At 46.4% G+C, this 57,671-nt stretch carries 47 protein-coding genes (1 of these 47 running past the window's edge); 11 read left to right on the top strand and 36 right to left on the bottom strand.

What is annotated here, in order from left to right; all coding sequences use genetic code 11:
* The 5 genes from glgP to AB5542_RS09420 all read right to left on the bottom strand — a co-directional run.
* On the bottom strand, positions 1–2,969 hold the 5' portion of the coding sequence (gene glgP, locus AB5542_RS09440) for an alpha-glucan family phosphorylase (RefSeq protein ID WP_279038075.1). Its footprint begins 1,276 nt before the window's first position; the window shows 2,969 of its 4,245 coding nt (coding positions 1–2,969); it begins with the start codon at positions 2,967–2,969; its stop codon lies beyond the left edge, outside the window.
* A 9-nt stretch (positions 2,970–2,978) separates the two neighbouring features.
* Positions 2,979–4,319 (bottom strand): glycoside hydrolase family 57 protein, encoded by a 1,341-nt coding sequence (locus AB5542_RS09435; RefSeq protein WP_027203028.1) that lies wholly within the window; start codon positions 4,317–4,319, stop codon positions 2,979–2,981.
* A gap of 25 nt (positions 4,320–4,344) precedes the next feature.
* Positions 4,345–5,628: a glycosyltransferase family 4 protein gene (locus tag AB5542_RS09430; RefSeq protein ID WP_316242667.1), complete on the bottom strand. Its 1,284-nt coding sequence runs from the start codon at positions 5,626–5,628 to the stop codon at positions 4,345–4,347.
* A gap of 45 nt (positions 5,629–5,673) precedes the next feature.
* The gene (locus tag AB5542_RS09425) at positions 5,674–7,620 is read right to left on the bottom strand and encodes an amylo-alpha-1,6-glucosidase (protein WP_027203030.1); all 1,947 of its coding nucleotides are present in this window, start codon (positions 7,618–7,620) and stop codon (positions 5,674–5,676) included.
* Positions 7,621–7,704: 84 nt separating this feature from the next.
* Positions 7,705–9,687: an alpha amylase C-terminal domain-containing protein gene (locus tag AB5542_RS09420; protein WP_279038073.1), complete on the bottom strand. Its 1,983-nt coding sequence runs from the start codon at positions 9,685–9,687 to the stop codon at positions 7,705–7,707.
* A 328-nt stretch (positions 9,688–10,015) separates the two neighbouring features.
* Here AB5542_RS09420 and AB5542_RS09415 point away from each other — a divergent pair, with 328 nt between their 5' ends.
* A complete protein-coding gene (locus tag AB5542_RS09415; protein ID WP_087422327.1) occupies positions 10,016–10,633 on the top strand; it encodes a WbqC family protein in 618 nt (205 codons plus the stop codon).
* A 78-nt stretch (positions 10,634–10,711) separates the two neighbouring features.
* Here the strand turns inward: AB5542_RS09415 and AB5542_RS09410 are convergent, their stop codons facing one another.
* Positions 10,712–11,497, bottom strand: coding sequence for a C40 family peptidase (locus tag AB5542_RS09410; protein WP_087422328.1), 786 nt, complete (start codon positions 11,495–11,497; stop codon positions 10,712–10,714).
* A 90-nt stretch (positions 11,498–11,587) separates the two neighbouring features.
* Here AB5542_RS09410 and AB5542_RS09405 point away from each other — a divergent pair, with 90 nt between their 5' ends.
* A complete protein-coding gene (locus AB5542_RS09405) occupies positions 11,588–12,274 on the top strand; it encodes an SIR2 family NAD-dependent protein deacylase (protein ID WP_279038070.1) in 687 nt (228 codons plus the stop codon).
* A gap of 105 nt (positions 12,275–12,379) precedes the next feature.
* Positions 12,380–13,783, top strand: coding sequence for a 23S rRNA (uracil(1939)-C(5))-methyltransferase RlmD (gene rlmD / locus AB5542_RS09400; RefSeq protein ID WP_279038068.1), 1,404 nt, complete (start codon positions 12,380–12,382; stop codon positions 13,781–13,783).
* Positions 13,784–13,817: 34 nt separating this feature from the next.
* Here rlmD and AB5542_RS09395 read toward each other — a convergent pair whose 3' ends face one another.
* The 5 genes from AB5542_RS09395 to AB5542_RS09375 form a co-directional block, all read right to left on the bottom strand.
* Positions 13,818–15,842, bottom strand: coding sequence for an LruC domain-containing protein (locus tag AB5542_RS09395; RefSeq protein WP_279038066.1), 2,025 nt, complete (start codon positions 15,840–15,842; stop codon positions 13,818–13,820).
* A 264-nt stretch (positions 15,843–16,106) separates the two neighbouring features.
* Positions 16,107–17,684, bottom strand: coding sequence for a lytic transglycosylase domain-containing protein (locus AB5542_RS09390; RefSeq protein WP_279038063.1), 1,578 nt, complete (start codon positions 17,682–17,684; stop codon positions 16,107–16,109).
* Positions 17,685–17,694: 10 nt separating this feature from the next.
* A complete protein-coding gene (locus AB5542_RS09385; RefSeq protein WP_229782412.1) occupies positions 17,695–18,414 on the bottom strand; it encodes a DUF5683 domain-containing protein in 720 nt (239 codons plus the stop codon).
* Positions 18,415–18,422: 8 nt separating this feature from the next.
* Positions 18,423–19,316 carry a ParB/RepB/Spo0J family partition protein gene (locus tag AB5542_RS09380; protein WP_279038060.1) on the bottom strand — a complete coding sequence of 298 codons (894 nt, stop codon included), beginning with the start codon at positions 19,314–19,316 and terminating at the stop codon, positions 18,423–18,425.
* 140 nt (positions 19,317–19,456) lie between these two features.
* Positions 19,457–20,224, bottom strand: a complete 768-nt coding sequence (locus tag AB5542_RS09375) for a ParA family protein (protein ID WP_087422340.1) — start codon at positions 20,222–20,224, stop codon at positions 19,457–19,459.
* A gap of 143 nt (positions 20,225–20,367) precedes the next feature.
* On the opposite strand from AB5542_RS09375, the gene AB5542_RS09370 reads away from it, so the two are divergent.
* From AB5542_RS09370 to AB5542_RS09350, 5 genes are all read left to right on the top strand, one after another.
* Complete coding sequence (locus AB5542_RS09370; protein WP_279038057.1) at positions 20,368–21,081, top strand: DNA alkylation repair protein; 714 nt, start codon at positions 20,368–20,370, stop codon at positions 21,079–21,081.
* A 220-nt stretch (positions 21,082–21,301) separates the two neighbouring features.
* Positions 21,302–23,167: a ribosomal protection-like ABC-F family protein gene (gene abc-f, locus AB5542_RS09365; RefSeq protein ID WP_279038054.1), complete on the top strand. Its 1,866-nt coding sequence runs from the start codon at positions 21,302–21,304 to the stop codon at positions 23,165–23,167.
* A 158-nt stretch (positions 23,168–23,325) separates the two neighbouring features.
* Positions 23,326–24,318 (top strand): transposase, encoded by a 993-nt coding sequence (locus tag AB5542_RS09360; protein ID WP_279038052.1) that lies wholly within the window; start codon positions 23,326–23,328, stop codon positions 24,316–24,318.
* A gap of 4 nt (positions 24,319–24,322) precedes the next feature.
* Positions 24,323–24,751 (top strand): transposase, encoded by a 429-nt coding sequence (locus AB5542_RS09355; RefSeq protein ID WP_279038049.1) that lies wholly within the window; start codon positions 24,323–24,325, stop codon positions 24,749–24,751.
* A 2-nt stretch (positions 24,752–24,753) separates the two neighbouring features.
* Positions 24,754–25,587 carry an IS3 family transposase gene (locus tag AB5542_RS09350; RefSeq protein WP_279038082.1) on the top strand — a complete coding sequence of 278 codons (834 nt, stop codon included), beginning with the start codon at positions 24,754–24,756 and terminating at the stop codon, positions 25,585–25,587.
* A 249-nt stretch (positions 25,588–25,836) separates the two neighbouring features.
* On the opposite strand, the gene AB5542_RS09345 is transcribed toward AB5542_RS09350, so the two are convergent.
* From AB5542_RS09345 to AB5542_RS09325, 5 genes are all read right to left on the bottom strand, one after another.
* A complete protein-coding gene (locus AB5542_RS09345) occupies positions 25,837–27,816 on the bottom strand; it encodes a TlpA family protein disulfide reductase (RefSeq protein ID WP_279038046.1) in 1,980 nt (659 codons plus the stop codon).
* Between the two features lie 93 nt (positions 27,817–27,909).
* Positions 27,910–29,343 carry a RagB/SusD family nutrient uptake outer membrane protein gene (locus tag AB5542_RS09340; protein ID WP_279038043.1) on the bottom strand — a complete coding sequence of 478 codons (1,434 nt, stop codon included), beginning with the start codon at positions 29,341–29,343 and terminating at the stop codon, positions 27,910–27,912.
* A gap of 12 nt (positions 29,344–29,355) precedes the next feature.
* Positions 29,356–32,946, bottom strand: coding sequence for a SusC/RagA family TonB-linked outer membrane protein (locus tag AB5542_RS09335; RefSeq protein ID WP_340279254.1), 3,591 nt, complete (start codon positions 32,944–32,946; stop codon positions 29,356–29,358).
* A gap of 62 nt (positions 32,947–33,008) precedes the next feature.
* On the bottom strand, positions 33,009–34,175 hold the full coding sequence (locus AB5542_RS09330) for a FecR family protein (RefSeq protein ID WP_279038038.1): 1,167 nt from the start codon (positions 34,173–34,175) through the stop codon (positions 33,009–33,011).
* A 73-nt stretch (positions 34,176–34,248) separates the two neighbouring features.
* Positions 34,249–34,812, bottom strand: coding sequence for an RNA polymerase sigma factor (locus tag AB5542_RS09325; protein ID WP_279038036.1), 564 nt, complete (start codon positions 34,810–34,812; stop codon positions 34,249–34,251).
* A 441-nt stretch (positions 34,813–35,253) separates the two neighbouring features.
* Here AB5542_RS09325 and AB5542_RS09320 point away from each other — a divergent pair, with 441 nt between their 5' ends.
* Entirely contained in the window at positions 35,254–36,477 is a 1,224-nt protein-coding gene (locus AB5542_RS09320; RefSeq protein ID WP_005832231.1) for a site-specific integrase, read from the top strand.
* A gap of 23 nt (positions 36,478–36,500) precedes the next feature.
* Entirely contained in the window at positions 36,501–37,802 is a 1,302-nt protein-coding gene (locus AB5542_RS09315) for a site-specific integrase (RefSeq protein ID WP_005832229.1), read from the top strand.
* Between the two features lie 66 nt (positions 37,803–37,868).
* Here AB5542_RS09315 and AB5542_RS09310 read toward each other — a convergent pair whose 3' ends face one another.
* The 14 genes from AB5542_RS09310 to AB5542_RS09245 all read right to left on the bottom strand — a co-directional run bounded on the left by AB5542_RS09310 (position 37,869) and on the right by AB5542_RS09245 (position 52,609).
* Positions 37,869–38,180 carry a helix-turn-helix domain-containing protein gene (locus AB5542_RS09310; RefSeq protein WP_004319015.1) on the bottom strand — a complete coding sequence of 104 codons (312 nt, stop codon included), beginning with the start codon at positions 38,178–38,180 and terminating at the stop codon, positions 37,869–37,871.
* Positions 38,177–38,473, bottom strand: a complete 297-nt coding sequence (locus AB5542_RS09305) for a helix-turn-helix domain-containing protein (protein ID WP_004319014.1) — start codon at positions 38,471–38,473, stop codon at positions 38,177–38,179. Before AB5542_RS09305 ends, AB5542_RS09310 begins: the two co-directional genes overlap by 4 nt.
* Before the next feature lie 19 nt (positions 38,474–38,492).
* Entirely contained in the window at positions 38,493–38,798 is a 306-nt protein-coding gene (locus AB5542_RS09300; protein ID WP_004319013.1) for a helix-turn-helix domain-containing protein, read from the bottom strand.
* A gap of 217 nt (positions 38,799–39,015) precedes the next feature.
* Positions 39,016–39,432, bottom strand: a complete 417-nt coding sequence (locus AB5542_RS09295) for a hypothetical protein (protein WP_034522606.1) — start codon at positions 39,430–39,432, stop codon at positions 39,016–39,018.
* A gap of 351 nt (positions 39,433–39,783) precedes the next feature.
* A complete protein-coding gene (locus AB5542_RS09290; RefSeq protein ID WP_005832224.1) occupies positions 39,784–41,097 on the bottom strand; it encodes a sigma-54-dependent transcriptional regulator in 1,314 nt (437 codons plus the stop codon).
* Positions 41,072–43,408 (bottom strand): hybrid sensor histidine kinase/response regulator, encoded by a 2,337-nt coding sequence (locus tag AB5542_RS09285; protein WP_347786950.1) that lies wholly within the window; start codon positions 43,406–43,408, stop codon positions 41,072–41,074. Before AB5542_RS09285 ends, AB5542_RS09290 begins: the two co-directional genes overlap by 26 nt.
* Positions 43,409–43,424: 16 nt before the next feature.
* On the bottom strand, positions 43,425–43,901 hold the full coding sequence (locus tag AB5542_RS09280; protein ID WP_004319010.1) for a hypothetical protein: 477 nt from the start codon (positions 43,899–43,901) through the stop codon (positions 43,425–43,427).
* Positions 43,898–45,013, bottom strand: a complete 1,116-nt coding sequence (locus AB5542_RS09275) for a reverse transcriptase domain-containing protein (RefSeq protein WP_227980148.1) — start codon at positions 45,011–45,013, stop codon at positions 43,898–43,900. Before AB5542_RS09275 ends, AB5542_RS09280 begins: the two co-directional genes overlap by 4 nt.
* A gap of 435 nt (positions 45,014–45,448) precedes the next feature.
* The gene (locus tag AB5542_RS09270; RefSeq protein ID WP_004319006.1) at positions 45,449–45,823 is read right to left on the bottom strand and encodes a four helix bundle protein; all 375 of its coding nucleotides are present in this window, start codon (positions 45,821–45,823) and stop codon (positions 45,449–45,451) included.
* A 105-nt stretch (positions 45,824–45,928) separates the two neighbouring features.
* A complete protein-coding gene (locus AB5542_RS09265; RefSeq protein ID WP_005832215.1) occupies positions 45,929–47,494 on the bottom strand; it encodes a fimbrillin family protein in 1,566 nt (521 codons plus the stop codon).
* Between the two features lie 179 nt (positions 47,495–47,673).
* Positions 47,674–49,308, bottom strand: a complete 1,635-nt coding sequence (locus tag AB5542_RS09260; RefSeq protein ID WP_368243035.1) for a fimbrillin family protein — start codon at positions 49,306–49,308, stop codon at positions 47,674–47,676.
* 120 nt (positions 49,309–49,428) lie between these two features.
* On the bottom strand, positions 49,429–50,457 hold the full coding sequence (locus tag AB5542_RS09255) for a fimbrillin family protein (protein WP_005832211.1): 1,029 nt from the start codon (positions 50,455–50,457) through the stop codon (positions 49,429–49,431).
* A gap of 31 nt (positions 50,458–50,488) precedes the next feature.
* Positions 50,489–51,379: a FimB/Mfa2 family fimbrial subunit gene (locus tag AB5542_RS09250; RefSeq protein ID WP_005832209.1), complete on the bottom strand. Its 891-nt coding sequence runs from the start codon at positions 51,377–51,379 to the stop codon at positions 50,489–50,491.
* 15 nt (positions 51,380–51,394) lie between these two features.
* A complete protein-coding gene (locus tag AB5542_RS09245) occupies positions 51,395–52,609 on the bottom strand; it encodes a DUF3575 domain-containing protein (protein ID WP_005832206.1) in 1,215 nt (404 codons plus the stop codon).
* A 51-nt stretch (positions 52,610–52,660) separates the two neighbouring features.
* Here AB5542_RS09245 and AB5542_RS09240 point away from each other — a divergent pair, with 51 nt between their 5' ends.
* The gene (locus AB5542_RS09240) at positions 52,661–52,909 is read left to right on the top strand and encodes a hypothetical protein (protein ID WP_368243034.1); all 249 of its coding nucleotides are present in this window, start codon (positions 52,661–52,663) and stop codon (positions 52,907–52,909) included.
* A 335-nt stretch (positions 52,910–53,244) separates the two neighbouring features.
* Here the strand turns inward: AB5542_RS09240 and AB5542_RS09235 are convergent, their stop codons facing one another.
* From AB5542_RS09235 to AB5542_RS09210, 6 genes are read right to left on the bottom strand one after another with little or no spacing between them, the layout of a single operon-like run.
* On the bottom strand, positions 53,245–54,033 hold the full coding sequence (locus AB5542_RS09235) for a PRTRC system ThiF family protein (protein ID WP_004318986.1): 789 nt from the start codon (positions 54,031–54,033) through the stop codon (positions 53,245–53,247).
* Complete coding sequence (locus AB5542_RS09230) at positions 54,030–54,749, bottom strand: prokaryotic E2 ligase family D protein (RefSeq protein WP_004318984.1); 720 nt, start codon at positions 54,747–54,749, stop codon at positions 54,030–54,032. The genes AB5542_RS09235 and AB5542_RS09230 overlap by 4 nt, the downstream gene beginning before the upstream one ends.
* A gap of 6 nt (positions 54,750–54,755) precedes the next feature.
* Positions 54,756–55,838, bottom strand: coding sequence for a hypothetical protein (locus tag AB5542_RS09225; protein WP_005832197.1), 1,083 nt, complete (start codon positions 55,836–55,838; stop codon positions 54,756–54,758).
* Positions 55,839–55,873: 35 nt separating this feature from the next.
* Complete coding sequence (locus AB5542_RS09220; RefSeq protein WP_004318980.1) at positions 55,874–56,095, bottom strand: PRTRC system protein C; 222 nt, start codon at positions 56,093–56,095, stop codon at positions 55,874–55,876.
* Positions 56,096–56,099: 4 nt separating this feature from the next.
* Positions 56,100–57,077 (bottom strand): PRTRC system protein E, encoded by a 978-nt coding sequence (locus AB5542_RS09215; RefSeq protein WP_005832194.1) that lies wholly within the window; start codon positions 57,075–57,077, stop codon positions 56,100–56,102.
* Positions 57,078–57,113: 36 nt separating this feature from the next.
* Positions 57,114–57,329, bottom strand: a complete 216-nt coding sequence (locus tag AB5542_RS09210; RefSeq protein ID WP_004318974.1) for a hypothetical protein — start codon at positions 57,327–57,329, stop codon at positions 57,114–57,116.
* Between the last annotated feature and the right edge of the window lie 342 nt (positions 57,330–57,671).

The raw sequence follows: 57,671 nt of genomic DNA, 5'->3' as shown, positions 1-57,671 counted from the left end.
CTCATCTGTATTTTCTTCCATTCCGGAGCCGCCCAAGTCGGGTAATGCACTCCATTGGTTACATAACTGATGTGTAACTCTTCCGGCATATATCCCGGCCATAAATTCTTGAATATATCCCGACTGACTTTCCCGTGCAACCAGCTAACCCCGTTCACCTCCTGCGATAAGTTCGCTGCCAGAAAACTCATGGAGAATTTCTCGTTCGGATCATTCGCATTTACACGTCCTAACCCAAGCAACTGTTCCCACGTGATTTTCAAACGTTCAGCCACAAACCAGAAGTAGTTTTTCAACAGGTTTTCTGTAAATGAATCATGTCCTGCCGGAACCGGCGTATGCGTGGTGAAAAGCGAAGACGCCCGAACAACTTCCATGGCTTCGGTAAATGAAAGTTGATCTTCCGCCACGTATTCCCGCAATCTTTCCAACCCGGTAAATGCCGCATGTCCCTCATTACAATGGTACACGTCCGCCTGGATATTCAATTTCCGCAAGGCCCGGATTCCCCCGATACCCAGCAAAATTTCCTGTTTCAAACGATTTTCCCAATCTCCTCCATACAAGTAATGCGTGATGCTCCTGTCCCCTTCCTGGTTATCCTCGAAATCCGTATCCAACAGATACAATTCCACCCGTCCGACATTTACCTGCCAGATTCGGGCATACACCTCGCGTCCAGGAAATGAAAGACTGATTGTCAACCAATTGCCTTCAGCATCCCGAGCCGGAGATACCGGTATCTTCGTGAAATCCTGAGCCTCATATTCAGCCTCTTGATTACCCGCGGCAGAGAATTTTTGGGTGAAATAACCGTAACGATACAACAAGCCGATACCCGTGATCTTTGTTTTTTTGTCACTAGCCTCTTTCAAGTAATCTCCGGCCAACACGCCAAGACCTCCCGAATAGATTTTCAGAGAAGCGTGTAACCCGTACTCCATACTAAAATAAGCAATGGAAGGATCATTCATTTGCTTTTTCTCCTCCATGTATTGGGAGAATTTAGCGTACACGGCTGCCAGACGGGCAACAAACTCCTCATCATTCTCCAATTCTTTATAGCGATTCAAAGAAATCTTATCCAATAACGCTATCGGGTTATGCCGTGTCAACATCCATTGTAAAGGATCGATGCTTTTAAACAAATCAACGGCCTCCTCGTTCCAACACCACCACAAATTATTCGCCAACTCTTCCAAGGCACTCAATTTGACCGGAATTGAACGATGGATAATCACGCTGATCCAGTTCGGAACATTTGTTGCCGTCTTTTTCTCTATGAATGACCATTGTTCCTCTTCCACAATCGGAATTTCATTCACCCGTCCGTTTACTTTATCTATCGCGATCTGATAAGCCTTCTTGTAATATGAAACCAAATTTTCCCAAAGTGCAATCTTCGATACCTCTTTGGCATTCTTGGCTACAGCTTGGTACTCTTTTTTGTTTAGTCCGGCAATCGCTTTTATTTTATCGGCAATTTTCTCGACCACTTCTTCGTTATTCCGGTCATCCCGTTCAATCACCTCAATTCCCGGGTGTGCTTTTTTATAATAGGACTCAACCCACAAGCCGAAACCGGCCAAAGTTGTCGTGATCGTCGGAACTTTAAATGCCAGACTCTCCAAAGGCGTGTATCCCCAAGGCTCGTAATAAGAGGGGAAAACGGTCAAATCCATTCCCACAAGCAAATCATAATAAGGCATGTTAAACACACCGTCATTACCATTCAAATAGCTTGGAGAGAAAAAGACCTTCACCCGGTCCCCCGGTTGATTCGATAATTGTTGTTCCTCAATCTTACGCAATACCGGATCATTTTGCGGGTCCGATAATTCATGTGTCACGTAAGGATGTGTGATTTCGATCGCCTGGTAAGGACGTTCCAAATTATTCAGTAATTCCAGATTTGCCCCCTTATGTCCTGCCGGCACCAGAATAAACGCCAAAATATCCCGTTTATTATCTACATCCCGGTTCAAACGCCCCAGTGCTTCAACAAACACATCCAAGCCCTTATTTTTAAACTCGTAACGTCCACTGATACCCACGATTAAAGCATCTTCCGCAACCGCCCGGCCCAATAAAGCCTGCGCCACTTTCAACAGTTTTTCACGTCCTTGCTGACGCTTGGCGGGATAATCCTCCTCGCTGGGGGTGAAACTGTTCTCGAAACCATTCGGGGTGACAAGATCCACTTGCTTACCCAAGAAATGTTCACATTCTTTCGCGGTAATGTCACTGACCGTCGTGAAACAATCCGCCCATTCCGCCGCCTTACTTTCCAGGGATTGTTTGGAATCCACGCCAAAACGATGGGCCGTTTCCACCGGATTGTAATCCTTCATCGGATCATAAAGAGGCAAGCCGTTCCCGGCAATACTACGTCCTAACACGGTGGCATGAGTGGTGAACACGCATCCCACTTGTGGAAGGGCATTTTTCAGGTACAACATACCGCTTCCCGTCATCCATTCGTGGAACTGGGCAATAATACGCTGACGAGGAGATATATGGTAACGAACAAAACTCTCAATCACTTTTCCCGCCGTGTAACCGAATAACACGGGTTCGATGTAATCCCATTGTCCGGTTAACGAATCCACCTGAAACTTCTCCCAGAAAGAAGTCAATATCTGATCCTTCTGGGGAATAAAAGAGGTGAAATCTACCAAAATAGCCACAGGGTTACCGGCTACATTCCATCGCCCTACCTTAATACGCAATCCCTCCTGTGCCGCTTTCACCCGCCACGATTTAAACAAATGGGCATCTTCCGTGAATTCCGGATTCGGTTCATTATACCGCCACACGTCCGGGCCGATCAATATATGGTTGTTTTTGAATTCCCCGGCCAAACTCAACACCTTTGTTGAAATTACCGTGTGAATTCCCCCAACCTTATTACATACTTCCCAACTTACCTCGAACAAATAGGTGGGATCTTTCAATTCCAAATTACTCATATTTAATTTTTAATGTTTTGACTTCACTTGTTTCTCCTTAGTACTCACCTTTTTCGTCGCCTTCGCAGCACTCTCCGCACTTTTTACACGAGGAGTCCGTTTCTTTTTTTCCGGACTTTTCTCTTCTTCGGTGATTTTATTGCCCGCAATATTACGCATTTTTTCCATATCTTCCACACGTGCGACAAAATCACTCAACACATTCATATAATTTATGAATGCTTCATACGGGGTTTCATAAGGTGAAACGTAACGATGGTAGTCGTTATCGGAGAACAGTTTCGTCCTCATATAATAGAAATGATCACTAGCCTGCAAGCGAGAGTAATCCTCGTTCAGCTCCGGATCATTTAATGCTTCCACTTTAGGTTGTATTTTGAATAGCTCTTCAAAAGCCTCATTTTGTAACTCATTTCCCAACCATCCGGTAATATCCTTTTCTTCATCCGCCCATGAAATCGGGTAAGGCACGTGTAAAGGAGCCACCGGCTGATGTTTTTTCACCGCCTCACTCGGGGTCAGGAATTCAAAATCGGTTGTCGAGAATATATATTCGGGTAAAGAACGCATAAACTCGAAAATTCCGGTCTCTGCCAATTGGTTTTCACCAAACGTTTCGTAGTTCATAAACAAATTCACGATCTCACTATCTTGCGTGCTATCTTTTAACCAACGGGCATATTTATCTGCCGTGAGAGGCCATTCATGCCAGCTATGATCTGAAAAACGCAGGGTCAAGTCGTCGCTCAACCGGGAATTTTTCAATAACAGTTTCAACCGGGGATTCATCACGTTCGTGTAAACGAAATTCGGACTCTTCCACCCCAACACATGCTTTGCCCCATCAGTCAGCATAGATTCAAATCCCATGGCAGCCACTCGCTCCCCGATCTGATCGGAATAAATCAACGAACTATTTCGCAACGTCACCGGCTTCTGCCCGAACAACTCTTCCATTTTAGCTGCATGGCGCTGTACTTGTCTCTCGAATTCATCGGTATCAGACAAGGATGCCAAAGAGTGAGCGTATGTCTCGGCCAAAAACTCCACGCTACCGGTCTTTGCCAATTCCTTGAAACTTTCAATCACTTCCGGGGCATGAAGAGCAAATTGTTCCAATGCCGAACCGGAAATAGAAAAACTCACCTTAAAATTCGTTCCGTAACGCTTGATCAAATCCATGATCAAATGATTCATCGGCAAATAGCATCTCTCTGCCACTCGTCGTATCGTGGAACGATTCACATACTCGTCAAAATAATCATGACGTTTACCTATATCAAAAAAACGATACCTTCTTAATCTTACGGGTTGATGTATCTGGAAATAAAAACATAATGTCTTTTTCATAATTTTACATTTTAAATTTTAAACTCTAAACTCCCAATACGTCCTTGTACACTTCCTCTACTTTCAACGCTGCATTCTCCCATTTTAACTGGTTCACCTCGTCCAATCCTTCTTCTCCGGCCATTTTACCTAAAGCCGGATAAGCTAACAGACCATATATAGCATCAGCCAGTGCATCAACATCCCAATAATCAACTTTTATAGAATGTTTCAAGACTTCCGCTACCCCGGACTGTTTGGAAATAATCGTGGGAACTCCCGCACGCATCGCCTCCAATGGAGAAATTCCGAAAGGCTCGGACACAGAAGGCATCACGTACACGTCACTATACAAGAACATCTTCTGAACATCATCACCTCGTAAGAACCCGGTAAAGTGAAACTTCGTGGCTATTTTCAATTGTGCCACACGCCGAACAGAGCGATTGAACAAGTCACCGCTACCGGCCATAACAAACCGGACATTCGGGAAACGTTTCAATACCTTGTTCGCCGCTTCGATAAAATACTCCGGTCCTTTCTGGAAAGTAATTCTACCCAAAAAAGTAACCACCTTTTCTTTCACTCCACGATCAACTTCAACATCTTCACGTGTTTGAAAATCCACAGCGTTATGGACTGTCACTACCTTATCCGGATTAATCCCGTAACGATTGATCACGATATTTCGTGTCAGATTACTCACTGTAATCACCCGGTCGGCAGCCTCCATTCCACGCCTCTCTATATCATACACCTGCTGGTTGACATTCTCCCCACTTCGGTCAAATTCCGTGGCATGTACATGGATCACCAACGGTTTACCCGAAACTTTCTTCGCCACAATCCCGGCCGAATAGGTCAGCCAGTCATGCGCGTGGATAATATCAAAATCCTGTTGTGCCGCTATCGTCCCTGCCACCATGGCGTAACGGGCAACTTCTTCCATCAGGTTTGTTCCGTATTTACCGGAAAATTGGAACTTGTTACGGAAAACGATATGCTCTGAATGTTCCCCCGTCTTGATGGTCTCCTTTACCGTTCTTTCGAAGGTTTCCGGGTCCAGATAGGGGACAAGATTCGAACCGATCTCCATAAAGTTTACATTCTGCCAGTATTCATCTAAATTTGAATACTCGCTCATCATTTCGACATCACTCGCATTAATGATTTTCACGACGCTTTGATCCTCATCACCTCCGGCCTTCGGCATGACGAACATCACCTTGACGCCATGTTTCGCCAAGCCTTTCGTCAACCCGTAACTGGCCGTTCCCAAGCCCCCTGCAATATGCGGTGGAAATTCCCACCCAAACATCAATACTCTTATGCTCATAATATATTAATTTGCAAATTCGGAAATGGTCTAATTCGATTAATTTTCATATTTCCTTATCAATTTCATACTCCTAAGTACCTCTCCGACACTCCATGCCTGGGAAATACTTCCATTCGGATGATGTGGTGGATCGCCATCATACACTTCAGCAATCGAACACAAACCGTAAAGTGCCATATCTTCTTCAAATCCTTCCAACAATTCTTTTGCCTCCGGCAAGAACTGTTTCCCGTAAAGTTTAAGATTTGCCTCTATATACGCACCGATTAACCAAGGCCACACGGTTCCCTGATGATAAGCGTTGTCCCGCTCATCCTGATTGCCTTCATAATGCCCGTGATATTTCGGATTTTTTGGAGACAAAGTTCGTAAGCCTTTCGGGGTCAACAACTCACGGGTAACCACTTTCAGAACCCTCTCCTTCATATCATCCGTGATCGGGGAATAAGTTAAGGAACAAGCAAATACCTGATTAGGTCTCACATCCAAATTCTGCCCTTTTTCATCCACATAATCAGCTAAATATCCCTTTTCCTCGTTCCAGAATGTTTCCACGAATGAAGTACGAATCAATTCGGGCATATCCTTCCATTCCTTTATAAAAGTATTATCTTTTGCCTCTTCAGCTAATTTCAGCATGTAACAAACCGCATTGTACCAAAGAGCATTGATCTCCACGGCATAACCGGCTCTCGGGGTCACGGGAACACCCCGCACAACAGCATCCATCCATGTCAGTGCTTTTCCGGGTTGTCGGGCCCAGATCAAACCATTCGCATCCATTCTCAACCCGGGATTCACACCCTCTCGAAAAGCTGTCAGGATTGATTTCATTTTACTTCCATAATTTTTCCATACCGTCCCCGGCTCTCCTAACGCTTTATCGTACTCCTGCACGGCCCAAAAGAACCACATGGGGGCATCTATCGAATTGTAAGCAGCCTTATCCCCTTTACCGATGTTCGGGAACAAACCATCGTGTAGCTGACGAACCATCGTGTCAAGTACTTCTTTACAATTTCTCAAATCTCCCCCGGCTGCCAATGTCAAACCCGGAAGGGCAATAAACGTGTCGCGTCCCCAGCGCCCGAACCACGGATAACCGGCAACAACCTCCGTATCTTTGCCTTCATGAACAATAAACTGGGATGCCGAATAAGTCAAACAACTTTCGAAATCATCCCGACGCTCCCGTTTATTTTCCATTTGCTGGAATTTACGTTTCAGCGTGGAAGGCTTTACCTCTTCGGTTGAGGCTGAAAATATAATGCTTTCCCCTTTTTTAATCGGTACCTCAAAATAACCGGGAACAAACAAGTCTTCCTTATAATCATATCCCCGGTTCTTTTCCTCCAAGTACTCTATATTATAATACCAATCAGGCACGGGTACAAACTCGTTCGCCTTGCTCAACTGCATATTCAAAGCCGGAAAACCGACATACAATTTCGAACGTATACCATTTTCCACGTGATCGAATTTCGTGTTTGCCATCATGTTCGCCTTGCTCAAAGCGTGAACGTTCCGGTAAGCCAGAAACGGTTTCAACCGCAAGTACGTTTCCGAATGAGCATCTTCCAATGTATAACGAATCATCAATTGAGCCTCATTATGCACCATCAGAATCTCTTTCTTCAACACAACGCCTCCCACCCGGTAAGTCAACGTGAATAGCGGATCGTATTCCAAATCCACGATATATTTATGTCCCCGCGGTTCATATACCCCGGGATATTTATGGATCCCCAAATTAAAAGATTGCCCGTGTTGAACAACCGTTTCATCCAAAGAGGAAAGTAATACATGATTCTCTCCCCCGAACTCCGAGATCGGCAATACAAGTAGTCCATGATACTTCCTCGTGTTACAGCATACGACCGTTGTCGAAGAATACCCCCCGGCTCTATTCGTTGATAAAACTTCTCTCTTCAAAGAATATTCCAGATTTACCAATTCTTCTTTGTTGAAATTTAAATAACTCATAATCTAATTTTAGATTTTAAATTTTAGATTTATGATTCAACAATTACCTCAACACCCAAATCGTAAATCATAAATCCCATATATTTATGAACGCTTTAATACAAATCCCGTCCTCGCAGGTATATACAAACTTAACTGTCCCCTGCCCGGAGAAACGTATCGGGTAAAGTGTTCAATCTTCTCATCAATTCGTCCCAATCCGTCAAAATTCCTGTTATCCGTGTTCAATATCATCGTGTATTTTCCGGAAGGTGCGTCAAAAACGTAATCCGGGAATGACTTTTCCGGGTTAAAATTGAACACGAACAAATAATCTCCGCGGGTAAAAATAAGCACCTGACGCTCGTTATCCCGCACCAACGGTTCCGGACGCCAGTGAAAAACACGCGTATCATTCACCATCTGAATCATCGACTTATCGAACACATTCAAAAAGCGAAACCGAAGATTTTCATCATCTACCAGACTCCATAAACGCCGGGCATGATCGTAACTCCACCCGTTACCCTCTCTCGGGAAATCAATCCATTCCGGGTGTCCCCATTCATTTCCCATGAAATTCAAGTAACCGTCGGCAGCAGTTCCGATAGTAACCAAGCGAATCATTTTATGAAGTGACATTCCCCGATCAATAATCACGCTCTTGTCAAACACACTCATTGAGGTATATATTGCCTTATCCACTAAACGGAAAAATATAGTCTTGTCACCCACCAACGCCTGGTCATGACTTTCCGCGTAACTAATTGTACGTTCCTCTTCCCGCTTGTTTGTCAACTCGTAAAAAAGATCTCCGACGTGCCATTCCTCATCCCGTTTCTCTTTCAATAGCTTGATCCAGTAATCCGGAGTTCCCATATTCATCCGGTAATCGAAACCCATACCGCCATATTCCAAAGGACTGGCAACACCCGGCATCCCACTCATGTCTTCGGCAATCGTGATCGCCTCAGGATCGACTTGATGAATCACCCGGTTAGCTAATGCCAAATAGGTAATTGCACTCTCGTCCTGGTTTCCATCATAATACAAGCTATACTCCGTGAAATCCTTATTGATTCCATGATCCCAGTACAACATACTGGTAATCCCGTCAAAACGATAACCGTCGAAACGGAATTCCTCTAACCAATATTTACAATTCGAGAGTAAGAAATTCAACACTTCATGTTTTCCGTAGTCAAAACAACGAGACCCCCACAAAGGATGATATCCTCTCTCGCCCGGGTAAAAATATTGATCGTAACTACCATCAAAGCGACTCAATCCTTCTTCCTCGTTATTCACCGCATGCGAATGGACAATATCCATAATCACCCGGATTCCCATACTATGAGCGGTGTCGATCAAGGCTTTCAACTCATCCGGTGTCCCGAAACGGGAACTCACGGCAAAGAAATTCGCCACTTGATAACCGAACGAACCATAATAAGGATGTTCCTGCACGGCCATCAACTGTATGGTGTTATAACCTAGATCAACAATACGCGGTAGCACAAATAAACGGAATTCCGTAAAAGTCGATACTCTCCGATGCTCCGTTGACATCCCGATATGAGCCTCGTAAATTAACGGATAATCTGTTCGTTTGGGTCTTTCATGACGCATCTGGTAGGGATTCAATGGGTCCCATACCTGCGCACTGTATATTTTCGTGTATTCATCTTGAATCACTCGTCGCACATGAGAAGGCAACCGCTCCCCGCTCCCCCCGTTCCACTCCACGAGTAAACGATAAAGCATCTCGTGAGCCAACGCTCCCAGAGGCAGTTTAATCTCCCAATTTCCATCTCCGACCTTGGTCAAGGCATAATCAGGATGCTTTCTCCAATCGTTAAACTCGCCTAACAAATAGATTGCCGTGGCATTCGGCGCCCATTCTCGAAACACCCACCCCTCATTCGTTCGATGCAACCCATAATACAAATAAGAATTACACGAATCGGACAAACGAGTCGTCCGATAAGTAAATTCTCGTTCCATCGCCAATACTTGCTGGTGTCTTTTTTCAATAATTCCTGCAAATGGCTTCAATAATTTATCTTCTTCTACGAGTTTTAGCATCATATATCAATTTTATTTCTATTTATCATGTAATAATACCCTTCCAAATGAACTACTTTTATATTACGTTCCGGTTGTGATACTATTACTAATTAGTTACGTAGAATTACGGCTTTTGTTCTATTGCAGGTCTTAAAAAATCCTCTCCTTTCTATATAATCGACCTGCGGTAGTTAGAGTCGAATACGACAACTTTCTATCCTGTTACAATATACAACTTTTGAACCACAAATCATACTTTTTGAGTATAAATTTGTTAATCATACAAAATATCACAGATTTTCAATTTATTGAAAAATTCTTATCTTTGCCCGGCTAATATAAATGGATCATGAGCAATATACTAATTAACACGGCATACTTTCCACCTGTTCAATACTTTACAAAAATAAACAATTGTACCGAGATATGGATTGAACAATACGAAAGCTATGGTAAACAAAGCTACCGGAATCGGTGTGACATCATGACTGCCAACGGGGTTATGACTTTGTCCGTACCCGTCGTGAAAGGCTCATCCATAAAAATATTGACCAAAGATGTACTGGTTGACTATTCCACGAACTGGCAGAAACTCCATTTCAAAGGAATCGAGTCCGCTTACAAAAATTCTCCCTATTACGATTATTACATCGACAACTTCATCCACTTTTTCGAACGGAAAGAAAAATTCTTGTTAGATCTCAATACCAAGATTCTAAAAGAACTCATGGATAACCTGCAACTCCAACGGTCAATTAAATTCACAGAAGACTATTATCCGACATACGATACCCTCACAGACTTGCGGGATGTTATTCACCCCAAACCTTCCCGCCGCCGTGTAGAAGATCCTTTCGTCGCCAAACCTTACCACCAAACCTTTGCCGAAAGATTCCCTTTCGCCCCCAACCTCAGCATCCTCGACCTATTATTTAACATGGGGCCGGAAAGCCAAGGATATTTATGATTTAATGATTTTAGATTGAAGAAGAACTTGTAACCTGTCAACTTGTAACCTGCAACTTTTTAATTCGTCTTCAGCGAATTAAAAAATCTGCCTCACCACCTTCAGTGTATGCGTGTAACGTTTCAAATCTTCATTGAAAATGCCGTGATGATCAATTTTATCCACCCGGACTTTTCCCGAGGCATGGATAATTCGGCCCTGTTCCCACAAGATACCGACATGAGTAACAGCACCGGAAGAATCACCAAAGAAAGCAAGATCCCCCGGTTGCGCTTCTTCCAGAAAAGACAAAACTTGTCCCTCGCCGGCTTGTTGCTCGATATACCGCGGGATAGTAATTCCCGCCAAACGATACGCCATTTGCACCAATCCGGCACCGTCTACACCATTGGGAGTTCGCCCACCCCAACGATAAGGAGCATTATAGAACATCAACGCGTATTGAATCAATAATTCCCGTAGACTTTCAATCCCTACTTCCCGTAAAAAACCCTTCACGACATACTCCTCATCCCCGATCATCAATTTTTTAGTATATGCATCGTAGAAAGGCAGCACACTCCCCGCCACGACCATCTTGTTCTCCCAATCCCCTTTTTTAACCACCAGATTAAACACCTCACTCATGATCAATTGATCGGAAGCCCGGTACTTTTCCGCGAACTCTTCACTTACCTCTTTGTAAGTTTTACGATCAATCCATCCACAACAACAATCATGTAACAAGCGAATATTAAGCCATTTATCCTCCTCCTCCAGTACCTCATACACCTCCCCGAACAACAACTGAGAAACCATTTCGCTCCGTTCCGATTTTTCCCGTCGCATGGGGATAACACTTAAATCCGCTATACCAAAAGTCATACCGTACAAAATTGAAAATTGAAAGTTACGAAAATAAAGTTTTTTTAGCTAACTTGCAATCGAATTCAATGATTAAAATACAACTTGATTATGAATAAGTTAGTCGTTTTAACAGGAGCCGGAATGAGTGCCGAAAGTGGGATTCGTACCTTCAGAGACAGCGACGGCCTATGGGAAGAATACAATGTAATGGACGTTTGTACCCCGGAAGCATGGCAACGTGACCCGGAATTAGTGAACCGTTTTTACAACGAGCGTCGTAAACAACTCTACGAGGCCCAACCAAACGCCGGGCATTACGGGCTTGCCGAACTCGAAAAAGATTTCGATGTCCGGATCATCACGCAAAACATTGACGACTTGCACGAACGTGCCGGAAGTACTAACGTATTACACCTTCACGGTGAACTTAAAAAAGTCAGAAGTAGCCGGAATCCGGACCTAATATACGACCTTGACGGTTGGGAATTAAAGCTAGGAACAAAAGCCGAGGACGGTTCTATCCTGCGCCCTCACATTGTTTGGTTCGGAGAATCCGTTCCGAACATCGAACCGGCCATAGGACTCGTTCAACAAGCCGATATTCTCGTGATCATCGGGACCTCGCTAGCCGTGTATCCGGCTGCCAGCCTGTTACACTATGCACCTGCCGGTTGTCGCATCCTGTTGATCGACCCGAAAATTCCGGAAAGTGTCAAAAACAGTAAGATCGAGTTCATTGAAAAAGGCGCCTCCGAAGGTGTCAAAATCCTGAAAGAAAAACTGAAAAACAAATAAATTAGGTGATTTCCGATTGAACGATTCTGCGATTCTAAATCACCTAATCAAAAATCATGAAATCACTTCATTGATCAGATCTAAAATTTAAAATCTAAAATTAATATGGCTCGTGGTAAAAAGCCCTTACTGGAAAATATCGAAATAAAAAAAATAGCCGCGGAAGGAAAATCCATCGCTTACGTGGATGAAAAGGTATTATTCGTACCGAACACCGTACCCGGTGACATCGTTGACGTACAGGTCACCCGGAAACGTAAAAGTTTCCTGGAAGGCTTTATTGTTAACGTACGGAAATACTCCGACATCCGCACGGAACCCTTTTGTTCGCACTTCGGAATATGTGGCGGATGCAAATGGCAAAACCTGCCTTATCAATTACAAACCGAGTTCAAACAACAGGAAATCATCGACAACCTGCAAAGAATCGGTAAGGTAGAACTACAAAACGTATCCCCGATCATCGGTTCACCCAAAACTACCTACTACCGAAATAAGCTGGAATACACCTTCTGTAACAAACGCTTTCTGACACGGGAAGAAATTGCCAACGGTCAGGATATAGACCGTACCCCGGCAGTAGGCTTTCACGTTCCCGGTTTATTTGACAAAGTTATTGATATCGAGAAATGTTATTTGCAGGCCGAACCTTCAAATGGCGTTCGTAACTTTATTCGGGAGTACGCTATCGAACATGAATTAAGTTTTTATGATATTCGTGAACAGGCCGGATTCTTACGTACTCTTATCATCCGCACCTCTTCCACGGGAGAAGTTATGGTCATCGTTACGTTTGGGGAAGAAAATCGGGAGGCACGGGAAGGTCTATTGAATGCTATCGTGCAACAATTCCCCGAAATCACCTCCTTAATGTATGTCATCAATGAAAAGATGAACGACACGATCACCGATCAAGAAGTGATCTGTTTCCACGGGAACGACCACATCTTCGAACAGATGGAAGATTTAAAATTCAAGATCGGTCCGAAATCCTTCTACCAAACCAACTCCGAACAGGCCTATAACCTGTATGCGAAAACAAGAGAGCTGGCAGGATTGACCGGAAAGGAAACCGTGTACGACCTTTACACCGGAACCGGAACCATTGCCAACTTCGTGGCTCGCAATGCCCAAAAAGTTATCGGTATCGAATACGTCCCGGAAGCCATTGAAGATGCCAAAATCAATTCGGCACTCAACAATATCCACAACACGGTATTCTACGCCGGAGATATGAAAGACGTGCTGAACGAAGAGTTTATCCGTCGCCACGGTCACCCCGACGTGATCATCACGGACCCACCTCGTGCCGGAATGCACAAAGATGTCGTGGATACTATATTAAAAGCCGCTCCCGATCGAATCGTTTACGTGAGCTGTAATTCTGCCACCCAAGCACGAGATTTGGCACTCATGGATGCAGACTATAAAGTAATGGCCGTTCAAGCGGTAGATATGTTCCCCCACACGCATCACGTGGAAAACATTGTATTGTTACATCGCAGATAAGAATAAAAAACTCCGAGAAATCTCGGAGTTTTTTTTATTTATCACTAGGATGTAAATACCAATCAGCATCTTCTTTTCCTTTTGTCTTTACCCAATTCAAGAATTTTGGGTAATAAGTATCAATATGCCTTTTTTCTTTCGGAATCACGAAATTATTCAAATCCTCTTTGTTCTCATAAACGATATTAATGGCAAACGGCATCTGTTGGCCATTCTCGTCATAGGTGACATAATAAAGATTGGAACTCGGATCCGATTTATCATTCCCATACCCCAAATTGTCCTTATTCAACTTCTCTGTCGGCCGCATATTTGTTAAATGCACCTCTTTATCCAATGAACTTGTCGTGATAAAAGGATTATAAGGTGGTAACACGAAATCCTCCTTGTTAATCTTACGTCCGGTGTATTTCGTCACGACCTTGAATGTCACCTTTTCATCTTCATTAGCGTATGCCCGCACGTTATTCGCCAAACGAATAGTAGCACGATCAACTTCTGGGTCCACGAAAGCCCCTCCATTTCCGGCCAAAGACGAAGAAATCTCCACTTCCACCTCTCCACGTAATGCCTCCAATTGATAAGCAAAGCTGTTATCATAACTAGCTCCTGACCACAATATCGTATAATTATCAATCGTGCGAAGCACCTCATTTGCCTGATTGTAACCAACTGTCGACTCGTATTCAACCACCACGTCATTCATATCAAAATCACCCCGGTATGGCCACAAATCTTCAAAAGTCAATATTCCCCGATAAGTTACTTCCGCAACAATATCCGAATCATCCGGATCCGTCGGTTTCACATCAGGTATATCCGGAGTAATCGCCTCTATCGGATCTGCCTTCACGTAAAAAACAACATCATTGTAATCATAATCGCCATTCCAATCCTCAAAACCAAACATCACTTTTTCCCCACTTCTGAATAAAACCACATTCCCTTTTCCGTTTCCATTCAAATCCTTATCCGCAAAATAGTGTTTTACTCCAGTATTCAAAGCATTACCATTCACAGCTGTCCTATAAGCCTGATTATAAATAATCCAACCGATAGAAACTCCTTCTGGGAATTCTTCTCCCATATCTTTTCCGTCTTTATAATAATGTAAACGAACTCCTTCCCCTCTTTCCAATGCACCATTATTTCCTTTAGGTTCATAATCATGTCGTTTCAAAACCTTGGCATTAGGAAAAGCAATAACAATATCATTTACTTTAATATCAACCTCTTTCTTCGGGGGATTATTGGTTTCATAACAATAATAAGCCAACGTATTGTTAGCCGATGTTGTCTCATCTATTAAAAATAAATCAATATGTGCTTTTTTAGTTACACGTATATCCCCATTTCTTATTAAGCTTGGGTCCACCTTTCCACCTTCCGGTACCGTCTGATTTATCAAATTCAATATATCTCTTGACACAGTTATCCGGTCTCCCACCTTCGTATAATCCGGACGCCCGTAAAGATCATAAGTGACTCCCTTCAATGAATAAGCTCCTTTAGCGTTCTTCCAATACCCCAAACGGCTCAACTTCTTCCCTGTAATCGTATTGTAAGCCTCATTTTTATAATCGCCATCACCGGCACGCCCAAGCATAGACCTCGCCCCTTCAATCTCGTCCGGATAGGCAGCTTCCGACAAAACTCCATCCTTAATTTCGGCTACCAACACCCGTGGCACTCCCGCATAAGGACTATAAATATACAAGTATTTTGCCGTTGCGGGAACCTCTATTTTATGATTATATTCCCCATTTCCATCCGTAAACCCGACGTCAACAGGCTCTATATCTCTTTTCACCACCTGTCCGTCGGCATCTAACTGTTCCGGATCCTTCGTGTATACTTCAAAATACACCTTATAATTTTCGGGAACATCATATTTTACATGCAACATGTATTTTTCCCTTGTCGAGAAATCGAACACGTTTTCGGGATCAACCACAGGTTCATCAGGAGTATACATCTCCTTTTTACACCCTATCATCGCTAGTAGAATAACCACACACATGGCACTCACAAGCATTTTTAATTTTACACATACACCCATCTTCATAACTTTTATAGAGAATTTCTACCTATAATTTTCACAAAGGTACAATATATTTTACTAAACAAATGCTATATAGTGAAATTTATAACTATTTTTATACAAACATCACCTCTCTCGTGCTTACAGAAAGATAGCCCATCGCCATTGCAAGATTGAAATCACCTAATTTCCAAACCGCAAAAATGAGATGATCTCATAAAAAAAACAGTCAGAAGAAATTTCCTCTGACTGTTTATAGATAAAATCTCACATTCTCTACTATTAAATCTTAATCTTTAACTTTTGTCCCGGTTTTAGATTCTTTGCCGATCGGTCGGTCAACCCGTTCCATTTCATGATGTCCCGGTTCGACACGCCCGGATATTTCTTAGCAATCGACCACAGATTCTCGCCTCGCTTGATCGTGTAGTAGAAGAACTCGCCTTCTGTTAAAGGTTCTGCCTCGACCTCGGCATTTGCGGCAACTCCGGCATATTTGGCATTTACTTTGGACTTATAGTAGTCAACCTTATTATTCGGCACGTAAACCGTAAGTTTCTGCCCGATATTAATTCGGTCTTTCGTCATCCCGTTCCAATACTTCAAATCGGATAAACGCACGTTAAATTTTTCGGCAATCTTCCCAATCACGTCCCCGCTTTTCACCGTGTAAACCAATTTGGCTTTATTGCTGGGGACAGCATGGGCATGAGCGTATTTCTTGAAACGATTCTTCGGATCGGCCGTACGGTCACTATCATTAAAATAAGTCGTCCGGTTATAAGCAAAGATCGTATCTTGTTTATCAATAAACTCTCCAACATGATTATAAGGAACCTGCAAAGCGTAACTCTTCCCGAATCCGGCAGGCACGATATCTGAACGGTATTGCGGGTTCAAATCCCGAATTTGTTCCACGGATATATCCATCAATTTGGCCACCTGCTCGAAATGCAAGGCATCGGAAATCATGATCGTGTCACACATCGTGGGCAACTCATTCTCTAACGGGAAAATATTATGCTCTTTATGGTAACTGAACGTGTACATGGCAGCGATAAAAGCCGGCACGTAGCCACGCGTCTCCTTCGGCAAATGGAAATAAATATCCCAATAATTCTTTTTACTTCCCGACCGTCGTATGGCCTTGTTCACGTTACCCGGTCCGCAGTTGTAAGCCGCGATCACCAGAATCCAATCTTCGTAAATCTTATACAAATCTTTCAAGAAACAAACGGCAGCCTCCGTGGATTTTACCGGATCACGGCGTTCGTCAATAAAAGAATTTATTTCCAACTTGTACATCTTCCCTGTTCCGTACATAAACTGCCACAAGCCACAGGCCCCCGCACGGGAAAATGCCCGCGGGTTCAAAGCACTTTCAATCACGGGCAAGTATTTCAACTCCTGCGGCAATCCCTCCCGATCCAACACTTCTTCAAAAATAGGGAAATAATAGGAACTCAGTCCCAACATCGTTCCCACTTGGGCTCGACGTCTCACGGTATATAATTCAATATAATTCCGTACAATATCATTGTAGGAAAGCTTTATCGCTGAATTTAATTTATCCAAGCGTTGTAAATACACCGAATCCGGAACAGCCGGCCCGGTCACCATTTCGGTCAGGTACACCGAATCCACGTAATTGCCTTCCTCCAATCTGGAAACGTACCATTTACTGTATAATTCATCCAATCGCTCGATAAAAGCTCCCGGAATAGAATCTGTCAACAATACCGGTGCCCCTAAATTTAACCGGGGCGCACCCAATCGTACTTTCAACGAATCCCGATCACTCTCACCATATACTACACCTGAAAATAAAATCGCACATAGCCACAAAAACACAAAACGCATGGTTATTCCTTTAAAAATTAAAAGTTAATGTTAAACCCACGGTTCCCCCGCTGACGGGAGAAAATCCGGTTGAGGGACGAAGATTCATAGACAAATCGTCATTAATCTCGAAATCATAAAAATGGGCAAATACCGTAGCATCAATAATTTGTATCGCATATATAGCACCCGACACGATATACAATAAGTCCCGATTCCGTTTATAATTATCTTTCTTTGTTTTCAACTGCTCTTGTAAACGCTTTTGCATGGATGCATTGTAATTCTCTGCCGTTTTACCCGGTAACATCAATTTATCCCAACTGGAATTGGCCGGGTAAGGCGTTTCCGGATCGGCCTCCAAAGCGTTCAGATAAGCCGTGTAATCCACGAATGCAGTACGGTATTTCTTGTAATACTTCATGTTCCACGACAACCCGTACACGGTAGCCCCGATACCCCCGTACAAGATCGGTAACTTCCACCATTGACGGTTATAAATCTGTCCGGAACCCGGTAATACCATCGCCATGATCGTTGCCCGATGCGGGGAATGGGGTTTACCGTTATCTCTTTTTCTCGCTTTACTTTTCAACACTTCCTCTTTTCCCGTGAACGTCAAGGAATCCGTGTGAATGATCGTGTCTTGCAAGAATACAGGGAAATCCGAACGATACTCCGACGCCGTTACTCCCGTACAAATAAGCAAAACCGGGATAATCAAAACTATTTTCACTAAAATACTTCTCACTATAAAGTTTATTTCTTATCCACCTTATCCAATAATTCAACAATTCGCTCCAGATCGCTATCCGATTTAAAAGAAATCACGATCTTTCCCTTTCCCTTCTCGTTCCGTTTCAAGTCGACCTTCGTGTCAAAATAACGAGCCAGATGAGTTTGTAACTCCATGTAGTCCTCGATAGGTTGACGTTTTCTCTCGGCTTTTCTCTCTTTTTCCTCTTCCGGTTTCATCAGTTCCCGAACGATTTCCTCGACTTTTCGCACGGAGAAATCGTATTTCATGATCTGTTCAAAAACCATGTACTGGGTTTCCGGATCTTCTATATTAATAATAGCACGGGCATGCCCCATGCTGATTTTCCGTTCCTTGATCGCCAACTGTATCGGGGCGGGCAACTTCAACAAACGCAAATAATTCGAGATCGTCGTTCTCTTTTTACCTACCCGTTCGCTCAATGCATCCTGTGTCAGGTTGCACTCGTCAATCAAACGCTCGTACGAAATTGCAATCTCGATAGCGTTCAAATCCTCCCGCTGGATATTTTCAATCAATGCCAATTCAAGCACGGACTCTTCTTCCACCTTACGAATATAAGCGGGAATAGTTTCCAACCCTGCCATCTTTGATGCCCGGAACCTACGTTCCCCGGCAACAATCTCGTACTTCCCGTCTTCCACTTCCCTCACGGTGATGGGTTGCACGATGCCGATAGCCTTGATTGAAGAGGCCAACTCTTGCAATGCCTCCTCATCGAAAACGGTTCTCGGTTGGTTCGGATTCGGGCGAATATCACTCAATTTCAATTCTTCCTGTAACGCCGATGAGGCCGTCCCCCTTGGCTTCGCCTCCTCTGCCGCATCCGACAATAACGCTCCCAATCCTTTACCTAATGCACTCTTTTTCGCCATCTCTTATTAATTTTAGATCCTATTAATTTAGTGATTTAATGATTTCAGATTAAGTGATTTCTTCCCTCCCGCTCTATTTCCACCTATTTTTAATCACTGAATCATTGAATCAGCAATCACAGAATCTTCTAAATTCTAAACTATTTCTTGTTTTTCTCCAGCAATTCGTTTGCCAAACTCAAATAATTCACGGAACCGCGACACTCGGCATCGTAGAGGATAACCGGTTGTCCGTAACTCGGGGCCTCTGCCAATTTCACGTTCTGTTGAATCAACGTGTCGAAAACCATCTCCTCGAAATGTTTCCGCACCTCGGCAACCACTTGGTTCGACAGGCGGACACGCCCGTCATACATGGTCAGCACGAATCCTTCAATTTCCAGAGCCGTGTTCAGACGTTTCTGGATAATCTTGATCGTATTTAATAACTTACCCAATCCCTCCAATGCAAAATACTGGCATTGCACGGGGATCATCACCGAATTGGCCGCGGCCAATGAATTCACGGTCAACAAACCCAGTGAAGGCGAACAATCGATTAATATATAATCGTAGTCATCTTTCACCTTTGCCAACACTTTTGCCATTACACTCTCTTTCTCCTCGAAATTCAACATCTCCAACTCGGCTCCCACCAAATCTATATTGGAAGGCAACAAAAACAAATTCTCAATATCCGTCTTCAGGATCGCCTCTTTCGGCTCCAACCCGTCCACCAGACATTCGTAGATAGTCGCCTTCAATTCCTTTAAATCATATCCCACTCCCGTTGTCGCGTTCCCTTGAGGATCAGCATCAACCAACAACACTTTCTGTTCCAGTACAGCCAAACTAGCCGCCAAGTTTACAGACGTCGTTGTCTTTCCAACACCCCCCTTTTGGTTCGCGATAGCTATAATTTTTGACATAAATCCACGTTTTTCGATTATGTGGTAAAAATACAATTAAAAAGAATACGTCCCCCATTTTTATTCAATTTTTTAATAACAACGCCTACTTTTTTACTAACAATAATTACCTTTACACCGAGAACTAAAGAACTGAGGGAAAGATGAAAAATTCAACGAAAGAAATTATAAATGAAATAAATACATACCGGGACGAATCGAAAGCGGCTTTCCTGCCCCGTTTCTTCAAAACGGGTAAAGGGGAATACGGTGAAGGGGATCAATTTATCGGGGTGGTCGTTCCGAATTTGCGTATCGTTGCTAAAAAACATTTTGACGCGGACTTCGACACACTCCGGGAACTACTTGCCTCCCCGTACCACGAGTATCGCCTGACGGCCCTCCTAGCATTAACCTATCGTTACGCTAAACTCAAAGACCACGCATCCAGAGAGACTTGCGTGAATTTCTACGTGAGTCAGGTAGACGCCATCAACAACTGGGATCTCGTTGACCTTAGCTGTTACAAGATTTTGGGGCATTGGCTTTTCGACAAGGACAAACAACTCCTTTACGACTGGGCAAAAGAGAATCACCTCTGGAAACAGCGTATCGCCATGATCTCCTGTATGCACTTCGTGAAACAAGGTGAATTCAAGGATGCTCTCGCGATTGCCGACCTTCTCCAGCACCACCCTCACGACCTGATCCATAAAGCCGTGGGCTGGATTCTCCGTGAAATCGGCAAAGAGAATGAACAACTTTTAGTCGATTATCTCACCCCTCGCTACAAGAAAATGCCCCGTACCATGTTACGGTACGCTATCGAACGTTTCGAGGAAGGAAAACGGAAAGCCTTTTTAAATTCCATGATTTAAAAGAAGTTTAGAGTTTAAAGTTTAGAATGAAAAATCAACTACCCCCACCAACTCCCCCTTACACAGGGGGAGAGACGAACGCAAGAAACCGCTACGATGTAACGCCGCCGCGTGTTCTCCTCCTGTGTAAGGGGGAGTTAGAGGGGGTAGTTAAAGTGCAAGCCTCGTGCGGCTGGAATCTAAAATCTAAAATCAAGAAATCCCAAATCAACAATATAGCATGATTAGTTTTTTACAAGTCGAAAATCTTAGTAAACGTTTCGGGGAACAACTCCTGTTTGAAAATATAACTTTTGGAATCGGCAAAAATCAAAAGGTAGCTTTAATTGCCAAGAACGGGATGGGAAAATCCACCCTGTTACGTATCATTGCGGGCAAAGACTCTGCGGACACAGGTTCCGTGATCTTCCGTAATGACATTTCAATCGGTATTCTAGACCAAGACCCGGAACTCAACCCGGAAAATTACGTGTTTGAAGAGGTGTTCAACTCGGAGAACCCGACCTTGAAATTAATCAAAACATACGAGCAAGCCGTGAAGGACAACGACGCATCGGCTCTCGAAGAACTCATCCCGCAAATGGACGCTCTCGCCGCATGGGACTACGACACGCAAGTGAAACAAATCCTGTCGGAACTCAAGGTTGACAAGTATAGCCAACGGATCAAGGAGCTATCCGGGGGACAGCGCAAACGTGTCGGGCTGGCCAAAATATTGATCAGCAATCCCGATTTTCTGATCCTTGACGAGCCGACGAACCATTTGGACGTGGAGATGACCGAATGGCTGGAAGAGTACCTCGAAAAAACGAATGCCACGCTACTCATGGTGACTCACGACCGTTATTTTCTGGATCGGGTGTGCGACAAGATCATTGAGATCGACGATTTCGGTTTATTCGCCTACGAAGGAAACTACTCCTACTATCTTGAAAAGAGAGACGAACGGATAGAGGCCCGCAACGCCTCGATCGACAAGGCCAAAAACCTGCTACGCACGGAACAGGAATGGATGCGCCGGATGCCGCAGGCCCGCGGGCATAAGGCAAAATACCGGATCGACAATTTCTATAAAATAAAAGAAGTCGCCTCTCAAAACACGACAGAGCAACAACTGGAACTCGATATAAAAGGACAACGCCTCGGTAAGAAGATTCTCGAACTGGAACACGTGAACAAGAGTTACGGGGATTTCCGCGTGTTACGGGATTTCTCCTACAAATTCGTACGGGGAGAAAAGATCGGTATCATCGGGAAAAACGGGGTCGGAAAATCGACCTTCCTGAATATCATTACCCGCCAGATCGAGCCGGACAGCGGAACCATCGAAATTGGAGAAACCGTGGTTTACGGTTATTACAAACAGGACGGGATCAGTTTCAAGGAAGACGATCGCCCGATCGACATCGTGAAAAACATTTCCGAGAAAATCGACCTCGGTAACGGACGGGTGATGTCGGCATCGCAATTTCTTGAATATTTTCTTTTCCCGGACAAGCTGCAATATTCCCTCGTGGCAAAACTTAGCGGGGGCGAACGCCGGAGACTTTACCTGCTGACCGTCCTCATGAGCAACCCCAACTTCTTGATTCTCGACGAGCCGACGAACGATCTCGACATCATGACGCTGAACGTGTTGGAAGATTATCTGAAATCTTTCCAAGGTTGCCTGATCATCGTGTCGCACGACCGTTTCTTCACGGATAAAGTGGTGGATCGGGTGTTCGCTTTCGAGGGTGACGGCGTGGTGAAAGACTTCCCCGGTAATTACACCCAGTATAAGAACAAAAAAGAAGAAGAGGAACTACTGCGGAAACAGGAAGAGAAGAAAATCCCTGTCGCTCCCAAGCCCGTGAGAGAAAAGGAGAAAGTCCGTAAACTGACTTTCAAGGAAAGACTGGAAATGCAACAACTGGAATCCGACATGGAAAAACTGAACACGGAAAAAACAGAGCTGGAAACAGCCTTAAATTCCGGTTCCCTTGATACGGACGAACTGGTGAAATCTTCCCAGCGAATTGCCGAGATCATTGATTTGCTGGACGAAAAGGAAATGCGCTGGCTGGAACTTAGCGAGATTGAATAAAAAGACATTAAAATAAACTCCTCCGGCCTTCGGCCACCTCCTCTATAAACGAGGCCACTGAAAAAGTCCCCTTCTGGGGGACTTTCTCCAAAATATTTATTTTTTTACTTTTAACTTTTTTCAAATAAGTTTATCTTCGAGGTCTAAAACAATGCATGATGTTACCACGGCAAACCTCTCTTTCTTTCAGCGTTTATTCCGACTTGTATGATAAACTGATCCCCCGGGATAACAAGCTTCGCCAGCTCAACGACCTGGTGGACTTCACTTTTGTTTACGATGAATTATCCTCGAGATACTGCCAGACGAACGGTCGCGTGGCTATAGACCCCGTCCGGGTCTTCAAGTACCTTCTTTTGAAAGTGATCTTTGACCTCTCGGATGTTGACGTTGTAGATCGTTCGCATTACGATCTTTCTTTCAAGTATTTTCTAGGTTTAGCCCCCGAGGATGACGTTCTCGATGCCAGCACGCTGACCCGTTTCCGTCGCCAGCGTCTAAAAGACATGAACTTGCTGGATCTCCTGGTGAGTAAAACGGTAAGTCTTGCCCGCTCCAGCGGTGTTCTAGAAGGGAAGGCGATAATCCTCGATGCCACCCACACGCTTTCCCGTTATAACTTGTACTCGGCCAGGGTTGCCTTGCAAGGTCGTCTCCGTCACCTTCAATCCACGATCCGGCAGGCCCCTCTCCCGGCCGGGGAAATCAACGATATTCTCTCGACGGTTTCCCCCGGGGAAACGCTGGAGCAAACCCGGGCGGCTTGCACGAGTTTGGTACAACGGGTTCGTTCCCACGGGGGACTGTCTTCCCTTCCGCTGGTGAACGAGCGAGTCAACCTTCTCGAAGAAACCCTTGAAGACGTCAAGGATTCCGTCTCGTTTTCCGTTGACAAGGAGGCCCGGGTCGGGCACAAGGCGGTGAACAAGTCCTTTTTCGGTTACAAGACACACGTTGCCATGACTAGCAACGGGATCATCACGGCGGCCCTTGTAACCACGGGAGAGAAGGCGGACGGGCAATACCTGGAACCGCTCGTCGAGCGAAGCGTGGAGAACGGGATGGAGGTGGACACGGTAATCGGTGACATGGCTTACTCGGGCCGGGATAATATGTCTCGTCCTGAAAAAAGTTTACACCTAACACAGTAAACTAATGGAAGTAAATTCAAGTAAAAAACGTTGTCGTTTTAGCATGGAGGAACGTGTTGAAGCCGTTCGCCAGTATTTATTCAAGGAAAGCACTAAAGTTCGCATTTGCGAACGTCTTCAAGTCTCGGACAAGAGTTTTGACGTCTGGCGCAAACAACTCGAACCAGAAATCTTTCGTCGTTACGATTATAAAGACTTACCTTTGTACGTGATGAAAGACAAGAAATTAAACAAAGTTGTTCCAGTAGGAGAATCCCCGGCGGAAGAATTGTCCCGTTTACGCCGTGAAAACCAGTTATTGAAAGTACACCTTGAAGGTTACGAGATCCTTTCCCGTTTGGCACACGAAGAGTACGGCATTGATCTAAAAAAAAACTTCGGGGAAAAGTCATCAGCGAACAACGAGGAGAAGGAAGCCCGGGAGGCACTTTGACAGTGTCGATACTTTGTGCCCAGTGGGGCTACAGCCGCCAAGCGTATTACAAGGATCTTCGCTGCATGAAAGAGATGTATTACATTAACGATCAGGTGCTTGCCGTCATAGGCGCGATTCGCTCGCGTCAACCCCGCGTGGGCGGTTTAAAGCTTTGGCAAATGCTAAACAAGGGCGGGATTCCGGTAGGGCGAGACAAGGTATTCCGGTTACTCGGGGAAAAGGGTTTGCTTGTCAAACCCCGGAAGAAACGGGTCTACACGACCGACTCGTCCGGTTGGCTCCGCCAGTTTCCCAATCGCGTGAAAGGTTTGAAAATCACTAGAGAGAACCAGGTGGTGGTAAGTGACATCACCTACATTCAAGTCGGTGAAGGCTTTGACTTCTTGTCTTTAATCACGGATGCTTATTCCCGTTACATACTGGGGCACGAACTTCACGCGACACTCGACACGACAGGTGTCTCGAGCGCGTTGGATCAAGCTCTAGAGAGGATCGGGAAGGGAAAAGCCCAAGGCATGATTCACCACTCGGACCGGGGTTGCCAGTATTGCTCCGGAGATTACGTCAAGAAGTTAAAAACAAACGGGATCAAGCCCAGTACCACTCAAGACGGGAGTCCTTATGACAACGCCATCGCGGAGAGGGTTAACGGGATTTTGAAAACAGAGTGGATTGACATGGAGAAGTTTAAAGATATAGAGCAAGCCAGGGAAAGGATCAGTGAAATTATTGATATTTATAATAACGAGAGGCTACACGCCAGTGTCAACTGGAATACCCCGGCAGAAGTATATTACAAGAAAAAAGATGGTACGAGGTTCATCATGTTCTAGAAAAACTTTTTTCTGTTGATAGATATCTATCAACAGAAAAATTTGGATACATTTGTAATACCACGCTAGGATTTTAAAAATACTAGCCAATTTATAAACTAGTTATTATCAATTCGTGTAAACCGATTTTAGGAAACGACAGTATTATCAGAGTTTGAAAACGGTTAGATTAAGGACATAAAATTAGGATTTAGACAGGGATTCATTCACCCCGTTCTAAATCCTAACCCATCGAATGAATCTTGCCGATTATTCCGCTTTCAACATCTCTATCATAAGGTTCATTTCCTCTGCCAAAGCCGAAGGACTTCCCATATAACCACCAATACTCCAACGCAATTTTCCGTTCCCGTCAATAATCATTTTATGAGGAATACCGGAAAACTTAAAAGCTTTACAATAAGTATCATAAACAGCCGACTGCTTTTTCGTTTTCGGGTTCACGTTATCACAAAGCACCTTCAGCGTGTAATTATGCTCCTTCATGAATTTCCGAATCTGTTCTTTAAAATCAGCCGCCGTCTCCATCGTGGAAATAAAGAAAAACACCACGTTCGGATCATTTTTATACTTATTTACGGCCATTTGCATTCCCGGTAAAGAGGCTTTACAAGGAGCGCACCAAGTCGCCCAAAAATCCAACACGATAATCTTCCCCTTCATCTTCGAAAGATCAACCTTTTTCCCGTCCAGATCTTCCATAGCAAAAAGTTCAATATCCTTGTTAATCATCGTCTCCTGCAAATGTTTTTGCAACTCTTGTTGTTTCTCTTGTGATTTCAACGAACTGACATAAGCCTCAAAATCTTTATCGTTTTTATGTTGTTTCACGTAATCTTTCCGCAAGATTTCCAACATTTCGGGAGTAACCGCATCTTCCCGTACACTAGCCACGATCGTGGGAATTACCATCGATTGATAGCCATTCTTCTCCAACAAACGAACATATTGATTGTTATATTCTGCCGATTTGAAATTATATTTCCCTTTAATTTCTTCCATCAACTCCAATGCCTCGGCAGAAGAACCGGTAGCATCCAACACGAACGCGTGCTTCAGAATCATATCTTTTCCCCTCGTTAGCAGATAATCCTTCCACTCCCGTTCTGAATACACTTGATCAGCTCCTGCTTGAGGACGAGTCATCACCTCATTGTAAATAACCTTAGCAAAAGGTAACACCTGTTCCGGGGTTCTCTGATTCGTGTTCAACGGCACTTGTACCATGTGCCAGTAGAAAGTCAGCAAATAAAGATGGGGAACATCATGAAGGTACTTGTACAAGAAACTATAATCATTTTTCTTGATGATGAGCTGATAAACTACCGCTTGAAAGATTTTACCCAGATACATGGATGATGTTTCCGTCTCTATATCTTTAAACTTTTCCGTCGGGAAACGTTTCAGGAAAGCGTCTAATTCAGGAGCTTTCGCATCGGCATCCATGATTCTGAAAATCCGCCATATCTCTTGGTCCCTAGCCAAAATCCCGTTCGGGTAATCTTTTAAAATCCGGGTTTCTACTGCCGCCGCTTTCGTACTGTCTTTCACGATATTCTTAGCAACTTCAAGAGCCTTCAACAACGTCTCTTCATCCACATCCGGTAAATTCAGTATAAAATCCACGTCTCCTAACATCTGTTCATGTTTTTCTCCCGGCATCATTTTATTCAACAACTTCGCCGCATAATAGAATACGTATTTCCGGGCTCCGGGATCTTTCAAAAGCTGTTGGTTCAGCCAAAAACGCATAACTTCATCATCAATATACGCGTCCTCGTCACAATATTCCGGTAAAGACTCCAACGTCTTGTTCCGCAACATTCCCCACGCCATATAAGCAGTCGGTAAATTCTGCCCGTTCTTGTTAAAGGTCATTGTTGTGTACGTGGACCGTCCCCCTGTATCCTTTTTGTCCCCAGCGTAAAATTTACATGATACCAACGCACAATTTTCAGGCACACGACAAGTGGCCTCCCATGCTGTATCATTCTTCACCAACTTCAAATCTTCCGCCCTCCAACGCAAATTTTCCCAGTAATAAACCGTTCCGTAAATCGTTTCCTCATCAGCCAGTGACGTCAGCGAATTATCATACGTGAACTTCACATCCTGACCGGCAACCGGCACCAATGGAATAATGTGAAAAGGTTTACGATCCTGTGCCTTAACCACACAAGTAAATAACAGAAGTACAACGATACTTCCTAACAACGTGATTTTTTTCATACAATACGATTTAATAATTTATAAAGTTGGTAAGGTTCACAAAGTTTATAAAGAACCTTATAAACCTTATAACTTTATGAACCTTACGAACTCTTATTTAATTTGTCCGATCTCCGGATTTTCTTCCAAATATTTTTCTCCCATTGGGAAAGTATACCGCACGGCACCGGGTTCTAATGTATAAGTCGTTCCCTTGAATACCCGAGTCACCGTCTGTGTCAGAAAATCCGGATCATTTGCCAAACGACGTTGATCCATCCAACGTAAACCATGACACGTTAATTCTCTACGACGCTCCTGTAATACATTTCCTAAAGCCTCTTTAGCTGTTGCGGCACTCAACGAATAGTCCTCACCCGCAACGTAACGATACTCTCTCAATTTATTCACAATATTCATGGATTCCGTCGTATTTCCCTCGCGAGCCCAACATTCTGCCTCAATTAGCATCATTTCCGGCACACAAGGCCCCATGTTACGTCCCTCGTTCTTTTTCCAGTCATAAGGATAATAATTGTCCTTAAAATATACCCGACCGGAATAAGTCATACCTAAATCATCTATCATGGAACGAGTAAAATAAAAATAACGCAAATCTTTTTCCTGATCAAAAGTATTCAACAGATTATCACTTAACACAAGGCCAGCCGTGGAATATGATGCCATCGAAAATGTAGTTACAGGCATTTTAGCAAAAATAACTTCCTTATCTTTCAATGTTTCCACGTAATTTTTCCTTCTCACACTTTCCTCTGTACTCGCCAGATCAACATAGTCATTCAGGTTTTCCAACGTACTCTTCAATTTAAGCGCCTCTTGAGCGTTCTTTTTCGCCTCCGTGTAATTACCCATCAACAGGTAGGCTCTTGCTCGCAATGCATAAATAGCACATTTACCCGGATAGAAATTAAATTCTGCCACATCGGGCAAATACTCGAAAGCATCATCCAAATCTTTAAAAATTTGCTCGTACACTTTTTCGACAGATGCACGTGGCAGAGCCCCTTCTACACGAGGGGTAGTTAACAAGGGGACTCCTTGATCCGTGGATGCCGTTGCTGCATTATACGGAACACCATACACGTTCACTAACGTCAAATATGCCTCGGCTCTATGTACAAGAGCCTCAGCCCGAATCTCCAACTTCTCCTCGTTTGTCCCGTTCTTACTATCCATCACCTCATCAATCACCACGTTACAATTATAGATAACCTGGTACACTTTGTTCATCTCCGTGTCATTTTCAGACTGGCTATAAATTTCGTCGGCCCAAGTATATACCGGGATAAATTTATTCGTTTCATAGATCGCCTCTTGTTGAGCCGGATCAGAGATATCAATATCATCCGATGCCACATCATGGTAAGAAAGTGTCCAGCGGAAATTTTCCGTGTTATTCATCAGGTAACGGTAATTTTCAGTCTCCTCCGGAACCAATGATCCTTTAGTCTTGACATCCACCCAATCGGAACAAGCGGAGAAACAACAGGAAAGCCCTATAATTACACTAAATATTTTCTTGTTCATATCTATCACGTTTTAGAAATTAAGATTTAACGAGAAGTTATAAGAAGGTGTCGGCGCCATCCGCAAATCTCTCGTGTTCGGAATAAAATCAGGATCTATACCGACATTATTCTTTTTCCAGATCAATCCCAGGTTTGTTGCAGTAAACCCGATATTAGCACTACCAAGCATGATTTTATTTACCCATTTAGACGGGAGTTCATAAGTCAACGATATTTCTTTTAAACGGATATGATCTCCTTTTTGGACATGAATATCAGCACCTCTATATCGTTGAAAACTATTGTTATCCGTTCCCAAACGGGGTACATCGGTTTTAGCCTCATCACCCGCCTCTCTCCAACGTTTTGCCATATCTTCATTAATTTCATAATTAGCACCACCGTATCTACTTGCAGGCTGTTGTGAAATCGTCGGTTTCTGGAAAATATACCCTAACTTATAGGTGATCCCCACGTAAAGAGACAATCCTTTATAAATGAACGTATTAAAAAATCCACCAAAGTACTTCGGTGTCAATGTTCCCATATACACCAAATCATCATTCGTAATATTTTCCGTAGATTTTATAATCTCCCCGTCCGCATTGTACACCAGAGCATTTCCCTCTTCATCCAAACCGGCCCAACGAGTAGCCCAGAAGTTATTCATATTATACCCTTCTATCATACGACCACTTCCTCCTCCACTAGATGCAAAACTGGAATATAGTTCATAAGGAGAGGATTTTACTTCATTCGTGTTATAAGAGAAAGTTAAACTGGCCCTATAATTAAAATCACTTTTCTGTACAATCATTCCATTCAAAGCAATATCCACTCCTTTTCCATCCACCTTAGCAGCATTACGAGTAAGTGTGTAAGATCGGGTAGAATTTGCCCCGAATATCGGGTTTATCGTGTACTCTGCAAACAAATCTCTCGAATACTTGCGATACACTTCGATAGAACCGGAAAGACGATGATTCAATACGGCAAAATCCAACCCAAAATTCAATACACCTGTCTTCTCCCAACGAATTGAAGGATTGGCTGCGGCAGTAATACTTGACGAAGGTAATTGAGTAAAACCATCATTACTCGTGGATAACGATATATTCGTGAAAGGATACTGGCCCGGATCAATATTTCCATTATACCCGTAAGTCGTTCTAAATGTCAATTGATTCAACCATCCTACATTATCCATGATAAAATCTTCCCGGCCAATATGCCATGAAAATCCGGTGGACCACATCGGAGTTGCCCGGTATTTCCGATCAACACCAAAATTATTATAATCATCATAACGCACACTTCCAGACAATACGTATTTATTCATCAAAGTATAAGACAAATTTCCGTAATAAGACAAGTATCGCCGTTGATAATCGGTTTCCGGACTAGCATCTGTCAAGTAACTATTATATCCCCAGATATTTATATAAGGATTCGGCAATTGACTACCGGCAATCAGTGTTTTTTCGTTATAACCATAATATCTAGCCCCATTCGCCCAATCTCTCGTCTCACGGATTTCCATTCCAGCCAATGCTGTAATTTGGTGAATTTCATCAATAACCCCATCATAATTGATCTGTCCCCGAATACTGTAATTCTGGGAATTACCATTAGTCACGTTCAAGATACCTCCCCACGGAAGATTATTTGTTAGCGCACCCGTATTTGCATCATAAGTCGTGGCCGTGTTATAAAGATCTCTAGCCTCGAACGTATTCTCGTTAGCAAAAGTACGATTCTTGGTATTCTTCCTTTCAAACATGAATTGTCCGTCTAATGACAACCCTTTTACTCCCGGAATTGGAATATTCAATCCCACAGTCATCGCAAAAGTTTGCTCTTTACGGGTATCATCTTTGTTATCCAATTCGTCCAAATAATTATACTTCCAATTTTTATATCCCAACGTTTCTTTTTCCGTTACAAAATCTTCATTGTACGTCTTATAGTAATCAACTCGATTACCATTTTCATCCACGAATTGATTATAAGGTAATAAGATCAAACCACCAGATGCCTGTATCATGGAAAGTCCTAAAGCATTATTTTTAATATTAAACAAAGTAGCTCTTAACCCCGTGGTCAACGTAGCCCAATTCAATATTTTAAAATTCATGTTGGAAGTCAACGTGAAACGATCACCTTCTTCACCCTTCATATTAGATCTCTCGTTTGCATAGGATGCGGAAAGGAAATAAGACATCTGATCAGACGCCCCACTAAAAGATAAATTATATTGCTGTGAAAAAGAAGGTTGCAACAGATACTTTTTCACATCACGATAAGCCTCCCGACCAGCTAATTCATTCAGTATGGCATCCGCATCCGCCTGATTAATAAGCCCGTCCTTAGCGTCCAAAATCAATTTAGCAGCTTGTGAAATCGGGGCTCCTGCCGAATAGGCGGAATTCACGGGTCTCGTGATATAACCTTTCTCTACCATTTCCTTCTCGTAATCAATCATTTCGGCAGAATTCATGATCGGTAAGGTATTAAAACGAGGGGAACCGGAAGTCGATACATTCATTCCAAAATTTACAGTTGTTCCTCCTTTACCTTTTTTACCTTTTTTTGTCTCAATAACAATAACCCCATTGGCCGCACGTACCCCCCAGATAGAGGCTGCTGCCGCATCTTTCAAAAAAGTAATCGATTCAACATCGCTGGGATTTATATTCTTCATTTCCATATCCGTGGGGAAACCGTCAACAACCAGTAAAGGCCTTGTTGTATTCAAAAGAGAACTTTTTCCCCGGATATTCATGGAAATATTCGTCTGCTCATCAACATAACCATCCGTACGATCGGAACCATACAAAAAAGTCATATCCGAATTCTTGACATCCACGTAAACTCCCGGAACAATACCTTCCAAACGATTCATGATATTCGGACTAGGACGTTTTTCCAATTCTTTAGCTGTAACCACGCTAAATGAACCGGTGGCACGCTCTTTCGGCAGACGAGTGTAACCTGTTGAAACAACAACAACCTCATCCAATGCCTCCGTGGCCTCCTTCATTTTGATGTTTAAAGGAGAATCGCTATTAATTGCCACGGTTTGCATCTCGAAACCGACCATCGAGAAAAGCAAAGAATCACCCCGTGAACAAATCGCAGTGAACTTTCCTTCCACGTCTGACACGAATCCTAGCGTGGTTCCTTTGATAATAATATTCACTCCCGGAAGAGGCAGACCTTGTTGATCCGTGATCTTACCTGCCACCGTAAGTTTATTCTCTTGCTGTTGGTTCGTTGATTTCACGGGACTAACCACCACCGTGTTATCCACGATCGAGAAAGTAAGTCCTGAATTCTTTAAACAATACTCTAAAACGGCTTTTACATCCGTATTCGTGAAATCAGGATTCAATCCCGTAATATTACCTACTTTTGCATCATTATACAAAAAAGTCAACTCCGTTTGCTTTTGAATTTCTTTAGCAACTTGGATAAATGAACTATTCTTCATCTTCACAGTGACATTCTGAGCCACTGCCGTGAATGACGAAAACAATAATAAAACGATCGTCATTCTCATCATTAATCGGTTCTTTATTAACCATAAACCTCCCGGAAGAGACTTATTGCGGTTCTTCTTCATAATGTAATTAATTAATTTAGTTAGTTTTACACACTTGCCTTCCCTCGTGGCCATCGAGGGTTTCACTCTGTAGTTATATATACATCATTTCCATGTAATTCAAATCGCACATCTCCCGTCATCTGCAACATTTTCATCACCTGGGAGAAATCACCGTATCGCTTCATATTTCCCGACAGAGAAATTCGTTTCGCCCCCTCATCCTTGAATATCACACGAATATCGTACCATCGTTCCAATGTTCTCATTATATCTTCCAACGGTTGTTGTTCAAACACGAAACGCCCGTCTTTCCAACTCGTAAAACTCTTTACTTCAACCTCCCTCTTTACCATCTCTCCCGACAAAGCGTTCACTTCCACCTGTTCTCCCGGTTTCAACAGCATTGAACTGCCAGGGCTGTATATTCTCACGGAACCTTCTGCAAGAGTAGTTTGCGACTGTTTCTCTTCCGGATAGGCCCGGATATTAAAGGAAGTTCCCAACACCGTTACCGACGAACTCATAAACTGTACGGTAAAAGGTTTATTCGCATCCTTCGCAACTTCAAAATAAGCCTCTCCCTGCACGAAAACCCGCCGTTCCTTTGCCCCGAAGGCCACCGGATACTGGATAGAAGTTTCCGAGTTCAACCACACCCTTGTTCCATCTGAAAGTGTCAGACAAAACTCTCCCCCACGAGGTATTTCCAATTTATTATAAACGATCGATTCACTTTCTCCACCACTAGCGTATGTTACTCCAGACCCCGAAGCATTAATTTGTGTCCCATCCGTTATAATCGTACTATCCGCAACCTCTTTGCCTAAAGGAATCATTTGTCCGTTCGCCAGTGTCAACACGGCTTTACTCGTCCCCGGAAGGATATTTGTTGCCAAAGAAGGACGTAACGTTTGTTCTTCATCTCGATTCAACCCGACATAAAGAACGAGAGCAATTATAAACGGTAACGCAACAGCGGCCACCCGACCCACGTTTATCAGAAATCTTCTTTTACGACGTTGTTGGTATTTCCTTTGCAAGAAACGCCCGTAGGCCACTCGGTAGTCATACGTTTCCAACTTCTCCATCCCAACCGTATAAAAATCTTCTGAAATCATTCGTTGAAAAGCACGTTCATTCTCTCCGGAAGCCTTTCGCCAATCGGATAATTGTCTTTCCTCTGATTCTGAAAGTTGTCCTTTCAAACTCTTCTGAATAATTCGTGCTATTTCAAATGCTTCTTTCATCTTGATTTCTTTTACGACCTAAAAACAATCAAGTACAAAAAAAGTGTCACTTGAATGACACTTTCTTGTAAATTTAACAATTCGACAGGAATAAAAGGATAGCCGTTATATCTCCTAATCGACTCTTCAATAATTGTTTTCCACGCTTTTTATGTGACTTTACCGAATCTATGGAGAGATTCAGTTTCTCCGCAATTTCCGCGTTATCGAAACCTTCCATCACCAGTTGGAACACTTGTCCCGTCTGTTCCGGTAAATCCTGAATAGCCTCTGACAACAAGGCCAGTAACTCCTGCTCCACGATCTGGTTAAAAAAGAAGGTCGTTGTTTCCCGTTCCTTCAAGAAAGACATATACTCCTGCTCGATCCGGGCATGTTTCAAATAATTCAGACATTGATTCTTGGTGACCAGATACAAGTAAGATTTCAAGGCCACCACGACATCAAAAGTCGGTTTATCCGTGTATAATTTGAAAAATATCTCCTGTACAATATCTTCCGCCACGTCCGGGTCATTCACGAAATTAGTGGCAAATGCACAGAGTGAGGCATAATACTTTTCAAACAGGACTTTAAAAGCCCGGTCATCCCCAACTCTTAATCCCTGTAACCATTTTACCTCATCCTGTTCCGACATATTACTATCACGTGTTAACCCATCATTTAGAACTATACAAATATACGAAAACTCGCTCACATACGGATGGATTTCAGAGGAATAATGCAAAGTGCTTGGACGAGAAAGGGATAAGTCGTTTTGTTCCACATTCTTCCATTTGAGGTTTTTGACCTGTTTTTGGGGAGTTAGGCAAACAAATCGCTACTTATCCGTTGCCTTTTCGGGATTGAAAATAGGTATGAAATTTACTTCCAAAACTGTTTTTCTACCCCTGTTCACCACCGCAAGAACGCTGTTCTGTCTGTTTTTTGCTAATGCAAAGTTAGTCAAAATTTTCCGTATCAGGAAAAAATACAGTCTCAGATTGGAAGTCAAGGGGGCTTTTTCTATATTCCGCTATATTTTTCATGCCATTCATTTGCTCGCTATATAATAATTTTGCAAACAAAGGAATAGGTTATGAATCAGGCAAATGTAAAGGTGTCGTTCTACCTGAAAAAGAGCGAGGCGGATGCCAATGGCGAATGTCCGGTAATGGCTAAGTTGAACATCGGAAAATACTCTGAAGCGGCATTCAGCGTGAAGATGAAAGTGCCGCAATCCCGATGGACTTCGGGGCGTGCGTCTGGCAAGAGTGTGACGGCAAAGGAAATCAACAACCGGCTGGATGAGATCCGTGCGGTGGCGTTGAGTATCTATAACGAGCAGTCTGCCGTCCGTGACGGTGTGACCGCTGAGGAAGTGAAAAGCATTTTGCTTGGAATGGCAAGCGGGCAGGAAACACTGTTGAGCTATTTCAGGCAATTCATCAACAACTTTGAAAAGCGAGTTGGAGTCAACCGCACAGCCAAAAGTTTGCAGGCATACCGCAATGCCTATAGGCACATTGAGAAGTTTCTGCAAGAAAAATACAGGCTAACGGATATTCCTTTCTCGGCATTGGACCGCTCCTTCATCGACAAATACGACCTGTACCTTCGTACCGAACGCAATCTCGCTCCCGGAACCGTCATCAACCTGACCGTCCAACTGAAAACCATCGTGGGTGAGGCTATCGCTGACGGTATCATTACCGTTTATCCGTTCATGGGTTACGAGCCGGTTCGTCCGAAAGCGGTGCAGAAGTATCTTACCGATGAAGAGCTGCAACGGCTTATGACCACTCCGCTCCATAGGCAGACACTTTACCTTGTCCGTGACATGTTCCTGTTTTCCTGCTTCACCGGCATTTCATACAGGGATATGCGCTCGCTGACAAAAGAAAACCTGTCGCTTGCGGAAGACGGCACATGGTGGATTAAAAGTGCCCGCCAGAAGACCAAGATAGAATTTGAAATCCCCTTGTTGGACTTGCCGTTACAGATTCTGAAAAAGTACAGTGATGCCGTTTCTGATAACAGGCTGCTACCGATGTATTGTAATTCCAACATGAATCTCTACCTGAAAGAGATTGCCCGGATTTGCAACATCAACCGTCCGCTGGTATTTCACGTGGCCAGGCACACCTACGCCACGGAAATCACCCTTTCGCATGGGGTTCCTCTTGAAACCGTCAGCAAAATGCTCGGACATAGCCGGATTGAAACCACACGTATTTACGCGAAAGTGACCGATGACAAGATTGATTCCGACACAAGGACTTTGAACCGGAAAATATCGGAACGTTTTTCCGTCGTGATTTGATTACCTCTTAAAAAAACAAGAACATGGAAAAGAATATAGAAAACCAGAATATCAAGCGGCGTAGTACATTTGCCGTATTGTTCTATATAAACCGCACGAAAGTCCGCAAGGACGGAATGTGCCAGTTATTGTGCAAGGTAAGCATCGATGCCGAATGGGCACAGATAGGAACCAAAGTATCCGTCAATCCCTCTATTTGGAATCCCGACAAAGGACGCGCCGACGGACGGAGTGAAAATGCAGTTACGGTGAACCGCGCCATAGATGACCTGACAGACGAGATAACCGGACATTACGACAGGATAAAGAACAGTCTGGGGTTCATTACAGCGGAACTTGTCAAGAATGCAGTCAAAGGCATCGGGCAGAAACCACTTACCCTGCTTGCCTTGTTCAGGGAGCATAACGAGGAGTTCAAGAAGCGTATCGGGATAGACCGCATACAGGAAACATACGACTCCTACAAGCGTTCCTACAAGCACCTTTCCGCTTTTGTTCAGGAGAAGAAAGGCGTGGAGGACGTGACATTGAGAAGCCTTGACCGTGCGTTTTATGACGACTTCGAGTTGTTCCTGCGCACGAACCGCAACCAAAAACCCAAGACCGTACATGAACACCTGTACCGCCTGAAGAAGCTGACAATGCGGGCGGTCAGCCAGGGGACATTGCGCCGTGACCCTTACTGCCGCCTGCATCCCGAACTGCCAAAAAGAAAAAGCCGGCACATGAAATTGGAGGACTTGAAGACACTGATGACCACCCCGGTGGAGAAGCCTCAACTGCAATTCGTAAGGGATATGTTCATTTTCTCGACATTTACCGGATTGGCGTATGCGGACTTGAAAAAACTGTCGGTCAATGATGTCACGCAGGCTGAGGACGGCACATGGTGGATTCACATCCACAGGCAAAAGACGGATATGCTTTCGTCTGTCCGCCTGTTGGATATTCCCCTTCAAATCATCGAGAAATATCGTAGCCAAAGAACCGGGGACAAGGTATTCAATGTTTACAATCGTGGATATTTTATAACATTGACACGAGAGCTGGGACAGGTATATGGCTTTGATTTGACCTACCATCAGGCCAGGCATAATTTCGGGACCCACATCACCCTCTCGCTCGGTGTGCCGATAGAGACGGTCAGCCGCATGATGGGACACAACTCCATTTCCACCACCCAGCTGTATGCCCAAGTAACGGACACCAAAGTGGACGAGGATATGAAACGGCTAAAGTCCACAGGTTTCGGGAAACAGATACAGCTTTGCGAAGAAGATTTCATCGTCAAGAAAAAACGGGGAAGAAAGTCTGAAATGGCATAAAATAAAAACGGAGAAATGCCCTTTGTAAAAAGGAAATCATTTCTCCGTCTCTTTTAGTGAACGATGCTATACCCATCGTTGTTCTTCCCGGCAACGCTTGTAGGAATCCTCCAGTATCTTCAGAATATCCGATTCCTTATACAGAGTCTTGCCCTGCACCATGTAATAAGGAACCACCCCGAATGTCCGGTACTCCTGCAATGTGCGCCTGCTTACCCGCAGGACTTTGGAGAGTTCCTCGTCAGTGAGGAAGCGCTCACCGTTAAAGAGGGATTTCGGCATCTTCTCAATCACGGAGAGCATCTTCTCCATTTTTTCCAGCCCTTGAAACATCACGTCGATCCGAGGGTCTTTGTCGTCCAAGAAATGATAGCTCATAATCTGCTTTTTATTAAAGGGTGATAATTCAAATCCAACAATCTCTGTACGTCTTCAGGCTTGTAGAACAGCTTGTTCTTGATACGGCTGAAAGGCAATATCCCTTTGTTGCGATATACCTGTAGTGTCTTCTTGTTGATGCGAAGCACATCGCACACCTCCTGATTATCCAGCCAGTTTTTCAAGCCGAGGTCCTCGGCCGGACGGCATACCCGCGTCATCCGTTCCTCAAAATCACAGAACCGGACACGCAATTCTTCAAAAGTCTGTTTGTCAACACATATTATTTCCATAATCCTTGCTTCATTTTAATTAAACATTTGGCTGATGTCTGAACCTCGCCGGCAATGACTTGCCCTTTTGGTTGAGGAACGCCTCCACTTCGGATGCCTTGTAGTAGGTTCTCCCGTCAATCATGTAATAGGTCACGAGCTTCTTCTGGCGGTAACGCGCCAGCGTGCGTTTGGTGATGCCGAGCAGCCGGCACAGGTCGTAGTTGTCCAAGAGCGTGTCGCCGTCCAGGCATTCCTTCAGCTTGTTCATACGCTCCAATGCCCGCTCTATCCTGTCGAACCGTTCCATGATTTGGGCGAACATCTCGCTGTTTATCTGTAACATGAGTAATCTGTTTTAAGTGTAACTTATCGTTTGCTTACACCTTGTTGCGCAACAGGTTATATCATATTATAAGGCCAACAGCGTACCAATGACACCGATAGACACCAAGAGGAACTGATATAACATTGTATATCAGTGAAATAAAAATCTGAGGCTGTAAAAATGAATAAATGGCGAATCTTGCAAATTGCAAGATTTCCTTGCAGGATGCAATGGACTATCGCGAGGATTTGCGATAAATGAGACGGACAATCCCGTTTTTGAAAGCAACTGTCCTGTAAAGTTTCCAACGATTGACCGGAAGTCGATGCAGGCAGTCCGTACCGTTGCCTGTTGTCAGAGGAAGAATGTAGATGATGATTTCGTCAATGAGGTGGTAGATGGAAAGCCCGTGTAGCAAGTCAAGGCTCTTTGGGTCGGATATTTCTGAGGTAAAGGTAAAGGAGTCCGGTTTCTCGTCCTTTTCACAAATCAAGTCCAGCATGGGATAGCCGGGAAACAGCGTGAAGGTACTCCTCTCGTGCCAGAACGGGAAACCTTGGCTGTCCGTCTTCACCCATTGCAACAACTCTTCATTCGGGTCGGGAAGATAACCGTCCAATGTCACTGCCGTTATGATTTGTATTCTTGCCATACCTGTCCGTCTAAAAAAAGAAGCGTGGTAGCCACGCACTCAGACAGAGGCTCTGGTAAAGCCTAAAGGAGAACACGCAACACCACGCTATGACAGAGCATAGCATAAGCATTACGCAATCATTCTCCTTTAACGTCAATTTACCAGATTTCTGTCCGAGAAGCTTGCGCTCTTATGTTATATAATCAGCAGAGGGGTTTTCCCTCCACCGGTTTTCTTCTATGTTTCAGACCGGCAAGGCTATACCCTGCCAAATCTTTTGCAAATTTACAAAATTTCAGTCGGATTGAAAAATCATTTCAATATATTCTGTGTCAACACTGTTGCCGGAAATAGATAGAATATCGGGGATTATCTTATCCCGTATTTCTTCATCTTCCGGTACAGTGTTGAAGAGTTTACATTCAACAATCGTGCGGTCTGTTCACGATGCCCGTTGCACGCTTGAAGGGCATTTGCAATGGCTTCCCTCTCGCTGTTTTCGTCTTTCAAAGGCAATATGTCCGGAGTTTTCTCCGTAATCCGAATATCAGTCTGACTGTCTGCGTTCAAGTCCGGCAACTCCAATACAGGGGTTTCCGTAAGCAACACCGCCCGTTTGATCCGGTTCTGCAATTCCCTGACATTGCCCGGCCAACGATAAGAACGAAGTCGGTATATGGCATCTTTTGAAAAGCCTTTTGTCTCTTTCTTAAGTTCTTTGGAAAACCGTTCACGGAAAAATTCCGCCAAAGGCAAAATGTCATCAGCACACTCGGCCAAAGATGGCATCCTGATTTCCATCTCTGCCAGACGGTGGTACAGGTCTTCCCGGAATCGTCCTTCCTTGATGGCCCGTTCCAGATTTTCATTCGTTGCCGCCACAATCCGCACGTCTGCCATCCGCTCCCTGTCGCTGCCGATAGGGGTATAGGTATTCTCCTGCAACACTCTAAGGAGCATGGACTGTATGTCAATAGGCATCGTGCCGATTTCATCCAGGAAGAGCGTACCGCCTTTTGCCATGTCGAAATATCCGTTCTTTGCCGTATCCGCACCGGTGAAGGCGCCTTTCTCGTGTCCGAACAGGAGGGATGCCGCAAGTTCGCGTGGCAACGCTCCGCAATTGACCGCTACAAACTTGCCGTCACGTCCGCTGTTCGCGTGAATGCCCTGTGCCACGGACTCCTTGCCGGTACCGTTGGCACCGAGTATCAGCACCGACATATCCGACGGGGCTACTATCCTCGCGTATCTCTCCACCTCAAGTATTTTAGGGCAGGTACGTCTGAACAGGTCTTTCGGTTTCGTGCGGACAGTCGCGAGCGGACGGAATATCTCTTCCGCCAGTTCAAGCAGGTGTTCCCGGTGTACCGGCTTGGGCAGATAGTCTTTTGCCCCCAACTTGATGGCGCGTACCGCATCCGGTATAGACCCGTATTCCGTTGTCACTATGAATGGAATGTCTTTCTTCTCTTTTGTGAGCCACTCTAAAAGCGATATTCCGTCACCTTCAGGCAAGCGCACATCGGACAATATGAAGTCGAACCGATGCTTGCGTATCAATGCACGTGCGGCCGGTTCATGCATGGCGGTCATTACATCGTACCCCGCCTGTTCAAGCCAGTCTTTCTGGCGTTGTGACAAACTTATATTGTCTTCAACTATCAGTACCTTCTGTTTCATCGCTCATTTTCTTTATTTCCTTTTCAGCTTCTGTTATAAGTCCGGAGATGTGTCCTATCAGCAGCTTCACCTGTTCATTGACGGTATTCATATCGCATGCAGAATCGTTTAACGTGGTGCGGAGTTTTACCAGTGGAGCATCGGCCCGTAACAACTCCAACGAGGGCTTTATCTCGTGGGCTATGTCATGGAGCTTTTCAATGTCCCCTGTCTTTATTGCCGATTGCAAGTCTGCCATATTTTGTTCGGACTGGATAATGAAAGTTCTTAGCAGTTCTCTTTTATCAAGCACATCTGCCGTGAACGTGGCAAAATCCGGTGTATGTGACTCTTCCACATCGCGTGACACCACAGAAGAGACCATATCCAACAGTTCTCTCATGGAAAACGGCTTGTGGATGGAGTCCGTGAATCCGCCCTTTATGAATGCCTCTTTTTCTCCTTCTCCTCGTGCAGTCATGGCTACTATCGGAATTGTGTGTGAATTTCCGATGCTGGATTTGCGAAGCAATGCCAGAATTTCAAAACCGTTGGTTTCCGGCATCTGTATGTCGCTTAGCAGCAAGTCGTAATCCTGCCTGCGCATCTCATTGACCAGTTCTTTGGCATTGGAACAGGTGGTACACGATACTCCGTTGCGTTCAAGCATTTCCTTGGCTATTTCCAGTTGTAATGTGTCATTGTCTATAACAAGTACGCGCTGTGGCAATGGCAGACGGTCTTGCGGAACTGCCGACGCTTCACTATTGATTTTCTCATTGGAAACCGCTAACGGCAGGGATACACGAAATGTGCTGCCATGCCCGATTTTACTTTCCACATCAATGCTGCCTCCTAAAAGTTTGACCAATCCTTTTGTGATGGGCAAGCCCAACCCGAAACCTTCGGCATTCGCCTCAGACGACAGGCGTTCAAACGGACGGAAGATACGCGAAACGGTGTCTTGATCCATACCGATTCCCGTATCCTTTATTTCTATATAAAGCATTCCATTTTCATATCGGACATTGAACTGTATCATACCGGCGTTTGTAAACTTCACAGCATTCGTCAGTAGATTGTCTATAATTTGAGAGATACGATCCATGTCACCGCACAGTACGACATCCGTATTTTGGGAATCATGGTGGAATATGATTCCCTTATTATTGGCAATATGTGAAAATCCGGTCACAATACGTTCCAACAGATCATTAAGGTTGAACGGTACATTGTTGCAGGTTTCCTTGGACTCGTTCAGGCGGTACACGTCCAGCAGATTGTTCAGCAGGTGCAGGATATGTTTGCACTCCGTTTCGATATTTTCCAAATGGTGATTCCTGCGTTTCCTGTCCCGGGTATCTTTTGCCAGTTCGACATATCCGTAAATGATGTTCAGGGGGCCGCGTATGTCATGCGAGATAGTAAGTATGACGTTTTTACGCGTTTCCAGCAGTTCATTATTCCGGTCAATGACACCCTCCATCTTTTTCCTGAGCAGCGAATCCCGTTTCAGATGTTTCTGGATAATCAGGTACGAGAACACCAGCAGGAGGATGGCGGCGATGATCAGCCCGGTGATGATGGAGGTGGAGCGTTGGTGCGCTTGGGCTATCTGCTCTTCCCTGTCCCGGAAGGCGGCTTGTGCATGGTCGCTGATGTTACCGAGCAGGGCGAACAGTTTGCGGTTCAGTTCCCTGTTGCGGATGCGCAGGCTGTCGGTGTAATTCTCCATGTTGCGTATCCGCTCCGCTTGCAGGGCGATAAGCTGTTCGTTCAGCGAGCGGAGCTTGTCGGACGAGGCGGGCACTTGCACCGTTTCCTTGCCGCCGAACCATCCGGCTATGCCTTTCTTCTTCTGCACGACGGTACGGGTCTGTGTCGCTTGCCTTGCAGCTTCTGGCAGATGGTTCACCAGCAGGCTGTCGGCTTTGTCCTGCCGGTGGAACACCTGCATGATTTGGTGCAGGTGTGTCTCCTTGTCCGCCAACAACTGTTGCAGGGTATCTATCTGCGACAGACCGAATATGTAGCTATGGTTCGTTTGCAGCATTTGCAGCAGGCTGTCCACCCTCAGCCGTCTCGTTTGGTAGGCATGGTAGTCCTCATCCTCCCAAGCGATGACGCTCTCGCCCAATGAGGCGAGTACCGTGATGTTGCGGTGTATCTCGGATATGTCACGGCGTGCCTGTCTGATTTCGTAGGTGTCGGCCTCGATTTTCCGAAGGCGTGCGTGTTCATGGAAAAGAATAGCGGCCATGCTGATGATGACCGCCATTAACATCATATAGCCGAAGAGGATTTTAGCTTGCAGGGGTATGTTTCTGTTCATATATAACAAGGTCATATTAAACATCTGTATCGTAAATCCTCTTTTGCAGCAGGTCTATAAAGTTCATGGCATCCATAGGGGTGGAGCGAGAGAGGTCGAACGAGAGTATCATAGCCTGCAGGCTGTTGTCATACGAACTTTTGCTGCCCTTGCGGTCTTGCCCGCCCTCCGTTTTTTCGGGGATGGAGACCAACGCCTCCGCTTCGCTGCCGTCTATGCCGGAAAAGACGAAAGAACCGTCGTCCTGCCGGTCGATTTTCCCTCCGGCGGCTATTATCTGTTCCATCACTTTCCCTACATGGCTTTCCGGGAATCCTGTGGTCAGCACAAAATTTCCGCCTTTACGCTGCCGGTGCATGACACGGTAGCCTGTGGCGCGTGCCAAGGCGAAAGCCCCGCAACCGTAGGCGGAGAAAAACTTGCCCGACCGGGTCACGAGGAAACGGCTGTCGCCGAGTTCCTGCTGTTGTTGTATCAATTCGCGTTCTGTCATACAGTCCTCCTCAGTTCTTTGATTTCATTACAAATCTCCTCTTTTTTGCATTCAATCTGTCTGTACCGTTTTTTCAACACGACTTTCTCCAAGTGTCCGGCAAAATAGATGACCTGCCACCATTCCTTACCGATACGGCTCATGACCTTGCACCGCAGGTTGTAGGAGGAAAAATGCCGCATCATTCCCAAATAGGAGTTTATCGTACTGACAAACTCCTCCCCGTGGGTTTTCACGTAATCGGGCGAGCCTGCCGCCAAGCGGTTCAGGCGGTCGATGGCATCGTAGCAGAAGCCGACTGTGCGGTTGCTCAGGTATTTCCGCCCCGGAAGTATCATCCCTCCGATAAACAGGACACCTTTCGTGTAATGTTGCAGATAGATCTTGCGCGGGTGCAGCGACAGCCCGTGTTCGGAGAGCCAGCCGGCAATTTTCGCTTTCACCTCTATCAGGTGCTCTTTCGAGGGATGGACAAGCACCATGTCGTCCACATACCTGCCGTAGTGCTTCACGCCCCATTCTTCGCTGATGAGATGGTCCAGTCCGTCCAGGAAGTTAAGGGCGAGCAACTGGCTTGTCAGGTTGCCGATAGGCAGTCCGCACGAGCCGTCGGAATGGAACAGGCTCTTGTCTTTGGGCAATCCGCGCCAGCTTTGGGGAGGCGTCTTGCGGATGCAGTTCTTTTCCGGACGGTTGAATATCGTCTCACGGAGCAGATAGAGCAGTATCGCCAGGTCGTTTCCCCCGTAGCGTTCGTGCAAGAGTTCTTCGGTCAGGTCATACAGCCGCCTCTTCGATATTTTCATGAAGAACGAACGGATGTCTATTTTCAGGATATAGCAATCCCGCGTGTAGTTCTCGGAGCAGAGCCGGATATGTTCTTCCACCCGTTCTATGCCGTAGAGCGTACCCTTTCCCTTGCGGGTACTGTAACTGTCATCGATGAACTTCTCTTCCAAAAGCGGAACGAGCCTGTGGGCTATGAGGTGGTGTACAACACGGTCGCGGAAGTCGGCGGCGAAAATCTCCCGTTTCACGGGTTTGTTGATAATGAAAGCGATGGAACGCGAAGGGCGGTATGTGCCGGCATTGATTTCCCGCCACAGTTCCACACACCTCGTTCGTAATCGCTCTCGAAGGCAAGGGCATTGCAGGTATTGCGTTTCTTTTTACGGCACTCGAAATACGCCTCGAAGACATCCTCCAACGGAATGCCTCCGAGTTCCTCATCTGTAAAAAGACTTTGTTGCAACTCCATATCGCTATACCATTTTGTTTATCGTAAAGTTTTTATTGAAAAAGCCAAGACCGGACGCACGTAACTATTTCTGTTGTTCTTATTGTTGTTGTTCACGTTGCCGTTGTTCACATTCACATAAAGAGCGTTGTTCGCCGGATTGTTGTAGAACTCCGAGGAGGACCAGTAAATGTTGTCTGTTTTTGTCTTTGCGAGCCTCCCTGCACGAGGAAAGCCTGCCGACAACCCTTTTTCAATAATAAACAGTTCGCTTCGGGAAGCCTTGACCGCCCGAATCCCGACTGATAAATCATTGCCTTTTATCTTCCTGTTTCTTCATTCCGCGTTCGTTATATTGTTTCCAGCTCGTAGCCTGCTTGCCTATCTTCTCCAACAGCAGCCCGAACGAGGCGTATTTGCGCTCGGTAATGACCTTCTGCTCCACACATACGCGGAAAAGCATCTGCAACATGCGGTAACGGTCGAGAAATTCGGTCAATACGCCCACTTTTTCATAGCTGCTGTTCGCCTTGTAAATCAGAGAAAGCATATCCAAAGTCAAATCCACCATACGGCTGCCCATACTGTAGCGGAAGAAGCGCGGAAAATCCTGCGTCAGGATCAACAGGTTGTTCAACAACCGGTAAGTGTCGCGGTATAGGGGTAATTCTTCGGATAATGCCATAACTCGATTTTTCAAAAATTTTTCCGACCCGCTTCGCGGGTATTCAGCCTTTATCAACGAGCGGCTACGCCGCAAATAGATAAATAGATTGAATAGGTAAATAGGTCAGAAAGCCAAGACCGGACGCACGTAACTATTCCTGTCGTCCTTACTGTAGTTGTACACGTTGCCGCCGCTCACACTCACATAAAGAGCGCCGCTCGCCGGAAGGTCGCAGAACTCCGAGGAGGACCAGTACCAGTCAGACTTTAAGCCTGATACCACTGTCTTGCCTTCAAACAAAGAAGCGCGGTTTTGATAAACATTCCACATCTGGCCGATGGAGGGCAAAAACCAGCCGGTGCTATTGGCAGGGGACGGGACTTTGTGCGCATAATCCACAACGGCATAGTAGGTGGCAGGATAACCGGAATCTTCGGTGGCATTCAACTTGTCCTTGCCGCCGGCAGCGGTGATGATTTTCTGTGTCCAGGCGTAGCCGCTCCAGTCGATGTCAGGTGCAGAGTAATTGTTCTGTTTTTTTCCGCTTCCATCCGTGGGGCAGCAACCCAACTCGGTTCCGTAAACGCCCCACTGACAATAACCGTTTGTGGCATCCTGCAAGGCAACGGCATAGCCGTGGCACTTCTGCTGACCGATACCGGTGGCGGAGTAATCGGAGGCATCGTTTTCGTGATGACCGGCATGGAACACGATGGCGATAACGCTTGCTTTCTGTTCTTCGGTCAAAGTTTCGTCTTTGCCTACAATATTGCCGTCGGCAAGGAGGTAGTCCCCTACTTGCAAATTGTGATCTTTGTCAATCGTCGGTGCTCCGTCCACCTTATAGGTCTTGTATGAGCTTACGCTGATATTGTTCGGGGTGATGAAAAACTCCTTCTTGCCGTCGGCATAGCTGCCGGTGAGGGTTACGGTATTGCCTTGTCCGGGACGGACGAAGTAGCGGTATGTGCCGTCCGTATTGCGGCAGGGCTTGGCCTCTCCACTGAAATCGGCTGTAGTAGCAATCACATAGTCGGGAATGGAGGTGTCGGTGAACTTATACACCGTCTTGGGCATTTCGACTACGGCGAGTGCCATGCGGTGGGTCATGGAGAATGAGAGCGAGAGCTTGCCGTCGGCTTTGCTTCCCGAGCCCGTGGCGGTCATGAGGTCGGAGGCTGTGTAGCCTTGCGTGTAGTCGCTCTGATCAGCTTCCGGCTGCCAGTCATTGATAAGCGTGGCGAAGAAATCGCCATCGCTCGTGGTGTCGGTGGCATTTACCTTGCCCGCCATCTTCGCTGTCTCTTGATAGGGATAGTAGAGGAAATACTTCTCGCCCGCCATTCCGCCGGCAAGGGTTACGCCCGCTTCGGGTTGCCAGGTAAGACTGCCGTTCGTGCCTGCTGTGGCGGTGAGTTTCACATTGTCATAGACTATCGCCCCATTGCGCACAAGGTAGAGTCCGCAGGCGTCACTGGCGGTAAACTCGGTACGGTAACCGTCCTCGGTAGCACGGGTAGCGGCTTTCTGCGAGCCGTCAGCCGAAGTTGTCAGGGCATAGCCGCCGTCGGTGATGGTGATGGCGAGCGGTGCGGCATTGTCAGCACCGGGCAGGGGAAGCTCCTCCTGCGTGCAGCCGGTCAGCAGCAGTGCCGCCGCCCAAAGGGTATGTAGGATATTTCGTTTCATTGTCACACTTTTTATTTTAACTTTACGTTACTTGTTTTTATCTTCCTTGCGGGGCAAAGACTGCAAGCGGCCGTTGCCACAATTCCGTTTGTAAATCCGACCCGCTTCGCGGGTATTCAGCCTTTATCAACGAGCGGCTACGCCGCATAATAGATAAATAGGCTGAATAGGTAAATAGGTCAGAAAGCCAAGACCGAACGCACGTAACTAAATCTGTCGCGCTTATTGCTGAAGAGCACGCGGCCGTTGCGCACATCCACACAAAGAGCGTAGTCCGCCGGAACGTAGTAGAACTCCGAGGAGGACCAGTACCAGTCAGACTTTAAGCCTGATACCACTGTCTTGCCTTCAAACAAAGAAGCGCGGTTTTGATAAACATTCCACATCTGGCCGATGGAGGGCAAAAACCAGCCGGTGCTGTTGGCAGGGGACGGGACTTTGTGCGCATAATCCACAACGGCATAGTAGGTGGCAGGATAACCGGAATCTTCGGTGGCATTCAACTTGTCCTTGCCGCCGGCAGCGGTGATGATTTTCTGTGTCCAGGCGTAGCCGCTCCAGTCGATGTCAGGTGCAGAGTAATTGTTCTGTTTTTTTCCGCTTCCATCCGTGGGGCAGCAACCCAACTCGGTTCCGTAAACGCCCCACTGACAATAACCGTTTGTGGCATCCTGCAAGGCAACGGCATAGCCGTGGCACTTCTGCTGACCGATACCGGTGGCGGAGTAATCGGAGGCATCGTTTTCGTGATGACCGGCATGGAACACGATGGCGATAACGTTCTTACCGTTCTCCGGCTGCGGCTTGGTCTCTGCCCACTCCATCGTGCTGTCGGCATAGAGCTTGCGCAGGCCACCGTCGCTCCAGGTGCCGTCGGAGTAGTAATAGTCGCCGATTTTCGGTTCTGTTTCCGTGCCGTCATAGGTGATGGTCACGCCCACATTCTCGCTGCCGCCGGCGTTCCACGTTCCGCCCTTGGCTGCGGTCACCTCTATGCCACTGGCTTTCACGGTGATGGTGTAGGCATACCGCTTGCCACCGAAAAACCCAAATTTGCCGGCAGCTTCTGTTTCGGGAGTGTAGGTAAAGTCATTGCTGCCTATGCTGATTCGGATGAGCGGCTTGCCCGTCATATCCTGCGGCGGCACTAACGCCTCGTATTTCTTCGTTGCGGCATCGTAATAGGGCTTTATCTCGCCGTCCGATTGGTCACCCGGTGATACCAAGCCGGCGGTTGAGTGCGTTAGCGGGTCTCCGAAAATGGTGACGGTCGCACCCTCCAACTCCTCTTCCGTAATGCCTTCGCCAGCTTTGAGAATTACTTCGATTTTCGCCATGCGGTGGATGAAACGGAGATTTATGGCTTGGTCATAACGCCCTATGGCACTGGCGTACAGGACATCGAAAGCGGCGTACCCGCCACTTTGGTCGGAAATATCCGTTTCCGATTCTATGTCCGGGGTCCATGCACTGACGCGGGCTTCATCGGTGTTCTTCCAATAGAAGGCATTATCGGCATCCTTCGGGCTTGCATTGCCCGATGCGTCCATCACGTATGTTTTGTTACCAAACACGCCTTCCAGTGACACTCTAATCTCCTCGCCGCCCGTCCACGCATCCTTACCTCCGGCGCGGGTCTGCGGCTGCGCCACCTCCGCCGTCAGTTGCAGCGGGTACTTGCCGTCGGGCAGGGGCGCGGTGCTTTCATCCTCACTGCTACAGGAAGCGAGCACCCCACAGATGAGCATCATAACCGGCAACCAGCCGCCGATGCGCGGCCACGGCCTTCTCGCTATGTTCCTTATTATTTTCATATTGTCTTTATTTATTTCGTTTTGTGCCACTGCCCGTTGCGACGCGGGCTGCCGCACCATTTATTATATATGGCGTGCCTCCGTCTTACGCCTGATGCACGGCAGTGGCTTTCAGACACACTACATTTTTGCATCACCCGCATGGCTACCACCGTCGTTCCAGTTTTCGATGGTGCTTCCGCTAAGGGTCAGCCCCGTCTTCTTCACCGTGATGGTGTAGGTATAAGAATAACCGGCCTCCAACGCGGGTTTGATCATGTCCTTGTTGGAGTAGCTCTGGTATTCCTCGTCATCGGGAGATATCTCAAGCACCAAAGCGTTGGCGAGTGTCTGCGGGAGCAGGATCATGGTGAAAGTCATCACGCCCGTGGCGGCGTCAAAGGTTGCCACGCACTTGTCCGTGGCCGTCTTCGGGGCACCGGTGCACTGGCGTAACATCCAGTCGCTCACAACGCTGCCCGCGGTCGCGGCGGTACCGGTCTTCACATCGAACGTTCCCTCGTGAACCAGGCCGCCCAGCTTGTAGTCGGCGAATTCCAGCACGGCAGTGTCGTCGAAACCGTCGGTGTTCGACACCTGCACCTTGAGGATAAGACGGGCCATCTTGTGCTTGAAGGAGCAGTCGCTGCCGCCCGCGGCGGTGTTGTCCGTGAAGCTGACGGTCGGGCTGTCTTTATCGGCCTTGGCTCCCGTGGCATGGATGTAGTCCACCTTCTCCTGTTCCGTGGTCGTGGGCTGGTTGCTTGTATTTACCGTAATCTTCCCGTCTGTACCAGGCAGGGTGGAGGCGTTTGCGCCCGATGCGTAAGGCGCGTAGGCGGCAAAAGTAAACTCGAGGAAAGCATCCTCGAAGAAGATGCCGCCACCCGCCGTCATCGGGGTGAAGTCCGCGTTGGTGCCGGTACTCGTGGTCGCGTATCCCACGTTCTTGTACTTGCCGCCCATGGTCGTGGTCGTGCCAGGGGCATCCACCACCATCACGCCGATTCGGTCGGCGTTCCACCCGTTGTCCACAGCACGGGTCTTCGGCCCGCTCACGCCTGCCGTGATTCGTGCTTCCACCGGATTGTTCTGTACCTCGTTCTCTTGTGTACACGCAGCCAATAGCGTTGCTGCTGCAATAATGAAAAACCTCATGTTCATTGTCATAATCTTGTTTTTTTGATTAAAATATTTATCGTCAGTTAGCATCCCCATTGCCGCTTTCTACCTCGTTCCAGCCCGTGATGGTTGCGCCCGTTACCCCGGCCTCTACGGGCAAAAGCAGATTACCCGTGAGTTTAACCGGTTTGGTGCCGTTATTGAAGTCCCTTATGGCCTCGGTAAGGTCGCTCACTACCCGCTGCGTGTCACCGTTGTTGAAAGTGATGTCCACCGTCAGCGTATGCGTTTCCGTCGGGACGATGCCGAGCAGTCGGAAAAAGATTGTGAACTTGTTGCCGTCCTGCCTGAAAGCGTTTGTTACTTGTGCCGCTGCACTCCGGTCGCCTGTTGCCATATCCGCTGCCGAAGCCACGCCGGAGAGCGTTGCCGTAGCCGACTGTACACGGCTGTAGTCGCCTTCCGTGGCGGTCAGTTCGATGTCGAGCCTGCGCACGTATTGTCTCATCGGGGCGGTGACGTGCAGGGTGTCATCCGCCACGACGCTGATGTCCTGGTGCGAGGCGAAGAGGTAGCCGGGGTGCGGCTCTATTGCACCCGTCAGATCCACCGGATTCACCGTTGCCTTGTTTCCGTCGATACTAATCCCCTCCGGGGAGTTGTACACCGTCAGGCCGTAGCCACCGGGCGCGAGCAGCGCGTCGAACACGTTGGTCGCCGCACTCACGTTCTGTTCCCTCCCGCCGATGCGCAGTGTGTATGCCTGCGGTATGTCCGCCTCGGTGCTCTTTCCGCTCCAGTCTGTGGTTACGACCACCGCCCCACGGTCGGGGTGCGGCGTGTCATAGAGGTCGTCCTTCACGCACGAGGTCAGTATGGCCACCGCACCTATTAGATATAATAAGGTATAAGCCTTTCCGTATGCTCCCGTATATTCCTTTATCTGTCGTATGATTATCGTTGTATTCATTGTTCCTCCTTTCCGCTAAAAGATGTTCCACACCAGGGTGACACCCGCCGAAACAGGACCCCACCAGTTCTTTGTTCCGCTGCCGCGCCTTACCCTCACGCCGTTGATGACCACATACTTGTCATAGTCGGCATGGATATAGCCGATGCCGAGGTTGAAATCAAGAGAAAGGGCATTGTTGAGTTTCAGCTGATAACCTCCGACGATACCACCGCCCATGAGGTCGCCCTGACGGCCTGTTTCGGACAGCTTGTAGTTGAACTGCCCGGCCTTGTACATCGCACCGATATAGCCCCGTTTCTCCTTGCCGAGATACCATCGCACTTCGGGGGCCACTTCCCAAAGGGCATAGCGGCGGTTCTTGTCGTCCCAGCTCCATGAAGCCCACGTACCGTTCACGGCAATACCCACATGGCGGTTGATGCGCCACTCGATACCCAAATCGGGAGTGAGGGTTGCCCAACGCAGGAGGTTGGCACGCAAGGCAAAATGATACGGGGTGGCTATTGCCGTTTCTTCAGCTTGCAGGCGGGCTTGTTCCTCCGCTTCCAGACGCTCTTTTTCGACTTGTTCCGCTGCCATGCGTTCACGCTCCATCCGTTCCGCCTCGGCTTTCTCTCGGGCTGCCTGCTCTGCAGCGATACGCTCCTGTTCTGCCTTTTCCTTGGCAGTCTGTTCCGCTTTTGCCTGCTCTTTCGCTGCCATACGTTCGCGCTCCGCCTCGCCAGACACCTCTTTGTTATAGGCTTCCACTCTGGCGGCGGCTTCCGCACCGGCTATCTCCGCCACTTTCTCAACAGAGGCAGGGAGGGTGACGATGACCATGTTGTGCAGGGATTTTCCGTTCCCGTCCGTATAGGCTTCGTCAAACAACTGGTCGGTGACGAAGTTCGACTCTTTTATCTTGCCGCGCACAATCAGTTCCGACTTCACACGATTGCGGCGTGTCTTTGCCACTTGCGCCGCAGTCTGTTCTTCGTTGCCGTCCGTAGCGTAGCTTGTCACTAAAAGATACATTTGTCCGGCTTCGATGGCGGGGCGGTGTTCGTCGATGGCTGCAAGCAACCGCTCAAGTTCCTGTCCGTTGCCGCTCCACGGGGAGAAGAACATATCGTTCTCTGCCACGAACCGGAAACGGTAGGCAGTGGAGTCCGGCTTCTCCTGTGCCGAAAGCGACAATCCTGTAACGGCAAGAAAGACCGTCAATAATATTCGTTTTATCACTGTCATATTTGATAAGATTTGTTGTTACGGGTTAATAAAAAAGCATATCGGCGGCGTATGCGGGCATTGTTGTTCCATGCTCCGGCATACACCGCCGACGGATATGACGATACGCGCCCCCGATTGGTGAGGGCGGCATGTAAAGGTTCGGATAATAACGTGGAAAGGAGAGATATTCCGGAAAACGGACTCTCCGTAAGTGATTGGTATTTAAGGAATATTTTGTATATTGACGCGCGTAGCCATGAGAGAGAGAGAGAGAGAGAGAGAGAGAGAGAGAGAGAGAGAGAGAGAGAGAGAGAGTAACCGAATTATCTGAATATCCAAATAATCGGCACACATTTTAAGCGCATCGGACAAATATTTTCCGGATATGGAAACAACTTTACGAAACGGTAATGACACGAAAAAAGCCTCCGTCTTATAGGACGAAGCACCGCCTGAACAAAAAATATTTGTTATATACGGGTGGTATTTATATGTGCTTTTATTGCCGTTCATACATCGTTAACAAAACATTCTCGAAATACAATAGCAAAAGTACAAATAATTTCTCATTCCGCAATGAATTGAATGATATTATTTTGCAGAAACTTTTCCGGCAAGGCGGTTCCACTTTTTCATATTTGCTTTTGCCTGTCTTATACCCCTATCGGATTGACTTTCATCGTTTCTAAGTTCAGGAACAGCCCGTGATGCTCAATCATCCCGTGGCGGAACATTTTCCAGAGGATATTGCAGCCGAGTTGCGCCAGCGTGGAGTTGATAAACAGATCCTGTTTTTCCAATGCCTCTGCCAGTGAGCAACTCGGTCCGGAATCCACTTCTTTCACTCTCGCATATTTCACAAAACGGGTAATGACTTTCAGTGAGCCGACCGTTTCATACATCGTGGAAACCGGCTGTTTGATTTTCTTCGGCACGGTTCCCAGTACAACCTGCCCGGCGGTCTTTGTATTCCCGAAATCCATCCAGTAGAGCGGCGTGTTATTGTCCGTATAGGAGGATGAAGGAACTTTCGCAAGCACGTTCCACAAATCGAGTCTGGATTTTATATTATCCGTACAGGTAATGGTGATGTTCGCAATTTCGGTCCGCTTTACCTCCTTCAATACCGACGGATAGAAACTCGCCTCCGCTTTCCAGTCGTTTCCGAAAAAATTGTTTATCCTTGTGACCAGACATTGTGACTTGTTCAGTCCCAGGTCCGACGGTCCGAAGAGCTGCCGCCCAATGTTTGCGTCCGTCACGATGTCTGGATCGTAGACCGTTACGAACAATCCCGGATGTCCGAGTGCACGGAGCGTGACATCCAGTCTTGCCATACCGGTCAGCACTTGCGAGCCTGTACCGCCCGCGCCTATGATGTTTACCGTCACCGGATGTTGCGGGTTCATCAGGTAACTGTCTGTATAATGTACTCTTTTCATCGCAATATGTCTTTTAGTTTCAGTTTTTTTAAAGGTTGCAGTTCGTCAAGGTCAAAAGGCTTGTCCTTTGCCGCTTTCGTTACCAGTACCAGATTGGATTTCGTGGGGTTCCCACCTCCACCCAGATGGGAGAACTCCGTCAGCCAGAACCTCTTTTCCCAATACTCCAGCAGGTTCGTGTAGGTCAGGTCTTTCGGCTTCTCAATTTTTGCGGAGCCCAGACAGACGCTCGCTCCCGTCACATTGAAGAACGGAGCCGCAAAAAGGTCCGAATTGTCTGTCAGTTCAACATCTGTATAGGCATAGACATTCAGACGGTTTTCTCCGGCCTCATAGATCACGCCCGGCAGGTTGTATTCCGCGCTTTCAATCTTCAGGATGTCATGGAAGAACATCATGCGCTTTTGGGGCGGGTTGTACCAGATGTATTTCTCACTGCCCTTGCGCGGGTCAAACCACAGCAGGTTGGACGGTATCCTGCCGTATGGTGTCACACTGTGGCTTTCGGAATAGCCCCGTACCAGTTCGTTCATGAACTCCACCGTCACCGGACGGCCTTCGCCCATTGTCCCATTTTCGTCTATGTCCCTGACTTCGATAAAATAACCGTCGTCATCCGTGCTGTGGTTGTCATTCTCTTCCGCATAGACAATCAACGCCGCCCTCGGATGAAGCAGCGTCCTCAGTTTTCTTGTAAGTTCATTCGTTTCTACCATAATCTTTCAATATACAATGTTAATAAATTCATCCGCCCACTTGAAGAACCGTTCCGGATAGTCATCCATGATAAACAGGCGGTCGGTTTCCGGTGACAGGGCACAGGTGGTAATCGGGATGATATCGTATGTCTCCTGGCTGTTATTATTGTAATAGTCCACCAGATATTCGGACACCATGTCGTCGCAGTCATAGACCACCCTTATCTGCTGATCCAGACGCATCGGCTGAAAATCCGGTTCCTCCTCGTAAAAGGCATCATAGCCGTATTGCATGATACCGTGTTCCGGGTTAAGGAAGGGCAATCCCTTTTTCATCGCTCCGACAATGGAACGCTCGAAGTCGTTTTGCGGGGTGTATTTTTCAAGTGCCTTCGGCAAATCCTTGTAATAGGACTTTTTTTCAACATGCTTTAGCAGCCTGCCGATTTTCCCTTTCTCGTATGACCGTACCAGTTCCAGTCTTTTGACAGTTTCCTCTTCCTCCTCCTGCGAATCATCCTCTTTCAGCCACATGAATATATAATCCGTGTCCTCTTCGTCCAAAATGGTAGAGATTCCGTTTGCCCACATCAGCTTGTTAATGAATGTAATGGAAATCCTCCTGAGCGTAGAATTGAGAGATTCAACGAATTTCATCGGGAAATAGTACAAGGTCAGTTCGCCCCATTTGTGACACTTCCACAGATTGAAATAGAGCCTGCCGTTATCCTGTTCGATATTCACATTCATCCCTTCCCCGACAAGTTTGTCCATCTCGTCGTACAGATTGGCTATGCTTGCCCCGATACTTTTGCCCGGAGTATGCACCGCTTCCTGTTTCAACAAAAGGGCATAGTTGAAAAACGAGTCACGCAGGAACTCGTAGTTTTCCTGCGTAATCACGTTGATGCCATTACTGCCGTATGAATCCACGACAATACTTTTCTGTGCTATCGGGGCAAGTGCCGTATTCAGAAAAGAATTACGGCCCCGCTTGGAGCCGTAATCCGTTCTGTCCTGTTCACACCGTGTCGTACATTCCGTTCTGTCTGGCCGATGATGAGCCTTGCGAGCAGTGCCGACTGATGTTCGTCCAATGGTACACATGATTTCTTCTTTTTATTGTCCTTCTTCATGGTTTCCTATCCTTTTGTCCCGATGGTGGTCTTGAACTCGTACACCGCCTTGTCATTCTTGATGACCGGTCCGTGTACCGTCGCCGTGGTCAGCTCCGGGTAGAAGTTGGAGTAGTAACTCATGACCATTTCGGGGCTGTCCGACGGGTTGGGATCGTCGAGCGTAATCATTCCGCTGCCTTTCTTGAACGTGAACGAGCGTGTCATTCCTGTGATTTCGAGTGCCATAATCTTAAACTGTCTGATAAGGTGAATACTTGGGTTCTAACATGGATTGGGGAAAATCGGGATATTCCTCGTAATCCTTGGGATTGTAATTGATTTCTCCGTCCGCGGGATATTGCGCAGGGTAGTCTTCGGGAGAGAATGCCTGTTCCTGCCAGTGCGTGTCAGACTGTGCCCCGTATGGAGGCTGCGGAGCCGTAGGCTGTTGTCCGGCATATTGCGGCTGTGGCGGAAGCGGTCTTTGCGGCGGTTGTTGCGGTGGCCACATCGAAGGCTGTTGCAGCGGTTGTGCCGTCATAGGCCGCTGCGGTTGTCCTGCTATCGGTCTCGGAGCCTGGGGCTGCGGCGGATAGGGCGGTTGCTGCATGGGAACTGCCATTGGTCGTGGCTGTGGCTGTTGTGCCGTTGCCGCCATAGGTTGCGGTTGCTGCTGTGGCTGTGGCTGCGGTTGCGGTGCCGGTTCATCCATCAGCTCGAACAGGCTGCCCTTGTTCATCGCCTTCTTCTGTTCCTCCACCATGCTGTCAATCTTCTTCAGGTCTTGCGGCTTGGCATGGAGGCGTGCCTGGCCGAGTGCGGAGACAGCCTCGCTGTGCTTCCCGGCGGCAATCAGTTCCTCCGCCTTCTTGAGATGCTTCTCGTACTTCTCGCGTTTCTCCTTCTCCTCCTTCGTCTCTTTGGCTTTTTCTTCCTTCGCCGCCTTGCTGTCGGCAGCGGCCTTGTCAGCCTGCGCCTCGAACTGCGCCATGTTGGTGATCAGTCCCGCCACCTTCTGTATCGGCCGGGCGACGGTTTGCAGGAATCCCGCGTCCAGTTCCTCCGGCAGTCCGCTGACCGTCAGGGGCACGATGTGGTTCTGGGCCTCGTCCTTCAGCCCGTTCGACTTCGGCAGTGTGGATACCGCCATTTGTCCGTTCGCTTTGCGGATGACTATCGTGAGGTCCACGCCCTCGGTCATCATCTGGTTGATTGCTGTAAAAAACATAACTGTAATAATTTAAAGTGTGAATAATCGTATTTTTTATCGGTTGAAGAACTCCGCCAGCAGCCTGTCCCTGTCGGGATGGTGGCATATTTCCAGGATGGGGTTCAGCAGCGTGGAGATGTGTACCGGTCCTGTGCCTCTTGGCGGGAACTTGACTACGGGATTCGGCTCCACTGTCCTTTTTCTTCTTGTTGCGGGCATCGGCATCTGCACCGGTGCCATCGGCGGTCTTGAGATGATTGCTTGGTTCATGACTTTATAATTTTAATTGTGAATATCCGGGCTTTGGCAGCCCGTTGAACTACAAGGGCTTTACGGTAAACGCTTCCGGAAAGGCAAGGCTTTCGGGAAAAATACCGGAGCGCAGCGAGGATGATTTTTCCGCGAAACCCGAAGGGCCCGGCCTTGCCGTCCGAAAAGAAGCGTTTGCCAACTTTGCCCTGTAGTTCACGGTCTGTCAATGGCTGTATGCGCTTCCCTGTCTTTTCCATGCGTGTCCTCGTCATTCTCATTTCCATAAGGCATGGGAAACAAAAAGAGCCGCCCGAAAGGACAGCCCTGTTCCGCGAGGTGATATTTGGACCTGTATGGTAT

The sequence above is a fragment of the Butyricimonas sp. RTP31003st1_G1_RTP31003_210430 genome (genome assembly GCF_040920905.1).
Lineage (GTDB): Bacteria > Bacteroidota > Bacteroidia > Bacteroidales > Marinifilaceae > Butyricimonas > Butyricimonas paravirosa.
The sequence above is the reverse complement of the archived record's forward strand: the minus strand, read 5'-3'. Positions and strand labels throughout refer to the sequence as shown.

What these genes read in the sequence shown, in the direction of transcription:
- AB5542_RS09265 (WP_005832215.1), bottom strand. Translation starts at nt 47,494, where the DNA reads ATGAAACGAAATATCCTACATACCCTTTGGGCGGCGGCACTGCTGCTG.
- AB5542_RS09295 (WP_034522606.1), bottom strand. Translation starts at nt 39,432, where the DNA reads ATGGCAAGAATACAAATCATAACGGCAGTGACATTGGACGGTTATCTT.
- AB5542_RS09425 (WP_027203030.1), bottom strand. Translation starts at nt 7,620, where the DNA reads ATGAGTTATTTAAATTTCAACAAAGAAGAATTGGTAAATCTGGAATAT.
- AB5542_RS09210 (WP_004318974.1), bottom strand. Translation starts at nt 57,329, where the DNA reads ATGAACCAAGCAATCATCTCAAGACCGCCGATGGCACCGGTGCAGATG.
- AB5542_RS09415 (WP_087422327.1), top strand. Translation starts at nt 10,016, where the DNA reads ATGAGCAATATACTAATTAACACGGCATACTTTCCACCTGTTCAATAC.
- AB5542_RS09360 (WP_279038052.1), top strand. Translation starts at nt 23,326, where the DNA reads ATGTTACCACGGCAAACCTCTCTTTCTTTCAGCGTTTATTCCGACTTG.
- AB5542_RS09220 (WP_004318980.1), bottom strand. Translation starts at nt 56,095, where the DNA reads ATGGCACTCGAAATCACAGGAATGACACGCTCGTTCACGTTCAAGAAA.
- AB5542_RS09335 (WP_340279254.1), bottom strand. Translation starts at nt 32,946, where the DNA reads ATGAAGAAGAACCGCAATAAGTCTCTTCCGGGAGGTTTATGGTTAATA.
- AB5542_RS09435 (WP_027203028.1), bottom strand. Translation starts at nt 4,319, where the DNA reads ATGAAAAAGACATTATGTTTTTATTTCCAGATACATCAACCCGTAAGA.
- AB5542_RS09300 (WP_004319013.1), bottom strand. Translation starts at nt 38,798, where the DNA reads ATGTTACAGATAAACAGCGAGATGTTCGCCCAAATCATGGAACGGTTC.
- AB5542_RS09305 (WP_004319014.1), bottom strand. Translation starts at nt 38,473, where the DNA reads ATGGAAATAATATGTGTTGACAAACAGACTTTTGAAGAATTGCGTGTC.
- AB5542_RS09270 (WP_004319006.1), bottom strand. Translation starts at nt 45,823, where the DNA reads ATGGCATTATCCGAAGAATTACCCCTATACCGCGACACTTACCGGTTG.
- AB5542_RS09255 (WP_005832211.1), bottom strand. Translation starts at nt 50,457, where the DNA reads ATGACAATGAACATGAGGTTTTTCATTATTGCAGCAGCAACGCTATTG.
- AB5542_RS09395 (WP_279038066.1), bottom strand. Translation starts at nt 15,842, where the DNA reads ATGGGTGTATGTGTAAAATTAAAAATGCTTGTGAGTGCCATGTGTGTG.
- AB5542_RS09285 (WP_347786950.1), bottom strand. Translation starts at nt 43,408, where the DNA reads ATGAACAGAAACATACCCCTGCAAGCTAAAATCCTCTTCGGCTATATG.
- abc-f (WP_279038054.1), top strand. Translation starts at nt 21,302, where the DNA reads ATGATTAGTTTTTTACAAGTCGAAAATCTTAGTAAACGTTTCGGGGAA.
- AB5542_RS09390 (WP_279038063.1), bottom strand. Translation starts at nt 17,684, where the DNA reads ATGCGTTTTGTGTTTTTGTGGCTATGTGCGATTTTATTTTCAGGTGTA.
- AB5542_RS09325 (WP_279038036.1), bottom strand. Translation starts at nt 34,812, where the DNA reads ATGTCGGAACAGGATGAGGTAAAATGGTTACAGGGATTAAGAGTTGGG.
- AB5542_RS09250 (WP_005832209.1), bottom strand. Translation starts at nt 51,379, where the DNA reads ATGAATACAACGATAATCATACGACAGATAAAGGAATATACGGGAGCA.
- AB5542_RS09320 (WP_005832231.1), top strand. Translation starts at nt 35,254, where the DNA reads ATGAATCAGGCAAATGTAAAGGTGTCGTTCTACCTGAAAAAGAGCGAG.
- AB5542_RS09310 (WP_004319015.1), bottom strand. Translation starts at nt 38,180, where the DNA reads ATGAGCTATCATTTCTTGGACGACAAAGACCCTCGGATCGACGTGATG.
- AB5542_RS09260 (WP_368243035.1), bottom strand. Translation starts at nt 49,308, where the DNA reads ATGAAAATAATAAGGAACATAGCGAGAAGGCCGTGGCCGCGCATCGGC.
- AB5542_RS09215 (WP_005832194.1), bottom strand. Translation starts at nt 57,077, where the DNA reads ATGTTTTTTACAGCAATCAACCAGATGATGACCGAGGGCGTGGACCTC.
- AB5542_RS09355 (WP_279038049.1), top strand. Translation starts at nt 24,323, where the DNA reads ATGGAAGTAAATTCAAGTAAAAAACGTTGTCGTTTTAGCATGGAGGAA.
- AB5542_RS09375 (WP_087422340.1), bottom strand. Translation starts at nt 20,224, where the DNA reads ATGTCAAAAATTATAGCTATCGCGAACCAAAAGGGGGGTGTTGGAAAG.
- AB5542_RS09380 (WP_279038060.1), bottom strand. Translation starts at nt 19,316, where the DNA reads ATGGCGAAAAAGAGTGCATTAGGTAAAGGATTGGGAGCGTTATTGTCG.
- AB5542_RS09340 (WP_279038043.1), bottom strand. Translation starts at nt 29,343, where the DNA reads ATGAACAAGAAAATATTTAGTGTAATTATAGGGCTTTCCTGTTGTTTC.
- AB5542_RS09280 (WP_004319010.1), bottom strand. Translation starts at nt 43,901, where the DNA reads ATGACAGAACGCGAATTGATACAACAACAGCAGGAACTCGGCGACAGC.
- AB5542_RS09420 (WP_279038073.1), bottom strand. Translation starts at nt 9,687, where the DNA reads ATGATGCTAAAACTCGTAGAAGAAGATAAATTATTGAAGCCATTTGCA.
- AB5542_RS09315 (WP_005832229.1), top strand. Translation starts at nt 36,501, where the DNA reads ATGGAAAAGAATATAGAAAACCAGAATATCAAGCGGCGTAGTACATTT.
- AB5542_RS09410 (WP_087422328.1), bottom strand. Translation starts at nt 11,497, where the DNA reads ATGACTTTTGGTATAGCGGATTTAAGTGTTATCCCCATGCGACGGGAA.
- AB5542_RS09245 (WP_005832206.1), bottom strand. Translation starts at nt 52,609, where the DNA reads ATGACAGTGATAAAACGAATATTATTGACGGTCTTTCTTGCCGTTACA.
- AB5542_RS09235 (WP_004318986.1), bottom strand. Translation starts at nt 54,033, where the DNA reads ATGAAAAGAGTACATTATACAGACAGTTACCTGATGAACCCGCAACAT.
- rlmD (WP_279038068.1), top strand. Translation starts at nt 12,380, where the DNA reads ATGGCTCGTGGTAAAAAGCCCTTACTGGAAAATATCGAAATAAAAAAA.
- AB5542_RS09230 (WP_004318984.1), bottom strand. Translation starts at nt 54,749, where the DNA reads ATGGTAGAAACGAATGAACTTACAAGAAAACTGAGGACGCTGCTTCAT.
- AB5542_RS09405 (WP_279038070.1), top strand. Translation starts at nt 11,588, where the DNA reads ATGAATAAGTTAGTCGTTTTAACAGGAGCCGGAATGAGTGCCGAAAGT.
- AB5542_RS09345 (WP_279038046.1), bottom strand. Translation starts at nt 27,816, where the DNA reads ATGAAAAAAATCACGTTGTTAGGAAGTATCGTTGTACTTCTGTTATTT.
- AB5542_RS09240 (WP_368243034.1), top strand. Translation starts at nt 52,661, where the DNA reads ATGCGGGCATTGTTGTTCCATGCTCCGGCATACACCGCCGACGGATAT.
- AB5542_RS09290 (WP_005832224.1), bottom strand. Translation starts at nt 41,097, where the DNA reads ATGAAACAGAAGGTACTGATAGTTGAAGACAATATAAGTTTGTCACAA.
- AB5542_RS09225 (WP_005832197.1), bottom strand. Translation starts at nt 55,838, where the DNA reads ATGTGTACCATTGGACGAACATCAGTCGGCACTGCTCGCAAGGCTCAT.
- AB5542_RS09330 (WP_279038038.1), bottom strand. Translation starts at nt 34,175, where the DNA reads ATGAAAGAAGCATTTGAAATAGCACGAATTATTCAGAAGAGTTTGAAA.
- AB5542_RS09370 (WP_279038057.1), top strand. Translation starts at nt 20,368, where the DNA reads ATGAAAAATTCAACGAAAGAAATTATAAATGAAATAAATACATACCGG.